Origin of the sequence: Allobosea sp. BK604, assembly GCF_004341515.1 — a bacterium.
Lineage (GTDB): Bacteria > Pseudomonadota > Alphaproteobacteria > Rhizobiales > Beijerinckiaceae > Allobosea.
Map to the genome: position 1 here is coordinate 56,681 of NZ_SLZF01000015.1, position 56,256 is coordinate 112,936.

Consider the following 56,256-nt stretch of genomic DNA (forward strand, 5'->3'; position numbering starts at 1 on the left):
TCGCCAGGAAGCCGGCCGGCAGGCCGAACAGTGCCGAGGAGATGTTGTTGATGTTGAACCAGCCGATTTTCGAGGCGAGCGGGTTGGTGACCAGCGCAGGCCCCGCCGCGACTGCCGGGTCGGCCAGGAACTTCGTCATGGCTTCGGCCGAGATCAGCGGAGCGCCGGTGACCGGGTTCAGCAGCGAGCCCATGCCGAAATACTGCACGCCGAGATGCGGGTAGTATCTGGTGATCACCAGGTAGAACAGTGTCAGTCCGAAGCCCACCGTGATGCCGGCGATGGCACCTGCGGAATTGGCGCGCTTCCACCAGATGCCGAGCACGAGCGCCGGGAACAGGCCGCCCGCCGCCAGCGAGAACGCCCAGGACACCATCGCGAGAATGTCCGAGGGCCTAGTCGAGGCGGTATAGGCGGCGAGGATCGCGACCAGCACCAGCAGGACCCGCGACACGATCAGTCGCCGCGCCGTCGGCGCGTTCGGATCGATAATCTTGTAATAGACGTCGTGCGAGAGCGCGTTGGCGATGGCGAGCAACAAGCCGTCCGCAGTCGAGAGCGCGGCGGCGAGGCCGCCGGCCGCGACGAGGCCGGTGATGACATAGGGCAGGCCGGCGATTTCAGGCGTCGAGATCACCACCACGTCGGTGTTGATGCCGAAATCCTGAAGCCGCAGCACGCCGGTATGGCCGGAGACTGCGCCGCAGGCGGCCGTGATGGCTTGCACGCTTTCCGCCGCCTTGCCGCAGATCGTCACCAGCCCGAGCTTGCCCCAGCTGAAGACCCATTGCGGCATGTCGGCGAGATTCTTGCCGATCAGGGTCGAATAGACCTCGAGCTTCGAGAACGCCGCATAGGCCGGCGCCGTGAAGTAGAGCAGGAAGATGAAGAGCAACGACCAGGCGACCGAGATGCGCGCCTCACGCACCGACGGCGTGGTGAAATAGCGCATCAGCACGTGCGGCAGCGAGGCCGTGCCGACCATGAGACACAGGATCAGGGCGAAATAGTTCGCCGGGCTGTAGTTCAGGAACGGCTGCGTGTGCGGCTTCAGCGAGGCCGTCGTGGCGAGGTTGTTCTGCAGGAAGCTCTGCTCGAGATTGGAGATCTCCTGCAGGGCCTGGCCATAGGTGAGCTGCGGGATCGGCAGGCCGTATTTCTGGGCCGAGAGAATGACGACCGGGACGAGATAGGCCACGATCAGCACGATGTACTGCGCGACCTGCGTCCACGTCACCGCCCGCATGCCGCCCAGCATCGAGCAGACCAGGATGCCGGCGAGGCCGACATAGACCGCAACGGTGAAGTCCATATCGAGGAAGCGCTGGGCGATCAGGCCGGTGCCGAAGATCTGCGCCACCACATAGGTGAAGGAACAGGCCAGCAGCACGATGACGCCGAGCAGCCGGGCAGTGTTGCCGCCATAGCGTGCCGAGAGGAAGTCCGGCACCGTATAGGCGCCGAATTTGCGCAGGAACGGCGCGATCAGCACCGCCACCAGCACATAGCCGCCGGTCCAGCCCAGGACGAAGGCGAGGCCGTCATAGCCGAGCAGGAAGAGCGAGCCCGCCATGCCGATGAAGGAGGCGGCCGACATCCAGTCTGCACCGGTCGCCATGCCGTTATAGAAGGCCGGCACGGAACGGCCCGCGACGTAATATTCCGAGACTTGCACCGTCCGTGAGATGATGCCGATGAAAGCATAGACCAGGATGGTGAAGCCGACGAACATATAGCCGAGGACTTTGTTCGGGACGCCGGCCCGCTCGAGGATGGCGACCAGGATGATAAAGGCGACGAATCCGCCCGTATAGATTCCGTAGATGCGGCCGAGACTGGATGTGAACCCAGCGTTGCCGGCTTGCGCTTCGCTTGACATGATTTCGCTCCCCCCGGGCTCAATCGTCTTCGGCCACGCCGGATTCGCGGTCGATCCTGTCCTGAGCCTTGGCGAACCAGAACAGCATCACGACGAACGCGATCAGTGAGCCCTGCGCGGCCATGTAGAAGCCGAGCGGGAAGCCGAAGAATTTAATCGAGTTGAGTGGGACGACGAAGGCGTGGACGATGTAGCCGAAGAATACCCACAGAGCCATCATGACGATCATCAATCGGCTCGTCTTGGACCAATGTGTATCGTGTTGTTCTGATTGCATCGATGTTCCCTCCCCCTGCGTTGCCGGATTATGTTTTCGGCTTCGCGGATTTTGATCGGCTGGATCGTATTGAGCTCCTTAGTCGAATTCCGGACGCTAGGTTAATCTATGGCTTCAGCAGAAAGAACGTGAACTAAAGACGTAGTTCTTTAGCCGAAACGAATGCGCGCTGCCTTTCAGCAAAGTCGACGCCCGATCACGGGCTTGGCTGATTCGATCGGTCGACCGCATTGCCTCTGCGGCGTCGTCATGCTTGAGGTCGTGGCGGCGCGGGAGCAGGATAAGTCACGTCGTCGGCGAGGAAACAGGATGAATCGGCAACCCTCCATTCGCATCGTGATCGCGGATGATCACCCCCTCTTCAGGGGCGCTCTGCGCCAGGCCGTATCCCACGCGCTCGCCAGTGCCGAGATCAGCGAGGTCGGCTCGCTCGAGGCGCTGACCAAGGCGCTGGCCGAGGACGCCGATGCCGATCTCGTGCTGCTCGATCTCACCATGCCCGGCGTCCAGGGTTTTTCGGGGCTGCTCTTCCTGCGCGCCGATCATCCCGAGATCCCGGTCATCGTCGTCTCTGCCAATGACGACCCGGCCGTGATCCGCCGCTGCATCGAGTTCGGCGCGCTCGGCTTCCTGCCGAAGACGGCCGAAATGGAGCAGATGGGAGAGGCGATCCGCGCCGTGCTCGACGGCGGTGTCTGGACCCCGCCCGGCATCGATTTGAGCGCCCCGGTCGATGCCGAGATCGCCGACATGGTTCGCCGGCTCTCGACGCTGACGCCACAGCAGGTGCGCGTGCTGATGATGCTGTCGGAAGGGCTGCTCAACAAGCAGATCGCCTACGAGCTCGGCGTCTCCGAGGCGACGGTGAAGGCCCATGTCTCGGCCATCCTGACCAAGCTCAATGTCGACAGCCGCACGCAGGCGGTCATCGCCGCCGCCAAGATCGCGGGCGCATCCTGGGCCACGGCCGGCGCTTCGGCCACCGCCTGACGGCTGGCTCTGGCCGTTCAGGCAGGGTTCAAGCGTGGCGTGATGTTACGACCGCTCAGGAGAATGTCCGGCCATGGCCAACGGTAGTTTCGAGCGCTTTCTCGGTGGGTCGCCCCTCGGGGTCCTCGTCCGGCTGATCTTCATCTCGCTGCTGGTCGGCGCCGCGATGGCCTTCCTCGGCCTGTCACCGCGCGGCCTCTTCGATGCGGCGCTGCGCTTCGTCCGTTCGCTTGGCGATCTCGGCTTCGGCGCCGTGCGCGAGGTCGGCCAATGGGTGATCGCCGGCGCGCTGATCGTCGTGCCGCTCTGGCTGCTCTCGCGGCTCTTCGCGTCGCGGCGCTAAGGTCTGTACTCATACTGGAGCGTGCTGTGATCGGGCGAAGGCCGGCACCTGGAAGCGCCGCCGGTAGGCGCCGGGCGTCAGGCCGGTCACGCGCTTGAACAGCCGGCGGAAGAAGGCGGCGTCCTCGTAGCCGACCTTCCAGCTGATCTCGTCGGCCGGCGCATCGGTGCGTTCGAGCCGGCGCTTGGCATCCTCGATCCGCAGGCGCTGGACATAGTCGATCGGCGCGAAGCCCGTCGCCTCGGTGAAGCGCCGCTTGAACGTGCGCTCGGCGAGCCCCGAACGCCGCACCATCTCCTCGACCGGGCTCGCGACCGAGAAATGCGTCGCAAGCCAGGCTTGCGCGTCCCCGATGGCGGCGTCGCCGTGATCCGTCCGGCCCTGGAAGACGATATAGGGGGCAAGCCCGTCATGATGCCATTGCAGCGCGAAGGACCGGGCCACGGCCTGTGCTGCCGTCGCGCCGACATGGCGGGCGATCAGATAGAGCATGAGATCATGCCAGGTCATCGAGGCGCCGGAGGTGATCAGATCCTCGCGCCTGCCCGAGACGACGAGCACCTGATCGGGCCGTAGCGGAACCTGCGGGAACGCGCGCGCGAACTGGTCGGCATAAGCCCAGTGGACGGTCGTCTCCTGGCCGTCGAACAGCCCGGTCTCGGCGAGCAGGAACACGCCCGAGCAGGCCGAGCAGAGCAAGGCTCCGTTCGCATGCATGCGCCGGGCCCAGTCGACGATCTCGGGGTAGCGGCCGGGTGTCCAGCCATCGGGCCCGAGCAGGATCGATGGCACGATGATGATGTCGGTGGCCGCGACCTCCGCGACCCCCAGCCTCGCCTCCACGGGCAGGCCGCTCGCCAGCGCCACGCTGCCGCGTTCGGCCGCAACGATCTCGACCGCGAAGGGCGGCTCCTCAGGCAGCGCCGGGTCGATACGCCCGAGCATCTTGAACGCGCCGAGCACGTCGTAGATGCCGCTCAGCGTCGAGATGACCGCATCGGGAATGGCGACCAGGCTGACATGCAGCGGTCGTGTCGTCGCTGACATTCGAACGCCTCCCTGGCACCAACGAACCGTCCCTGGCCGATCTCGCACTCCCGGGGCGGCCGCCCCCTCGCCATCTTTCGCCCGAGTTCGGCGCAATGGGTGCGGAAACGCAAGGACGGAGTGAACAATGACCATCGATCAACAAAAGCTCGACACGCTCGTCGGGCGCCTGATCGGAGAGATTTCCGCCGGCTATGGCGGTGTCATGGTGGGGCTCGGCGACAGGCTCGGGCTCTACAAGGCGATGGCCGGCGCCGGGCCCGTGAGCTCGCAGGAGGTCGCCAGGCGCAGCGGCTGCGCCGAGCGCTATGTCCGCGAATGGCTCAATTCGCAGGTGGCCGGCGGCTATATCGACTATCACGCCGCCTCCCGGACCTATGAGCTGACGCCGGAACAGGCCACCGTCCTCGCCGATGAGCTAAGTCCGGTCTTCCTGCCGCATGCCTGGCAGATCGTCGCCTCGATGTGGGCCGACGAGGCCAAGACGCTCGCCGCCTTCAGGACCGGCGAAGGCGTCAGCTGGGGCGAGCATGACGAGCGGCTCTTCTGCGGCATCGCGGCATTCTACCGGAACGCCTATAGCGCGAGCCTCGTCAAGGACTGGCTGCCGATGCTCTCGGGCGTGACGGACAAGCTCGAGAAGGGCGCGACCGTCGCCGATATCGGCTGCGGCCACGGACACTCGACCGTGCTGCTGGCCAAGGCCTTTCCGGAGAGCCGGTTCTGGGGCTTCGACACGCATGAGGGATCGATCGAGATCGCCCGCCGCGTGGCCTTGGCGGCAGGGGTCGAGGATCGCGTCAGCTTCGAGATCGAGAAGGCGGATAGCTATGCCAGGCGCGGCTACGATCTCGTCTGCTTCTTCGACTGCCTGCACGACATGGGCCGGCCGGTCGAGGCGGTGCGCTATGCCGCAAACGCGATGGCGGATGACGGCACCCTCATGCTGATCGAGCCCTTCGCCGGAGATCGCGTCGAGGAGAATATCAATCCGATCGGCCGGCTCTACTACGCCGGATCAACCACGATGTGTTGCGCCCACGCGATCTCGGAGAAGGGCACCCATGTTCTCGGCGCCCAGGCGGGTCCCGGCCAGCTCGAGGCGATCCTGACCTCGGCCGGGCTCGGCACGGTGCGCCGGGCGGGCGAGACGCCGTTCAACCTGATCATCGAGGCTCGCCGGTGACCTGATCATCCCGGCGGCTCCGGGGAGGCAGGATCCTCTCCGGAGCGCGCCTGATGATCATCAGATGCGCATACGACTTCAGCCCAGTTCGCCGCTTGCGATCGCCTCGGCATCGCGGCCGACGAGCGCGCTGAGCCGCGTCAGCCCGGCGCGGCGCGCCTGGCCCGCCAGGCCCGCCTTGATCTCGCGGACCAGTCCCGGTCCCTTGAACACCAGCGCCGAATAGAACTGGACCAGGCTCGCCCCGGCGCGGATCTTGGCGAAGGCCGTTGCCGCCGAATCGATGCCGCCGACGCCGACCAGCGGGAACTGGCCTTCGACGCGGCGGAAGGTCTCGGCCAGGATGATGGTCGAGGGCTTGAACAGCGGCCGGCCGGACAGCCCGCCGGTCTCGGCCTTAGCGGCGTTCCGCAGGCTCTCCGGCCGGGCGATCGTGGTATTGGAGACGATCATGCCGTCGATCCGGCGCCGGCGCGCCACCGCGACGATGCCGTCGAGCTCCGGTAAGGTCAGGTCGGGCGCGATCTTGAGCAGGATCGGCGTCGGCTTGCCGCCCGCCGCCGCCTCGTCGCGAGCGGCGAGGGCGCGAGCGATCAGGTCGTCGAGCACGGATTCGGCCTGGAGGTCGCGCAGGCCCGGCGTATTCGGCGAGGAGATGTTCACCGTCAGGAAATCGGCGAGCGGGGCGAGCCGCCGCGTGAGGATGGCGTAATCGGCGGCGCGATCGGCCGAGTCCTTGTTGGCGCCGAGATTGACGCCGACGAGCCCGCCGCGCCGACGCCGTGCCGCGAGCCTGGCGGCGATTTCTTCCATGCCGTCGCTGTTGAGACCGTAACGATTGATCACCGCCTCGTCCTCCGGCAGGCGGAAGACGCGGGGGCGGGCATTGCCGGGCTGCGGCAGCGGCGTCACGCCGCCGACCTCGACGAAGCCGAAGCCGAGCGCGAGCGTGCCGTCGATCGCCTCGGCATGCTTGTCGAATCCGGCCGCGAGCCCGACGGGATTGGGGAATGAAAGGCCGAAGGCCTCCGTCGCCAGCACCGGATCGTCGGTGGCGCGCTTCAGGGCCGGCGCAGCGGCGAGCGCCGCGATGGTCAGGCGATGGGCGGTCTCGGCGTCGAGCTTGTGGATCAGCGGCCGGGCGAGGTTGAACAGGCTGCCGATCACGCGAGGTCCTCCGGGAAGAGATGGGGGCCGGCCGGGCCGAGCGGCAGCGGCGCGATCCAGCGCACGGCCTTCGGGTCGAGCGGTGCATAGAGATGCGGGAACAGCGCACCCCCGCGCGACGGTTCGTAGCGCAGCGCCGCCCCGAGCGTCGCATCGTCCACTGCGATCAGCAGCAGGCCGTCCTGCCCGGCGAAATGCTTTGCCGCCGTCTCGCGCAGCTGGGCGCCCGTCGAGAAATGGATGAAGCCATCGGCGAGATCGACCGGCGCGCCGGCAAAGCGCCCGGCCTCCTCGGCCTCACGCCAGAGTGGTTCGGGGCAGATCTTGTAAATGAGCGGCAAAATGGACCTCGGCGGGCTGGCGTCGAAGCGACATAGAGCACGCGGCGCGAAATCGGAACTCCATCATTCCGACTATCGCGCAGCGGCAAACCCGAGGAGAGGCCAAAACCAAGAATCAGATTGAAATCTTATTGAATAGGGGATATTTCCTATCTTATCCCAGCCGAATCGGCAATGTCAGGACGAGGCCTCTCCGATGTTGTCCCATGAGCAGATCTGGAGCGCGATCGACGCTCTGGCCCAGCGCTATGGCTTCACGCCGTCCGGGCTCGCGCGCAAGGCGGGGCTCGACGCGACCACTTTCAACCGCTCCAAGCGCGTCGGGCCGGATGGGCGCGAGCGCTGGCCCTCGACTGAATCGATCGCCAAGATCCTAGCCGCCACCGGCGCCTCGCTCGACGAGTTCATCGGCGTGATGCGCCGTGGTGCAGCCCCTGCGCAGACGATCCCGCTGATCGGATTCGCGCAGGCCGGCTCCGGCGGCTTCTTTGACGATGGCGGCTTGCCGGTCGGCGAGAGCTGGGACGAGGTCGCCTTTCCCGGTGTACCGGACGAAAAGGCCTATGCGCTCGAGATCGCCGGCGATTCGATGCTGCCGCTCTATCGTGACGGCGACACCATCATCGTCTCGCCGACCGCTGCGGTCAGGCGCGGCGACCGCGTGGTGGTCAAGACGACCGAGGGCGAGGTGCTCGCCAAGCAGCTCAAGCGCGAGACGGCGAAGACGATCGAGCTCGCCTCACTCAATCCCGAGCGTCCCGACCGCGTGCTGGCCCGCAGCGAGATCGCCTTCATGGCCCGGGTAATCTGGGCGAGCCAATAGACAGCAATCCGCGGCTCCTGAGGGATAAGGGCTCGTCTTACGCGGCTCGCCGCAGCGGCAGCGCGACCTTGAACACGGCGCCGACCGGCGAAGGCTCGAGCGCGATCGAGCCGCCATGCAGCCTGACCAGTTCGGCCGCGATGGCGAGCCCGAGCCCGGCGCCGCCGGGGCTGACCGAGCCGCGGAAAGCCTGGAACAGATTGGCGCGAGCCCGGTCCGGCACGCCGGGGCCGTTATCGATGACGCGCAGCACGACCTCGCCGCCTTCATGCTGCGCCTTCACGGTCAGTGTCGGCCGCCGGCCGGCTTCGGCGCCGGCTTCTGTCAGGGCCTGCACCGAATTGCGCATCAGGTTGAGGAGCACACGCGCCATCTGGTCGGGGTCGCAGGGCAGGGAGACATCGGCCGGGACGTCATTGGCGAAGGCGACCACCGGATGCTCGGCGAGCCCGAGCAATTCGCCGGAATCGGCGACGAGCTGGCGCAGCAGGACCTCGCGCAGCGCCGGCATCGCCTCGGCCGCGCGGCCATAGGCCAGCGTTGCCTGGCAGAAGGCGATGGCGCGATCGAGCGTCGCGATCAGGCGCGGTGCGAAGCGCCGGATTTTTGGATCGCGCGTCTCGGTCAGCCGGTCGGACATCAACTGCGCCGCCGCCAGCATGTTGCGCAGGTCGTGGTTGATCTTGCTGACGGCGAGGCCGAGCTCCGCCAGGTGCTTCTTGGTGCGCAATTCGCCGGCGAGCGTGCGCTGCATGCGGGCGAGCGCCCGTTCGGCTTCGCCGATCTCATCGGCGCGCTGCGTCGGCGTGATGGCTCGGTGCGGATTCTCCGGGTCGGCCTCGAACTCCATGACATTGGCGGCGAGCTGGCGGATCGGTCCGACGATCAGCCAGTTCAGCGCGACATAGACCAGCACCGCCGTCAGTGCCGAGATCACCAGCGAGATCAGCAGCAGCGTCGCCGAGAATTTCAGCATGGCCCGGCGCAGCGGGCCTTCATCGATGACGAGCTCGACGAAATCGGCGCCGCCGACGGCCTCGCCGATGACGCGGATCGGCATCTCGCGCGCCGGTGCGACGAGGACCTGCACCGCCTGGGCGATCGAGCTCATCCAGTTCAGCTCACGCAGATCGACCGTGTAGGCGACCTCATGCGGCACGGAATCGAGGCTGAGCAGCCGGCGTGCGCCGCCGACGCGGGCCGCGATGGCGCGGGCGCCGACACCGTTGAGCAGCCGGTTCTCGCTGCCCTCGGGCAGGCCTTCGGCTGGCGCGCCTTCCAGGACGAGCACTGCGATCTGGGCCGCAGCGAGCCGGTCGTTCAGCCAGTTCCGCCGGAAATTGGCGATGGACGGGAAATAGATCAGGACCTGCGCCAGCATGACGAAGAGCACGGTCAGCATCAGCAGCTTGGCCGAGAGGCCGGGCCGCGTCAGGCTGCGCGGGACGCTCACCGAAAGCGCATGCGTGTCGAGGTTGTGATCCTGCATCGAGTGGAGCTTATCCGAAACGGCGCAGGAAGCCGATGAGCCGGCGCAGGCCGGGCTTCGTCGCGAGCGGCGCGAAAGCCGAAAGCGCCGCGCGTCCCGATATCTCGGAGAGGCTCGGCGCGGGCAGGACGAGCCCGGCCATCTCCTTCACGTCGAGCCCCTTCTGCACCGCGATGCTCCAGGGCGTGATCAATTCGCCCGCTTGCGCGCCGACAATGGTCACGCCGAGGATGCGACCTCTCTTGTCGGTCACGAGCTTGATGAAGCCTTCGGTCCTGCGCTCGGCCTGGGCCTTGTCGTTTTCGGCATAAGGCCAGCGCAGCACCGTGACCGCGCCTGCCTTCGCGCGCGCCTCGGCCTCGGACAGGCCCACGGCTGCGAGGGCGGGCTCGCTCTGGACGAGGCGCGGGATCGCAGCCGCGCCGAGCCGCGCCGGCTGCCGGAACAGCGCCCGGCGCAGCACGAGACCGGCATGATGGTCGGCGACGGACGGCTCCCGCAGCCCTCCAGCCGCTCCGCCTGCGCAGGCGCCGATGGCATAGACCCGGCGATTGCCGGTGCGCAGGCCGGCATTGACGATGATGCCCGTCGCATCGCTCGTGATGCCGCCGAGCTCCAGGTCGAGCGCCGCGATATCGGGTTCGCGATCCGTGGCCAGGAGATGCGTGCCCTCGACGACCTGTTCCGGCTCGCCGGCCAGGATGAGGCGCACACGTCCCTTCGGCGTCTCGCCGCGTAGGACCTCGGTGCCTTCATGCAGCACGACGCCTTCGCGCAGCAGGGCGCGGCGCACGAGCCCGACTGCTTCCGCATCCCAGTCCGGCAACAGGCCCCGCTCGGCGATGATCGTCACGGCGCTCCCGAGCCGTTGCAGCGCCTGGGCCAGCGCGATCCCGGCAGGCTTGCCGCCGAGCACGATCAGCCGGTCGGGCCGGCGCGTCAGTGTCGCGATCGTGTCCTCGCTGAGGAACGCAACCTCCTTCAGCCCGGGTACCGGCGGCGCCAGCGGTCGCGAGCCGGTGGCGATGGCGAAGCGCCGCGCCTTGATCACCTGGTTGCCGACCTGCACGGAATTGCGGTCGCGGAAGCGCGCCTCGCCGGCGATCAGCGTCACCCCGAGCGCCTTGAACCGTTCGGCCGTGGCATTGGGCGCGAGCACCGCGGCGGCCCTGGCCATATGATCATGCACCTGCGCGAAATTCACCTGCGGCTCGCCGGCCGTGATGCCGAAGCGCGCCATCTCGCGGGCTGCCTGCACCTGCGCGCCGGCCGCGATCAGCGCGGTAGCGGACAGGTTGGCGGCATGCCCCGTTCCGTTCATCCCGTCGCGTGCGATCAGCACGGTCGGCACGCCGAAGGCCGCCGCCGCCGAGGCGAGCGCAAGGCCGGCCCGGCCGGCGCCGATCACGCAGAGATCGGGCGTCAGCGGCGCTGGCTTGGGCGCTGTCGCGGAGCTGTCGGTCACGCTGCTTCTCCCCGCTCGATGCGCTTTCCATCCGCCGAATCAAACGCTTGAGCGCGTTCTATCGCAAAAGTGGTTCCACCTCTGCAGAACGCGTTCCAGAGCACGATGCCGAAGCGGGAGGCCGGTTTCCGGACGACGCTGACGAGGCTTGCAGATGCGTCGCCATTCCAGCGGAATCAAGACCTTCCGGTCACGATATGAAGCGCCGGCGGATGCTGCGGCTCACCAACGCGTGAGAAAGCGCTTCGCCGGGCCGCGACCTGGTCAGGCGACGTGCCGCCCCTTGTCGGGGGAGAAGTTGGACAGGGGCTCGGGTCGGCCGAAGAGATAGCCCTGCGCCCGGTGCGCCCCGAGCAATTGCACGGCGATGCGCTGCGATTCGGTCTCGATGCCTTCGACGACGACATTCATCGAGAGCCGGCGGGCGAGCTGGCAGACCGCCTCGATGATCGCCTTCGAGGCCTCGTTGGCATGGACGTCGCGGCTGAAGCTCTGGTCGATCTTCACCTGCGCGAACGGATAGGTCGAGAGGTAGCCGAGCGAGGAATAGCCGGTGCCGAAATCGTCCAGCGCGAATTTCACGCCGAGCGCGCGCAGATCGTGGATCACGGCGAGAGTCGCCTTGTTATCCTCGATCAGGAGCGATTCCGTCACTTCGAGCGTCAGCCGGTGCGAGCCGAGACTGGAGGCGATCAGCGCCTCCTTGACGGTCTCGACGATACGGCGCGGCTCGCGGAACTGCAGCGGCGAGATATTGACGGAGACGCCGACATCGCTCGGCCAGGAGGCTGCATCCTTGCAGGCCTGCTTGATCGCCCAGTCGCCCATGGCCGCGATCAGGCCGGACTGCTCGGCGATCGGGATGAAGACGCCGGGCGGGATCATGCCGCGGGTCGGGTGGCGCCAGCGCATCAGCGCCTCGCGCGTCACCACCTCCTGGGTCTTCAGGTCGATGATCGGCTGATAGTAGAGCTCGAGCGCCTTCTCTTCGCAGGCGATGCGCAGGTCGACCTCGATCTCGTGCCGGTCGAGCGCTTCCTCGGCCATGGCCGGGTTGAAGAAGGTCAGCGTGTTCCGCCCGGCCGCCTTGGCCTTGTAGAGCGCGGTGTCGGCATGGCGCAGCAGATCGGCCGGCGTGGCGGCATCATGGGGCGCCATCGCGATGCCGACGCTGGCAGTGACATAGACCGTCTTGGTCTCGAGCTGGAAGGCGCGGGACATTGCGTCGATCATGCGTTGGGCGATGGTGGTCACGACGCTGTGGCTCGCCGAGGGCAGGATCAGCACGAACTCGTCGCCACCGAAACGGGCCAGCAGGTCGCCGCCGCGAATGGCTGCGCGCAGGCGGCTGGCCGTCTCGATCAGGACCTTGTCGCCGATATCGTGGCCCAGGCTGTCATTGACCTGCTTGAAGCCGTCGAGATCGATATAGAGCAGCGCGAATGGCTCGCCGGTGCGATCCAGCCGGTCGAAGGCCTCGGCCAGCCGGGTGTTGAACTCGAAGCGGTTGGCGAGGCCGGTCAATTCGTCGAAGCGCGCCATCTGCTCGATGCGCGCCTCGGTCGCCTTCCGCTCGGTCGCATCCTCGGTCAGCATCAGCACGCCGCCTTCGGCCGCGGGCGCGATGGTGACGACGAGCAGCCGTCCGCCGCGGGTCTGGAGTTCGCGGCTCGCCGGCTGCTGGCTCTGCTGGACTTCGCCGAGCACCTTCCGGGTCTCGCGCACCTGGTCGGCGCTGATCACCTGCCGCTCGATCAGGAAACGCGCGATCGCGGTCAGCGGCGTGCCGGGCAGGGCGAGCGTGTCGGGGATGCCGTAAAGGCTGCGGTGCGGCGCGTTGCAGACCGCGAGCTTCAGGTTGGCGTCATACATCGCCAGTCCCTGGATCATCGTGTTGAGCGCGGCGTCGAGCGTCAGGTTCTGCGAATGCAGCGCGGAAGCCAGCGCTTTCGATTGCTTCGTCGCCTCGCTCAAGGCCAGCAGGTTGCGATGAAGCGAGTTGGTGATCGCGATATTGGCCAGCACATAGAGGAAGGCGAAATAGCCGATATACTGATAGTAGACGTTGTGGGCCTGGATCAGCCCGAACGCCATCGGAATGCAGAAGGTCAGCAGCTGGACCGCGACGAATTTGGGCCGGCCGGCATTGCGCGCGACATAGCCCGAGGCCAGCGCGATGGTCGATGAGACCGAGGTGATATGCGCGGCGGGGTCGTCGGTCTGGGTCAGCGCGATATAGCAGCTATAGCCGAGCACGGCGCTGAAGACGGTCGCGCCGAGGAAATACTCACGGTCCCAGCGCCGCGTCTCGGCGTAGCTGTCCTCGGAATGGTCACGCCGGCGATAGGTGATGACCGTCATCATCCTGAGCGCCACGACCACCGACACGAGGATGGTCAGCGTCATGAACTCGCTCATGCCGGTCGACAACCAGCACAGATAGGGCGTGAGAATGCCGGCGATGCCGCCGGGAATGATGGAGCCTGGTGATGAGAACAGCGAGCTCACCAGCAGACGATAGCCCGGCAGGTCGAACTCCTCGCGGATGTCGCCCGGTCTGCCGTCTGTAAGGCCTTTCTGAGCGCCCGCCATCCATTCCTGCCTTGCGCGGCTATGGGAGGCGCTGGCGTGTCACTCGCCGAACTCCGCGCCACCTAAAGCCTTACGATGGGACAGGTAAATGTTTCGTGAGGAAGCGCAACCGGGCTCCGGTTGCACTGCGGGAGGGCGCCGCGATCCTATGAGGCGGCCAGCACGGGGGTGGTAGGACGCTGATAGACGCGCGCCAGCATCCGGTCCTGGGTCTGGGCGATGCGCTGCAGCTTCGAGATCGCGCTGGGGTTCAGGCGCAGCATGCAATCCGTCCAGATCTGGCCGAGATGCTCCAGCTCCTCGCGCAGATCGCCGGCCCGGCGGTTGAAGGCCGAGAACAGGGCGGTCTTGGCGGCGTGGACCGGCAATGTCTCGCTGGCATATTTGCGGATCCAGCTCTCGCCGCGCCCTTCCGGAACCACGGCTTCGAGCCCACCGGCCTCCATGAACTCGGTCGCGCTCATCTCCTCGCCCGACAGCAGCATGCGCTCGGCGGCCCGTGCACCCATGCGGCGCGACAGGATCGCGACCGCCGTGATCGGGAAATGGTTGAACTTGATCTCCGGGTAGACGAACGAGGCCTGCTCCTCGGCGATCATGATGTTGCAAGAGCGCGGCGCATCGATGCCGCCGCCGATCGCCTTGGCGTGGATGGTCGAGAGCGTGATCACCAGTCCGTTGAGGCCGCCCGCGTTCCAGACCGCGCCTTCGATCGAGAGCTTGGCATATTCGGCGAGGGCGGCGCGGTCGTTCTTGGCCAGGCAGTCGAGATAGAAGTCGAGATCGCCGCCGAGCGTGAAGAACGGCCCCGTGCCGCGGAAGGCGAGGAAGCGCACCGGCGCGCCGTGATACTGGTCCGGCGCGCCCCAGAGCGTTGCGATGGCGCTCTGGATCTTCACCAGGCTGTCCAACAACTGCAACGTGAAGACCGGCTTCAGCTCCGGCTTGATCGTGACCCATAGCGTCTTGATCTCGGCCTCATAGGCGAGCTGCACCTCGGGCAGGAAACCGGCCTTGTAGCGGATCGCATCGATCACTTCGCAGCATTCCAGCGTGGTCGCCGAAGCCGCTCGGGTATTCGAACCATAAGCCTGGAGCATGCCGCAAACCCCGTAATCCGGACTATCCGCAAGGTAGGTGAAGTTAATGAACTGTAAATGCAAACCCGTGGAATTGGTTAATTTCACTAACGTTTGCCGCCGCAATGCGCGCCATGAGCCGTTGCCCGCCTCATATCCCAATGAGGCGGTGCGTCAGGCCTGGCGGGCGCTGCGATGGGCTGCCAAAGGCAAGCGGCATGCCTCGGCCCCGAACCTGGCGTTCCGCGTCCCCTAATTGGTTAAAATTGCGCGTAATTATGCAGCCGCGACACGAATCGTCTCAATTCGACTTCGCGCACAGGTTGTTGTTGCGCGCGACGGATGCGGAGCGCTCGGGGCGGGCGTCCCGCTGCGGCACAGTTTCGTCGCCGACGGCATAAAAGAGGGATGCGGCTGATATACCGTGGATAGGGTCTCTTGCCGGCTTTCAGCCGCCGCCCGTCATGCGGTATCGTCTGCCCGATAGGCACGGCGCGCAGGGCGAGCATTGCCTCGATCCCGCGTATGTGCCTGCCAAAACTTGTCCAAGCGGTCGCGTGGCGCTAACGATGCGCCGCGAATTTGCCGCGATCGGAGCGTTGAACCGCCACAGCCGAGTTGATGCCTTGAGTCGCCAACAAGCCGCAGATGACGAGAAGAGGGCGCGCCTTGCCGCTGCCCTGCGCGAGAACCTGAAACGCCGCAAGGCGCAGGCGCGCGCTCGCCGGGCGGATGAGGCGGACGCGGAGCAAGCGGCGCCCCCAGCCCAGGCCGATCCTCCCCGGTCCTGAACCCGTTTCTTCTCAGCGCCGCGCGGCCCGCGTGCCGGCGCCTTCAGCAAGGCATCGCCATGGACCGCATCCGCATCACCGGTGGCCAGAAGCTCAACGGTACGATCCCGATCTCGGGCGCGAAGAATGCCGCGTTGCCATTGATGATCGCGAGCCTGCTGACGGACGAGACGCTGACGCTGGTCAATGTGCCGCGCCTCTCGGATGTCACGGCGCTCTCGCGCATCCTCTCCAATCACGGCGTCGACCGCACGGTCGCCGGCAAGCGCATCGGCCAATCGGCCGAGACCGGCCAGACCATCTCGCTCACCGCCCGCCAGATCGTCGATACCTGCGCGCCCTACGAGCTCGTTTCGACCATGCGCGCCAGCTTCTGGGTCATCGCACCGATCCTGGCTCGCATGGGCGAGGCCAAGATCTCGCTGCCCGGCGGCTGCGCCATCGGCACGCGCCCGGTCGACCTCCTGCTGATGGCGCTGGAGAAGCTCGGCGCCACCATCGACATCGAGAACGGCTATGCTCTGGCGCGCGCGCCCAAGGGGCTGAAAGGCGCCGAGATCGTCTTCCCGAAGGTCACGGTCGGCGGCACGCATACGGCGCTGATGGGCGCCGTCCTGGCCGAGGGCACAACGGTGATCGAGAACGCCGCGCGCGAGCCGGAAGTGGTCGATCTCGCCACCTGCCTCTCCAAGATGGGCGCCAAGATCGAGGGCGCCGGCACCTCGCGCATCGTCGTGACCGGCGTCTCGCGCCTCGGCGGCGCGCATCACACCGTCCTGCCGGACCGGATCGAGACCGGCACCTATGCGATGGCGGTGGCGATGACCGGCGGCGACGTGCTGCTCGAAGGCGCGCGCCCGGACCTGCTTCAGGCCGCCCTCGACGTCCTGGTCAAGGCCGGCGCCGATATCTCCGAGACCAATGAAGGCATCCGTGTGCGCCGCAACGGCGCCGGCATCGCCGCCGTCGATGTCGATACCGACCCGTTCCCCGGCTTCCCCACCGATCTCCAGGCCCAGTTCATGGCGCTGATGACCAAGGCCAAGGGCACCTCGCGCATCCGCGAGACCATTTTCGAGAACCGCTTCATGCATGTTCAGGAACTGGTGCGCCTCGGCGCCAAGATCCGGCTGGACGGCGATGTCGCCTATGTCGACGGCGTCGGCAAGCTCACCGGCGCGCCGGTGATGGCGACCGATCTGCGCGCCTCGGTCTCGCTCGTCATCGGCGGACTGGCCGCCGAGGGCGACACGACCATCAACCGCGTCTACCATCTCGACCGCGGTTTCGAGGCGCTCGAGGCCAAGCTCAGCCGCTGCGGCGCGCAGGTCGAGCGCATCAGCGGTTGACGTCGGGCGGGCGGCTCGCCAGAACAGCGTCATGTCTGACGATGCCGCAGAACCGCTCAAGCTGATCGCGCTCGACTCCGAGGATCTCGCGATCATCTCGGCCCATTTGCAGGATGCGGTGCTGCAAGTGGGCGATCTTGCCTATTTGCCGGCTGAAAAGCGCTTCGCCCTCGCGGCGCGGCGCTTCGATTGGGAAGGCACGGAGCTCGGCCATAAGCGCCGTCGCCTCGCCGCCCTGCATTTCGAGTGTGTCGTCAAGGCGAGAAGCACCAAGATCGACCCGAAGGCGACGGGCATCGTCCTCAATCTTCTCGCCATCACCTTCGCCGGCAGCGATGAGCCCGCCGGCGAGATCACCTTGCATTTCTCCGATGGGGCTGCGATCCGGCTCGAGGTCGAATGCATCGAGGCCCAGATGAAGGATCTCGGCCCGGTCTGGGAGGCAGTCGCGACGCCCGGCCATCCGGACGGCGACTGAACGCGTTCAAGACGAGAGCATTTTCGAGTGAACTGGGCACCGGTTCGCGTCAAGAAAATGCTCCAGATCCAGGATTTTGCGATGCCGATCAGGCTCGATCAGCGAGACCCAGGCTTCGATGCCGCCTTCGCCGCGCTGCTGACCACCAAGCGCGAGGTCTCGGAGGATGTCGACCGCATCGCCGCCGAGATCATCGATGCCGTCAAGGCGCAGGGCGACCGCGCCGTGATCGACTGCACCTCCCGCTTCGACAGGCTTGACCTGACCCCGGCGACCTTGCGCGTCAGTGCAGACGAGATCGACGCGGCGGTCGCGGCCTGCTCGCCCGAGCTGCTCGGGGCGCTGGAAACGGCGCGCGCGCGCATCGAGGCCTATCATCTGCGGCTGAAGCCGGCCGATTCCTGGTCGATGGATGCGCTGGGCGTCGAGAGCGGCTGGCGCTGGAGCGCGATCGAGGCCGTTGGCCTCTATGTCCCCGGCGGCACGGCGAGCTATCCGTCCTCGGTGCTGATGAACGCCATTCCGGCCAGGGTCGCAGGCGTCAGCCGCATCGTCATGGTCGCGCCGACGCCGCGCGGGGACACCAATCCGCTCGTTCTGGCCGCGGCCCGGCTCGCCGGCATCGACGAGGTCTATCGCATCGGCGGGGCGCAGGCCGTGGCCGCCCTGGCCTATGGCACGCAGACCATCGCGCCGGTGGCGAAGATCGTCGGTCCCGGCAATGCCTATGTCGCGGCCGCCAAGCGCCGCGTCTTCGGCCAGGTCGGCATCGACATGATCGCCGGCCCGTCCGAAGTGCTGGTCATCGCCGATCGCAGCGCCAATCCGGACTGGATCGCCGCCGACCTGCTGGCGCAGGCCGAGCATGATGAATCGGCCCAGTCGATCCTCGTCACCGACGATGCCGCGCTCGCCGCCGCAGTCGAGAAGGCGGTCGCCGCGCAGCTTGCCGTGCTGCCGCGCGCCGCGATCGCCGGCAGGAGCTGGGATGATTACGGCGCGATCCTGCTGGTCGAGAGCCTCGAGGGCGCGATCCCGCTGGTCGATCGGCTGGCGCCGGAGCATCTCGAGATCGTCACCGCAGAGCCCGAGCGCCTCGCCGGCATGATCCGCAATGCCGGAGCGATCTTCCTCGGCGGCCATACGCCGGAGGCCATTGGCGATTATGTTGGCGGCCCCAACCATGTGCTGCCGACGGCGCGTTCGGCCCGCTTCTCCTCGGGCCTCGGCGTGGCCGATTTCATGAAGCGCACCTCGCTGCTGAAATGCGGCCCGGATGCTTTGCGGGCCTTGGCGCCGGCGGCGACGCAGCTTGCCGAAGCGGAGGGCTTGCAGGCGCATGGCCGTTCCGTGACGATCAGGCTCAATCCCTGAATCCGGGGATTGTCGTGCGCGGCCGCAAATCGAGCCGCGCTCAGCGCTCGGAGGCCTGATGTCGGACAGCCATTGCCTGATCGGTGTGACGCTCGACGAAGCCTCGCTCGGGCGCGGCGCGCCGGATCAGGAGCATGAGCGCGCCGTCGCGATCTATGATCTGGTCGAGCGCAACCGCTTCTTCCTGCCGGATTTCGAGGGCGGGCCCTATCTCGTCCATCTCGCCCTGGTCGAGCGCCGGCTCGTCTTCGAGATCAAGCAGTCCGACGGCGCGCCGGTCGTCACCCATCATCTCTCGCTGACGCCGTTCAAGCGCATCATCAAGGACTACGAGATGGTCTGCGAGAGCTATTACTCCGCCATCCGCACCTCGACGCCCGAGCAGATCGAGGCGATCGACATGGGCCGGCGCGGACTGCATGACGAGGCCGCCCATATCCTGGTCGAGCGTCTCTCAGGCAAGGTCGAGATCGACCACGACACCGCGCGGCGGCTCTTCACGCTGATCTACGCCCTGCATTGGAAGGGCTGATCGCGTTGGAGCCTTCGCCGCCGCGCAAGGTCCATAGCGTGCTCTTCATGTGCGCCCATAATGCCGTGCGCTCGCCAATGGCGGAGGCGATGGCGAAGCACTTCTTCGGCCGCTCGATCTATGTCCAGTCGGCCGGCGCGCGGCGCGGCGAGGTCGATCCTTTCGCGCTCGCGGTGCTCGAGGAGATCGGCATCGACGCCCATAAGCACCGTCCGAAATCGGTACAGGAGCTCGAGGAATGGGAGGGGCTGAATTTCGATCTCATCATCTCGCTCTCGCCCGAGGCGCATCACAAGGCGCTGGATCTGACCCGCACGCTTGCCGCGGAGGTCGAATATTGGCCGACGCCCGACCCGACCCTGACGCAGGGCTCGCGCGAGCAAGTGCTCGATGCCTATCGCGGTGTCCGTGATGGATTGATGCGGCGGATCAAGGACAGGTTGAAGACCTGAGCTCTGCAATCGGTGATTTGTACATTGGCGCCGTGAGGCGACGCGCTCCTGCACCCTGCCGGGCAGGTGATTTGGTCAGGTTAAGTAAAATTTTACAGACCTGATGCAGTCGTTAAGTGCCGCGCGACCTTGCTTGGCATTTTTGGGAAACTGCGATCCCCATGCCGGCTCGGGCGTTACGGCTGACCTTTACAAGGTATAACCTTGCGCGGCGCGTCAGGGATGGGGCGATCGTCTCGCTCGTCCTGCTCTCGACGCTCGTCGGCGCGATCGCCAGCCTGCCGGGGGCGGAGATGCCCGATCGGCCGCTTGCCCTGGTCTTTCCGCCCTGGCTGTCGCGGGACGAGGCGATCGCGCGCAGCCTTGCAGCCGGGCATGCGGTGCTTCGCAGCGGCGTCGCGCCATTCATCGTCATCTCGGCGCCGGCGCCACAAGGGGCCGCCAAGCCGGCCAGGCCCGATGGCGCCTGGCTGATGCTGGCGCTGGCCGGGCTCGCAGGTTGCCTCGACGACAATTCAGCAGGGAAGCCGTCACCGTGAACTGGAGCCTGACCGACGTTCGCCGCGGTGTCGCACGCGCCTTGATCGGGCTTGCCTTCCTGCATGTGCCGCTGCTGGCCCTCTGCATCTGGCTGCGCGCGGGCGACAGCCTGCTGCCGGCCGCTTTTGCCTTCCTGATGGCGGCTTCTGCCCTGCTGCTCTATGCCCGCTTCGGCGCGGCGCAGGTGACACGGCTCGCCATCGCCATCGTGCTGATCGGCCAGGTCTCGATGCTGGTCTACAGCTTCGCCGGCCATCCCTGGCAGCCGGACATGCACATGTACTATTTCGCGGTGCTGGCGCTGCTGGCCGGCTTCTGCGACTGGCGGCCGATCCTGATGGGCGCCGGCCTTACCGCGCTGCACCACCTCACCCTGCAATATGTCGTGCCGTCAGCGGTCTTCTTTCAGGGCGGCAACCTGCTGCGCGTGCTCCTGCATGCCGTGATCGTCATCATCGAGACCTCGTTCCTGACCGTGATCGCAATCATCATGGAGCGCATGTTCACGATGAATGCCGAGAGCCTGGCGCGGGCGCAGGCCATCGCCGAGCGTGAGCGCATCGCCGGCGAGCGGGAGAAGCGCCTTGCCGATGAGCTGAGCGTGCGTGCTGCGGCCCTACGCGAGATCGTCGCGGGTTTCCGCACCCATATGGAGAATTCCATGGCGGTGTTCGACCGATCGGCCGACGCGATGCAGGGCGGCTCGCGCGAGCTCACCGGCACCTCGGACCAGGTGCGGCACCAGACCGTGCTCGTCGCGGAGGCCGCCGATACGACGATGCAGGGCATCGATCACCTTGCCGCCGCCAGCAACCAGCTCGCCGCCTCGATCGGCGAGATCGGCCGCAACGTCTCCTACTCGGCCGAAGGGTCCAAGGCGGCGGCGGACCTGGCCCGCAACGCCAGCGCCGAGCTGGAGGACCTTGTCCGCAGCAGCGAGAATGTCGGCGCCGTCGTCGAGATCATTCGCGGGATCGCGGCGCAAACCAGCATGCTTGCGCTCAATGCCACGATTGAGGCGGCGCGCGCCGGAGAGATGGGGCGCGGCTTCGCGGTCGTCGCCAGCGAGGTGAAGACGCTCTCGGCCCAGACGGCGCGGGCGACCGAAGAGGTCTCCAGCCAGATCGGCGCGATGCAGACCGCCTCCCAGCGCTCGCTCAAGGCGATCCGCGACATCGTCACCTCGATCGGCGAGGTCGAGCGTGTCGCCGAGACGATCGCCATCGCCGTCAACGAGCAGGGTCACGCGACTTCTGAGATCGCCCGTCAGGTCCAGCTCTCGTTCGAGGGCGCCCGGCGCAGCGCCGGCGTGGTCGATCATTTCGAGAGCACGACCCAGCGGGCCCATGGTGCCGCCGAGCATCTGCAGAGCGCGTCGAGTGCGCTCGTCACCCAGGCGCAGAGCATCCGTCGCGAGTTCGCCGCCTTCTGCGACCGCGTCGCGGCCGCCTGATCCTACCAGTCGCGGCCCGGCCCGACGCTGCCGATGCCGAGCCGGCGCGCGACCGTCGCCGCGATATCGGCGAAGCTCTCGCGCCGGCCAATGGGACCGGGAGCGACGCCGGGACCGAAGGCGAGGATCGGCACATGCTCGCGGGTATGGTCGGTGCCGTGCCAGGTCGGATCGTTGCCATGGTCGGCGGTGATGATCGCGAGATCGCCGGGCTTCAGGATGGCCTCCAGCTTCGGCAGCATCGCATCGAAGGCTTCGAGCGCGGCGGCATAGCCGGGCACGTCGCGGCGATGGCCGTATTCAGTGTCGAAATCGACGAGATTGACGAAGCAGAAGCCGCCATCAGGCAGCCGACCGATCGCCTCGAGCGCGGCCTCGAACATCGCCTCGTTGCCAAAGGGCTTGATCTCCTCGCCGGTGGCGCGGTGGGCGAAGATGTCGCCGATCTTGCCGACGGTGATCACTGCACGGCCCTGCGCCGCCAGCCGGTCGAGGAGCGTCTCGTCCGGCGGCGGGATGGCGAAATCCTTGCGATTGCCCGTGCGGGTGAAGCCGGTCTCGGCCTCGCCGATGAAGGGCCGGGCGATGACGCGGCCGATCCGGAGCGGATCGACCAGCACGCGCGTCCTGCGGCAGAGTTCATAGAGTCGCTCCAGCCCGAAATGCTCCTCATGCGCGGCGATCTGGAGCACGGAATCGACTGAGGTGTAGCAGATCGGCTTGCCCGTCCGGATGTGCTCCGCGCCGAGTTCCTCGATGATCACGGTGCCCGAGGCATGCTGGTTTCCGAGGATGCCGGGCAGTCCGCCTTCGCGGATGATCGCCGCCACCAGATCGGGCGGGAAGGAATTCTCCAGCGCGGTGAAATAGCCCCATTGGAACGGCACCGGGCAGCCGGCGATCTCCCAATGGCCGGAGGGCGTATCCTTGCCCCTGCTGATCTCGACGCCGTAGCCGAACTGCCCCTCGGGACGCGCGGGCCTGGCGATACCGGCCAGAGGCCGGCCGGTCGAGGCCTCGCACGCTTGGGACAGGCCGAGCCGGACGAGATTGGGGAGGGTGAGCGATCCTTGGCGCAATCCGGCGCGGTCACCCCCGCCCTCGGCGCAGGCCTCGGCGATATGGCCGAGCGTGTCGGCCCCTGCGTCGCCATAGGACGCCGCATCCTCGGCTCCGCCGCAGCCGACGGAATCGAGCACGATCAGGATGGCGCGCGCCATCTCAGTCCTTCACGGCAGCATCGCCTGCCGGTTCGAGATTGAGCGCGGCTGCCAGGAGGGCCTGCGTATAGGCCTCGCGCGGCCGGGCGAAGATCTCCTCGGCCGGCCCTTCCTCGACCACCTTGCCGTTCTGCATCACGACCACCCGATGCGACAGCGCCCTGACCACCTTGAGGTCGTGGCTGATGAAGAGATAGCCGAGCTTGCGCCTCGCCTGGAGCTCGCGCAGCAGTTCGACGATCTGCGCCTGCACGGACATGTCGAGCGCCGAGGTGGGCTCGTCCAGCACCACGAATTTCGGATTGAGCGCCATGGCGCGCGCGATCGCGATGCGCTGGCGCTGGCCGCCCGAGAACTCGTGCGGGTAGCGGTCCATCGCCGCCGGATCGAGCCCGACATCGACCAGCGCCTGCGCCACGACCTCACGGCGCTGGGCATAGCTCTGGCCCTTGTTCTGGACGCTCAGGCCCTCCTCGACGATATCGGCCACCGACATGCGAGGCGACAGCGAGCCGTAAGGGTCCTGGAAGACGACCTGGAGATCCCGGCGTTTCGGCCGCACCGCCTTGCTGCTGAGCCCGTCGATCCGGTCGCCGAGGAAGACGATCGGCCCTTCCGAGGAGATCAACCTGAGAATGGCGAGGCCGAGCGTGGTTTTCCCTGAGCCGGACTCGCCGACGACGCCGAGCGTCTCGCCCTCGCGCACCTTGATCGAGATCCCGTCCACCGCCTTCACATGCCCGGTGGTGCGGCGCAGGAAGCCGGTCTTGATCGGGAACCAGATCTTCATCGGCCCGGCTTCGAGCAGGGTCGCGGCGCTGTCGGCCACGGGTTCCGGCTTGCCCTTGGGCTCGGCCGCGAGCAGGCGCCTGGTATAGGCATGCTGCGGATTGCCGAAGATCTCGGCGACCGGCCCGTGCTCGACGATCTTGCCCTTCAGCATCACGCAGACACGGTCGGCGATACGCCTGACGATGCCGAGATCATGGGTGATGAACAGCATCGCCATGCCGAGCCGTGTCTGAAGTTCCTTCAACAAGGTCAGGATCTGCGCCTGCACGGTGACGTCGAGCGCCGTCGTCGGCTCGTCGGCGATCAGCAGGTCGGGCTCGTTGGCGAGCGCCATCGCGATCATGACGCGCTGGCGCTGGCCACCGGAGAGCTGGTGCGGATAGGCGTCGAGCCGGCTCTCGGCGTCGCGAATGCCGACGAGCCCGAGGAGCTCGAGCGTGCGGGCGCGGGCCGCCTGACCACGCAATCCCTTATGCAGCTCCAGGATTTCGCCGATCTGCTGCACGATCGTATGCAGCGGGTTCAGCGAGGTCATCGGCTCCTGGAACACCATCGTGATGTCGTTGCCGCGGACCTGCCGCATAGCGTCCTCGTCGGCGGCGATCAGATCCTGTCCCTTGAACATGACCGTACCCGAAGGATGGGACGCTGCCGGGTAGTTCAACAGCTTCAGGATCGAGAGCGCCGAGACCGACTTGCCCGATCCGGATTCGCCGACGATCGCCAGCGTCTCGCCCTTGGCGACGTGGAAGGAGACCTTGTCGACCGCGAGCGTCTCCTTGCCGCCCTGGCGGAAGGCGACGGAGAGATCCTGGACGGAGAGGAGGGGGGCGCTCACGCAAACGTCTTTCGCGGATCGAAGGCGTCACGCACCGCCTCGCCGATGAAGATCAGCAGCGAGAGCATCAGCGCGATCACCAGGAAGCCGGAGAGGCCGAGCCAGGGCGCCTGCAGGTTGGCCTTGCCCTGCGCGAGCAGCTCGCCGAGCGAAGGGGAGCCGGGCGGCAGGCCGAAGCCGAGGAAGTCGAGCGAGGTCAGGGTGGTGATCGAGCCGTTCAGGATGAAGGGCAGGAAGGTCAGCGTCGCCACCATCGCGTTGGGCAGGAGGTGCTTGACCATGATCTTGCGGTTGGAGAGGCCGAGCGCGCGCGCCGCCCGGACATATTCGAAATTCCGCGCCCGCAGGAATTCGGCGCGGACCACGCCGACCAGCGCCACCCAGGAGAACAGCAGGAGGATGCCGAGCAGCACGAAGAAGCCGGGCGTGATGATGGCCGCGACGATGATCAGCAGGTAGAGCGCCGGGATCGCGGTCCAGATCTCGATCACGCGCTGGAAGATCAGGTCGGTCCAGCCGCCGAAATAGCCCTGGATCGCGCCGGCCGCGATGCCGATCACCGAGGAGATCGTCGCCAGGATCAGCCCGAACAGCACGGAGATGCGGAAGCCGTAGATCAGCCGCGCCACCACGTCGCGGCCCTGGTCATCGGTCCCGAGCCAGTTCCATTCGATGTCGCGGCAGGTCATGCCGCCGCTGCGCTCGGCGACGGGCCGGCATTGCTCGTCCTTGAGCAGCCAGGTCGGCGGCGCGGGCAGGGGCGTGGGCGTATCGCGGTTGTTCGTATTGTAGGAATAGCGGATCGGCGGCCAGATCGCGAAGCCGTTGGCGTCGATCTCCTTCGCGATCACCGGATCGCGATAGTCGGTATTGGCGTAGAAGCCGCCGAATTTCTCCTCAGGATAATTGACCGCGACCGGAAACAGCCACTCGCCCTTGTAGCGGACGATCAGGGGCCGGTCGTTGGCGATGAACTCGGCGCCGAGCGAGAGGACGAACAGGACGAGGAAGATCCAGAGCGACCACCAGCCGCGCCGGTTCGCCTTGAAATTGTCGAGCCGGCGCCGGTTGATCGGCGAAAGCTTGAGCCAGCCCTGTTTGGCTTCCGGCGGCGCCAGCGCGGTTCTGGTTGCGGCCGGCGGCGGGGCGTCGATCAGCGTATCCATCCCTCAGGCCTCCCGCGTCTCGAAATCGATGCGGGGGTCGACCCAGGTATAGGTCAGGTCGGTGATGAGGTGCACCACAAGGCCGATCAGCGAGAAGATGTAGAGATTGGCGAAGACGACGGGATAGTCGCGGTTGACGATCGATTCGAAGGAGAGGAGGCCGAGCCCGTCGAGCGAGAAGATCGTCTCGATCAGCAGCGAGCCGGTGAAGAGCGCGTGCACGAAGGCGCCGGGGAAGCCGGCGATGACGATCAGCATCGCATTGCGGAAGACATGGCCATAGAGCACGCCGCGCTCGGACAGGCCCTTCATCCGCGCGGTCAGGACATATTGCTTGCGGATCTCGTCGAGGAACGAGTTCTTGGTCAGCAGCGTCGAGGTGGCGAAGGCGCCGAGCGCCATGGCCGTGATCGGCAGCGCGATGTGCCAGAGATAATCGGTGATCTTGCCGAACAGACTGAGCTCGCTCCAGTTCTCGGAATAGAGCCCGCGCAGCGGGAAGACCTGCCAGAACGAGCCGCCGGCGAAAAGCACGACCAGCAGGATCGCGAACAGGAAGCCCGGGATCGCATAGCCGATGATGACGACGCCGCTCGTCCAGACATCGAAGCGCGAGCCGTCCTTGACCGCCTTGCGGATGCCGAGCGGAATCGAGATCGCATAGGAGAGCAGGGTCATCCACAGGCCGAGCGAGATCGAGACCGGCAGCTTCTCCTTGATCAGCTGCAGCACCGGCGCGTCGCGGAAATACGAACGCCCGAAATCGAAGCGGATATAGTCTCCGAGCATCTTGATGAAGCGCTCATGCGCCGGCTTGTCGAAGCCGAACTGCTTCTCGAGCTCCTTGATGAAGGCGGGGTCGAGCCCCTGCGCGCCGCGATAGGCCGAGTTGGAATCGCCGCCGTGCTGTGCGCCGCTATCGCTGCTCGAGCCGCCGACACGGTCGGTGGCGTTGCCGCCCTGGCCCTGGAGCTGCGCGATGACGCGCTCGACCGGCCCGCCCGGCGCGAATTGCACGATGACGAAGGAGATCAACAGGATGCCGAACAGTGTCGGCACCATCAGCGCCAGCCGCCGGGCGATATAGCTCAGCATTCGCGCTCAGGCCTTTCCGATCCGCTTGGCTTTCTCGGCGTCGAACCACCAGGTTCCCGGCGCGCCCGAGCCGTATTTCGGCTTGGTCTGCGGCCGGTCGTACATGTCCCAATAGGCCAGCCACTCGTTCGGATTCCACCACATCGGGATCCAGTAGCGGCCGGCCCGGAGCACTCGGTCGAGGCACTTGGCCGCGACCACGACCTCGGCATAGCTCTTGGCCTGACCGATACGCTCGATCATCGCATCGACCGCGGGGTCGGCGATGCCGGCGACATTGCGCGAGCCGCGCGTCTTCGCGGCTTCCGAGCCATAGACGATCCGCAGCGTGTCGCTGGGGATGGCCGAGCCACCCAGCGCCAGGCTGGCGATGTCGAAGTCGAATTCCTGCATCCGGCGCTGATATTGCGCGGCATCGACGATGCGCGAGGTCGCCTTAATGCCCAGCCGGCCGAGATTGGCCTGGAAGGGCTGGGTATGCGGCTGCAAGGCGGTCTGGAAGTCGAGGAACTCGATCTCGAACGGCTTGCCATCCGGCAGCTTCAGCACATTGCCCTCGCGCTTGCAGCCGGCGGCACGCAGGAGCTCGTCGGCCTTGCGCATCAAGGCGCGGTCGCTGCCCGAGCCGTCGCTGACCGGCGGCAGCCAGGGATCACCGAAGACCTCCTCGGAAACCTTGCCGCGGAAGGGCTCCAGCAACGCGAGTTCCTCGGGCGAAGGCTTGCCGACGGCCTTCGAGTCCGAGTTCTCGAAGAACGAGGTCATCCGCGTATAGGCACCGAAGATGATGTTCTTGTTGGTCCATTCGAAGTCGAAGCAGAGGTTCAGCGCCTCGCGGATACGGATGTCCTTGAAGGCGTCGCGGCGCAGGTTGAAGTACCAGCCCTGCGAGCGCGTCGGCGCGGTGCTCGGCAGCGATTCCTTCCTGACCTTGCCTTCCTTGATGGCGGGGAAGTCATAGCCCGTCGCCCAGATCCGCGAGGTATATTCCTCCTGGAAGGTGATGATCCCGGCCTTGAACGCCTCGAAGGCGACCTGCCGGTCGCGGAAATACTCCCAGCGCACCCGGTCGAAATTACTGGTGCCGATATTCACCGGCAGGTCCTTGCCCCAATAGTCCGGCCGGCGCTCGAACTCGATGAAGCGGCCCTGCTCGAAGCGACCGACCTTGTAGGCGCCGGAGCCGAGCGGCGGCTCCAGCGTCGAGGCCTCGAAATTGCGGTTCGACCAGTATTTCTCGGAGAAGACCGGCAGGCCGGCGACGATGAGATGCAGGTCGCGGCCGCGCTTCGGCGAAAGCTCGACCACGGCGATGTCCTCGCCCTCGGCCTTGGCCGAAACCAGCTCGTTCAGCATCAGGCGGTAGGACGGGTGGCCCTTGCTCTTCAGGATGTTCATGGAGAAGGCGACATCGGCCGCCGTCACCCGGCTGCCGTCAAAGAACTTGGCCTCGGGCCGAAGCCGGAAGCGATAGGTCAGCTTGTCCGGCGAGACCGCCACGCTCTTCGCCAGCAGGCCGTAGAGCGCGCCCGGCTCGTCGGCCGAGCCGGACATCAGGCTGTCGAAACAGGCATCCATGCCGGCGGCGCCGTCGCCCTGCATGACGAAGGTGTTCAGCGTGTTGAACGTATCGAAATTCTGGTTGCCGCTCGCGGTTTTGATCTGAAGCGTGATCGAGCCGCCGGTCGGCGCCTTCGGGTTCACATAGGCGAAATGCGGGAAGTCGGGAGGCAGCGCCAGTTCGCCGAAGGTCGAGAGACCGTGGACCTCGCCCTCCTGTGCCCAGGCGGGAGCGCTCAAGCGCGGCAGGCTCGCACCGACCAGGGCGACGCCGCCGGCCTCCAGCAATCTGCGGCGGGTGATGCGCATCGCATGCTCCTTTGTCCGTTTCGCCGCCTGATTCGCGCTCCGATTATGTCGAACGCGGCCGGCGGCGCCAGTCATTGCGGGATTTGCCGGCATCCTGGCGGCAACAGCATGGCGCAGACAAGCAAAAGCCGGGCTGAACGGCCCGGCCTGGCTTGATCGTGATGCGTCGGATCGACGCTGCGTGAAGCGATCAGGGCTTCGGCAGCGGCTTCGGCGAATCGGAGAGCGTGTTCAGATAGGCGATGACGTCGGCACGCGTGTCGGCCTTGCTGATGCCGGCGAAGGCCATCGCGGTGCCGGGGACATAAGCCTTCGGCCCCTTCAGGAAGTGGTCGAGCCCGTCGGCCTCCCAGACCTTGTCGTTGCGGCCCTTCATCGCGGCCGAGTAGCCGAAGCCGTCGACCGAACCCTCGTTGCGGCCATAGACGCCGAAGAGATGGGGGCCGACCTTGTTGGCGCCGCCCTTGTCGAAGGTGTGGCAGGCCTTGCAGGCGCCGACAGCCTTCTCGCCACGGGCCGGGTCGGCCTTGGCGAGGCGCACCGCGATCGGCTCGTCCTCCACCGGGGCGGCGGCGCCGGCGGCGGCCGCGGGCTCCTCGCTCGGCAGGTCGAAGCCCGGCACGGCCGGCTTATGCGGCGCGAACACGATGCCCGCGACCATGTTCAGGGCCATCACCACGAGCAGCGTGGAGAGGCCCGCGCCGGCGATCTTGTTCAGCTCGATATTCATCGCATCGAAACCCTCGGGCCTCGGCGCCAGGCGGCGCGCGAAGCGGACAGCGCTTTAGGCCGGAGCCTGATAGCGCCGACACACGGCCGTTGCTTAACCGCTTTGCGCGCTTGATTGCAACTCGTATAAGCACGCTCCGCTTTGAGACCTTTTGCCGCTTCCCGTCGCAATCCGGCGACCCTGCCCCCGAGCCTTCCTGATCCATGCCCCAGCCGCTCATCCTGATCCCCGCCCGCATGCAGGCGACACGCCTGCCCGGTAAGCCGCTCGCCGATATCCTGGGCGAGCCGATGATCGTGCATGTCTGGCGCCGGGCGATGGAATCGGGGGTCGGCGAGGCCGTGGTCGCGACCGACGAGCCACGTATCGTCGACGCCATTGAGAAAGCCGGCGGCCGCGCCGTGCTGACCCGTGCCGATCACCACACCGGCTCCGACCGCATCAAGGAAGCCGCCGATATCGTCGATCCCGAGGGGCGCTACGACGTCATCGTCAACGTCCAGGGCGACCTTCCCACGATCGACCCTCGCGTGATCGCCGCGTCGGTCGAGCCGCTGGCGGACGATGCCGTCGATATCGTCACGCTCGCGGCGGTGATCACCCGCGAGGAGGAGAAGTTCGAAGCGAGCGTCGTCAAGGCGATCGGCAGCGAGATCTCGCCTGGTCGCATGCGCGCGCTCTACTTTACCCGGGTGACGGCGCCGGGCGGGGAGGGGCCGCTCTATCACCATATCGGCCTCTACACCTACCGCCGGAAGGCGCTCGACCGGTTCGTCAGCCTGCCGCCTTCGCCGCTGGAGAAGCGCGAGCGGCTGGAGCAATTGCGTGCCGTCGAGGACGGCATGCGCATCGACATCATCGTGGTCGATGACGTGCCGCTCGGCGTCGACACCCCGCACGACCTCGAACGCGCCCGCGACATCCTGAAGTCCCGCGCCGGAGCCTGAAAATGTCTGTCATCGTGTCCTACCAGGGCGAGCCCGGCGCCTTCTCCTCGCAGGCCGCCCTCCAGGTCTTCCCCGATTGCGAGTTGCTGCCCTGCGCCACCTTCGAGGACGCGCTCTCGGCCGTCAGCGATGGCACCGCGCGCTACGGCATGATCCCGATCGACAATTCGATCGCTGGCCGCGTCGCCGATATCCATCACCTGCTGCCGCGCTCCGGCCTGCACATCATCGGCGAGCATTTCCTGCCGATCCGCTTTCACCTGATGGCGGTCGAGGGCGCCACGCTGGCGACGCTGAAGACCGTGCAGAGCCACATCCATGCGCTCGGCCAATGCCGCAAGATCATCCGCAAGCTCGGCCTCAAGGCCGAGGTCGCGGCCGACACGGCGGGCTCGGCCCGGCAGGTCGCCGAGGCCGGCGACATCACCCGGGCCGCGATCGCGCCGCATATCGCCGCCGAGGTCTACGGCCTCAAGATCCTGATGGAGGATATCGAGGACGAGAAGCACAATACGACCCGCTTCGTCGTGCTCTCGAAATATCCGGAATATGCCCGCCAGGGCTCGGCCAAGACCGTGACGACGCTGATGTTCCGCGTCCGCAACATCCCGGCCGCGCTCTACAAGGCGCTCGGCGGCTTCGCCACCAACGGCATCAACATGACCAAGCTCGAGAGCTACATGGTCGACGGCCATTTCTCGGCGACGATGTTCTACTGCGACGTCGAGGGCCACCCCGACGACCCGGCGCTGAAGCGCGCTTTGACCGAGCTGGAATATTTTTCCCGCGAGATGAAGATCCTGGGCGTCTACTCGGCGAACGCGTTTCGCGAGAGCTTTGCCGAGCCGGGGGAGTAATCGTCGCGCGAGCTGTTCCGCCCTTCTCCCCCTGCGGGAGAAGGTGGCGCGAAGCGCCGGATGAGGGGGCGCGCCCACGTTTCCAGTCGAGGCGCGGCAATCGTCGCCTCGCCCTTGCCCCGATCCTCTCCCGCACGGGGAGGGGCCAGGTGCGCCCTACGGCTCCTCGCCCTCGACCGCCCAGGCCCCCAGGATCGTATTCGCGATCGCCAGGTGCTGGGGGCTGGTGAACCCTTCAGGGTGCTTGCCCTCGAGCATCTGGAGCGCCTCCTCGCGGCTGAACCAGCGCCCGGCCTCCAGTTCGGTGCCATCGAGCACGATGTCGTCGTTCAGGGACTCCGCCAGGCAGCCGATCATCAGCGAACCGGGGAAGGGCCAGGGCTGCGAGGCGATGTAGCGCACAGTGCCCGCGCGAAGCCCGGCTTCTTCCCAGGTCTCCCTGCGAACCGCGTCCTCGAAGGTCTCGCCCGGCTCGACGAAGCCGGCGATGCAGGAATACATGCCCGGCGCAAAGCGGGCTTGCCGCGCCAGCAGGCATTTGTCGCCGCGCACGGCGAGCATGATCACGACCGGGTCGGTGCGCGGGAAATGCTGCGCGCCGCAGGCATCGCATTGCCGCTTCCAGCCGGCCGATTCGAGCTTGGTCGGCGCGCCGCACTGGGCGCAGAAGCGATGGCGCGCATGCCAGTCGAGCATCGCCTTGCCCTCGCCGAGCGGGCCGAGCTCCTCGTTCGGGACGAGGCGCTTCAGGGCGACGGAGCGCAGGTCGGTGAGCAGCAGCTCCGGCCGCTCGCGCAGCGGCTCGACCATCGTCTTGTCGAGCAATCTTGCGAAACGCGGCGCCCCCGCAGGGTCGACGCCGAGAAAGACTTCCTCGAAGCCCTGGCCGAGCACCTCGGTTTCCGAATGGCTGAACCAGACCGACTGCGTCTCCTCGTCGAGCCGCTTCAGCACCGGCGTGTCACCGGCGACGACCGCAAGCCGCGTATCGGAACGCAGGCGCAGCGCCTGGACCGCGTCCGGCTTGTCGCGCAGGTCCGCCCTCCGGTCGAGATTGCTGGTGGCGAAGCCCGTCAGGGCGGAGCGTTCGCGGTGGCGAGGCGAGGCGTCGTTCATGCCTCCGTCCTAGAGCATGATGCCGAAAAGTGGAAACCGGTTTTCGGGTGACACAGGCGCGCTCACGTCAGAGTTTGCTCCGCAAGAGTGGCATGCACTTTTGCGATCGGAACAGGCCCAGGCAACTTGCTTGGCGCGTGCTTTAGGTGCGCCCGCGCAGCAAATGGATGATGCCGGAGAAATCCGTGCTGCCTTCGCCCCAGGCATTATGCAGCCCGTAGAGTTGCGCCGCGGCGGCGCCGAGCGGTGTCGAGGCGCCCGCGGCCTGCGCCGCCTCCTGCGACAGCTTGAGGTCCTTCAGCATGAGCGCCGAGGCGAAGCCGGCCTTGTAGCTGTTATTGGCTGGCGAGTTCGGCACGGGGCCCGGCACGGGGCAATAGGTCGTCAGCGACCAGCATTGGCCGGATGAGGTCGAGGCGACATCGTAGAGCGCCTCATGCGACAGGCCGAGCTTCTCGGCCAGCACGAAGGCCTCGCAGACGCCGATCATCGAGATGCCCAGGATCATGTTGTTGCAGATCTTGGCGACCTGGCCGTTGCCGGCCGGGCCGCAATGCACGACGCGCCGGCCCATATGGGCGAGGATTTCCTCGCCCTTGCCGAAGGCCTCTTCCGAGCCGCCGACCATGAAGGTCAGGGTCGCCCCCCTGGCGCCGCCGACACCGCCGGAGACCGGGGCATCGAGCGACAGGCAGCTCAATTCGGCCGCCATCGCATGGGCCTTGCGCGCTGAATCGACATCGATGGTCGAGCAGTCGATCAAGAGGGTACCGGGCTTCACCACCGGCAGGATATCGGCCCAGACGCTGAGCACATGCTTGCCGGCCGGCAGCATGGTCACGATGATCTCGGCGGTCTTCGCGGCTTCCTGCGCGGAGGTGGCGAGACCGACGCCGAGATGGGCGGCGGTTTCCATCGAGGACTGCACGAGATCGAAGGCGACGACCTTGTACTGCGCCTTGACGAGATTGCCGGCCATCGGCGCGCCCATATTGCCGAGTCCGATGAAGGCGATATTGGTCATGGTCGTCTCTCCCCTCTAGCCGTTATGTCGCGGTCGGACTCGAACCGACGATCTCTGAGACCCCAAGGCCCGGACTGACGCCGTTTCTCAATTGCCCTTGGCGCGCCCTACCAAACCACGCGCCACGATCATCCGCATCACCTCGTTGGTGCCTTCGAGGATCTGGTGGACGCGCAGGTCGCGCACGATCTTCTCGATGCCGTAATCGGCGAGATAGCCATAGCCGCCATGGATCTGCAGCGCCTGGTTGGCGACCTCGAAGCCGCTATCGGTGGCGACGCGCTTGGCCATCGCGCACAGCTTCGTTGCGTCCGGCGCCTTTTCGTCCAGCGCCGAGGCCGCCCGCCACAGGAAGGTCCGCGCCATCTCCAGCTCGGTCGCCATGTCGGCGAGCTTGAACTGCAGCGCCTGGAAATCGGCGATGCGGGCGCCGAAGGCCTTTCGCTCCTGCGCATAGGCCAGGGCCTTGTCGAGCGCGGCCTGCGCCCCACCGAGCGAGCAGGCGCCGATATTGAGCCGTCCGCCATCGAGCCCGGCCATCGCGATCTTGAAGCCGATGCCCTCGGGCCCCAGCCGGTTGGCGACAGGGACGCGGCAATTCTCGAAGATCACCGCCCGCGTCGGCTGGGCGTTCCAGCCCATTTTCTTTTCGTTGGCGCCGAAGGACAGGCCGGCCGTGCCCTTTTCGACGACCAGCGTCGAGATGCCGGACGGGCCGGCTTCGCCGGTGCGGACCATCACGACATAGAGATCGGAGACACCCGCGCCGGAGATGAACTGCTTCTGGCCGTCGAGCACATAGTGGTCGCCATCCCGCACTGCCCTGGTCTTCAGCGCGGCGGCATCGGAGCCGGCACCAGGCTCGGTCAGGCAATAGCTCGCCAGATGCTCCATCGAGCACAGCTTCGGCAGGAAGGCCTGGCGCTGCTCGTCCGAGCCGTAGCGGTCGATCATCCAGGCGCACATGTTGTGGATCGAGATATAGGCCGCGACGGTTGGGCAGCCCGTCGCCAGCGCCTCGAAGATCAGCGCCGCGTCGAGCCGGGAAAGGCCGGAGCCGCCGACATCCTCGGCAATGTAGATGCCGCCCATGCCGAGCGCCGCCGCCTGGCGCATCTCCTCGACCGGAAAATGCTTCTCCTCGTCCCAGCGCACGGCGTGGGGCGCGAGCGTCTCCTTGGAGAAGCTCGCCGCCATGTCACGGATCGCGATCTGGTCTTCGGTGAGGGAGAACATGGCCTGATCTCCGTCGACCGAAGCCTCAACCCATCGTCGGGATGACGAAGCTCGCGCCGTCCTTGATGCCGCTCGGCCAGCGCGCCGTCACCGTCTTGGTCTTGGTGTAGAAGCGGATCGAGTCCGGACCATGCTGGTTGAGATCGCCGAAGGCCGAGCGCTTCCAGCCGCCGAAGGTGTAGTAGGCCAGCGGCACCGGGATCGGGACGTTGATGCCGACCATGCCGACCTGGACCTTCGAGGCGAAGTCGCGGGCGGCGTCGCCGTCGCGGGTGAAGATCGCGGTGCCGTTGCCGTATTCGTGGTCGTTGGTGAGCTTCAGCGCCTCGTCATAGCTGCCGGCGCGCAGCACCGAGAGAACGGGGCCGAAGATCTCCTCCTTGTAGACGCGCATGTCCTTGGTGACATGGTCGAACAGGCAGCCGCCGACATAGAAGCCGTTCTCATAGCCCTGCATCTTGAAGTCGCGACCGTCGACGACGAGCTTGGCGCCCTCCTCGATGCCGATATCGACATAGGACTTGATCTTTTCCATCGCCGCCCTGGTGACGACCGGGCCGTAATCGGCGGAGGAATCGGTGGATGGGCCGATCTTCAGGCTCTCGACGCGCGGGATCAGCCGCTTGACCAGCTCGTCGGCGGTGGCCTTGCCGACCGGGACCGCGACCGAGATCGCCATGCAGCGTTCGCCGGCCGAGCCGTAGCCGGCGCCGATCAGTGCATCGACCGCCTGGTCCATGTCGGCATCGGGCATGATGATCATGTGGTTCTTGGCGCCGCCGAAGCACTGCACGCGCTTACCCGCCGCGCAGCCGCGGCTATAGATGTACTCCGCGATCGGGGTCGAGCCGACAAAGCCGACCGCCTTGATATCGGGATCGTCGAGGATGGCGTCGACCGCCTCCTTGTCGCCGTTGACGACGTTGAAGATGCCGGCGGGGCCGCCGGCCTCGATGAAGAGCTCGGCGAGGCGCATCGGCACGCCGGGATCGCGCTCGGACGGCTTCAGGATGAAGGCATTGCCGCAGGCGATGGCGGGGCCGAGCTTCCAGAGCGGGATCATCGCCGGGAAATTGAACGGGGTGATGCCGGCGCAGACGCCGAGCGGCTGGCGCAGCGAATAGATGTCGATGCCCGGGCCGGCGCCGTCCGTGAACTCACCCTTCATCAGGTTAGGCACGCCGAGCGAGAACTCGACCACCTCGACGCCGCGCTGGATGTCGCCCTTGGCGTCGGCGATGGTCTTGCCGTGCTCGCGGGCGAGCAACTCGGCGAGCTCGTCATTGTTCTGCGCGATCAGGTCGAGGAATTTCATCAGCACGCGGGCGCGGCGCTGCGGGTTGACCGCGGCCCATTTCGGCTGCGCCGCGGCGGCATTCTCGACGGCGGCGCGAACCTCGGCCGGGGAGGCGAGGGCGACCTTGCCAATCACCGAGCCATCCATCGGCTGGTAGATGTCGGAGGTCCGTCCGGAGGTACCGGCGACCTGCTTGCCGCCGATGAAATGTCCGACCTGACGCATGGCGCCCTCCCTACGAATTGCTGTGATGCCCTGAAGTCGGCTTCCTCTACCATTCTCGTTTGCGCACGGCTATAGCGATATCGGATTGCCTGCCGTGCGAAAAAACAAATACCGGAGAGGGCTCCCATGGAACGCTTCGACTGGGACGATCTACGCTTCTTCCTTGCCGTCGCGCGCTCGGGCCGCCTGACGGCGGCGGCGCGGCGGCTCGGCGCCGACCATGCCACGGTCTCGCGCCGTGTCACGTCGCTGGAGGAGTCGCTCAAGGCAAAGCTCTTCGAACGCCGTCCACAGGGCTACACGCTGACGCCGCATGGCGAGCGCCTGCTCGCCAAGGCCGAGAGCATGGAGACCGAGGCGCTGGCGATCCAGAGCGATATTGGCGGCGCCGACATGGCGCTGGCCGGCACGGTCCGCATCGGTGCGCCTGACGGCTTCGGCTCGACCTTCCTGGCGCCGCGCCTCGCCAAGCTCGCCGCCGCCTATCCCGGCCTCGAGCTCCAGCTCATCGCGATGCCGCGCCTGCTCTCGCTCTCGAAGCGCGAGGCCGATGTCGCGATCACGCTCGCCCCGCCGAAAGAGGGCAAGGTCGTCGCCCGCAAGCTCTGCGACTACCGGCTCGGCCTCTACGCCTCGCAGGACTATCTCGACGCGATGCCGAAGATCACGGCGCCGGACGATCTCTTCGCCCATCGCATCGTCGGTTATATCGACGATCTGATCTTCACGCCGGAGCTCGACTATCTCGACGAGATCGCCAAGGGCCTGCGGGCCCAGGTGCAGAGCTCCAGTGTGATCGCCCAGATGAATGCTGTGATCGCCGGCACGGGCATCGGCGTCATCCATCACTTCATGGCCGAAGGCGAGATACGGCTCGTGCCGGTGTTGCCGCAGCGCGTCGCGATCACGCGGTCCTTCTGGCTGCTGGTCCATGCCGACCTGAAGGACGTCGCCCGCGTCCGCGCCATCGTCGATTTCATCGCGCGCGAGACCAAGGCCGCGCGTGCGCTTCTGATGGGGGAGCAACCTGCGGAAGCGGTCGTGCGGCAGGTCCGGGCGGTCGGTTGAACGCTCCTGCGCCGCCTGCCTCTCAGGCGGCTGCCAGGCAGACCCGGTTGCGGCCCTGTTCCTTCGCTGCATAGAGCGCGCGGTCGGCGGCGCGCAGGCAATGGTCGAAGCTGTCTTCCGGGTCCGCTTCGGCAACGCCGATCGAGGCGGTGACCGAGAGCGTCTCGGCGCCGACTTTCAATGCGGCATGCGAGATATCCAGCCGGATATGGTCGCTGAAGCGCATCGCCGCGGCCGGATCCATTCCTGGAAACAGAATGGCGAACTCCTCGCCACCGAGCCGCGCGAGCAGGTTGCCGGTTCCCTGGACCGAATCCGCCAGGCAGCGCGCGACCAGCTCGAGCACCTGATCGCCGACGCCATGGCCATGCGTGTCGTTGATCGCCTTGAAATGGTCGATGTCGAGAATGGCGACCGCGCTCACCGGGCGCGCCTTCACCGAGTTCATGAGTTTCGGGCCGTTCTCGAAGAAATGCCGGCGGTTGAACAGGCCGGTGAGATGGTCCCGCGACGCCAGTTCCTGCAACTGCCTCAGTTGCAGCAGCGTGTCGGCATTATTGGCGATCCGGCATTGCAGCTCTTCGGGCATGAACGGCCGGGAGATGAAATCGTTGGCTCCGGCCTTCAGAAATCCGGCCGAGACGGCAAGGTCGTTCGTTGACGAGACCCCGATCACGCGCACCTTGTCGGGCGCGATCATGCGGCGGATCTTGCGGGTCAGCTCGTAGCCGTTGATGTCCGGCATGTTGTAGTCGGAAATCACGATCTGGATGTCGGGATTGGCCGCCAGCAGCGACAGCGCCTCCGCGCCCGAGCCCGCCTCGACCACCGAATATTGCTGGACCGCCAGCATCCGGGCGAGATGCTTGCGCGCGACGCTGATGTCGTCGACCACGAGGATGCGCGTCTCGCGGTTGGTCAGGGCGCGTCTTACCGCGGTGACCAGCGTCTCCAGCGCGAATTCGTTGTTCTTCAGGACATAGTCGATGACGTCGCGCTCCATGATCCGGCTGCGCGTCTGGACGTCGAAACTCCCCGTGAAGACGATCGTTGGGATGCCACGCTGGACGGTGAAGTCGATCGCCTCGCCATCGGGAGCGTCCGGCAGGTTGAGGTCGACCACCGCGATCCCATAGGCGTCTGGTTCCTCGGTGACCACCTCGTGCAACTCGTTCAGTGAGGCGCAGGTCACGACGGGCAGGCCGATCTCGTCGGAGAGAAGTTTGTGCAGTGCCTTCGAGAAAGTCTTCGAGTCTTCGACGATGAGAAGCTTGCGCGAATCGGCGACCGGCTCGGATTTGTGGCGAACGGCGGCGCGATACTTCATCGCGGAATCCTTACGAAACGTACTGGCAACTCACTCGGCCGAAACGGCAGGCAAATCAGTCGTCGGGACAGCCACGCACCTCCCGGCTACGGTCGAAACTGATCAAATGCGGTAAAAGCTGGATTAACTTTGGGTCACGGCAGGCGGCCTTGCCTGCGGCCGGCAGCTTTAGATCCGCCAGGGCAGGACATTGTCCGGCAGGCGCCTGGCGCTGAGATCGAGCAGCAGCATCACCGCGAGGATGACGACCGAGGCGCTGATCGCGATCGCCGCCGCCTCGCCGGCGAGCCCGGCTTCCTTCAGGCTGAACAGCACCACGCCGAGCGTCTCGGTGCCGGACGACCAGAGCAGCGCCGAGACGGTGAGCTCGTTGAAGGCGACGAGGAAGACCATCAGCGCGCTCACCGTCGCGGCCGGGGCCAGGATCGGCGCCACGATGAAGCGCAGCATCTGCCAGAGCGTGACGCCGTCGAGCTTCGCCGCCTCTTCGTGATGCGCCTCGATCTGCGCCATCGCCGCGACCGGCGCTTTCAGCGCCAGTGGCATGAAGCGGGCGAGATAGGCGAAGAGGATGATGAAAGGCGTCGCGTAGATGCTGACGCCGATCAGCGGCAGCGGCTTCAGGAACATCAGGATGCAGGCGATGGCGAGCACGACGCCGGGCAGCGCGTAGGGCAACTCTATGACCAGCTCGACGACGCGCCTGAGCTTGCCCATGCGCCGCTCCAGCGCATAGGCGAAGGCGATCGAGAGGAAGGCCAGGATCACCGCCGCCGAGGCGGCGAAGAGGAAGGAGTTGCGGAAGGCGCGAACCGTCACGTTCTGGCGCAGCAGCACCTCGGCGAATTTGTCGAAGGTCAACGTCTGCCAGGAGAGCGCGACGCCGAGGGCGGGCGTCAAGGCCTCGCTCAGCAGCGCCAGGAAGGGCAGTCCGAGCTTGAGCAGAAGCAGGAACCAGAGCCCGCCGGCAACGAAGGGCCGGGCGCGGCCGAGCCGCCAGAACGGCTCCAGCGGCCGCTCGATTTCGATCTTGCCGCCGGCGCGCCGCGTCGCCAGCATGCCGGCGACGATGCCCAGGCCCGCGACGAGCGCGACCAGCAGCGAGAGCGCGGCGGCATCCGGCAGCCCGGCCGGGCCGAAGCTGGAGAGCCGACGATAGATCAGCGTCGGCAGGGTCAGGTAGTTCACCGGCAGGCCGAGCAGGGCCGGGATGCCGAAATTGCCGATACCGGCGACGAAGGCGATCAGCGCCGCTGCGATGATCTGCGGCCTGAGCACCGGCAAAAGGATGCGGGTGACGACCGTGAGCGGCGCCGCGCCTTCCATTTGCGCCGCCTCGACCAGCGAATGCGGCACGCTGCGCAGCCCGGTCCAGAGCGTGATCGCGACCAGCGGCGCATGGTGCAGCGCCATCACCAGGATGATGCCGCCGGAGCCGAGCAGCGGGTTCTGGGTGCCCGGGGCCGGCGAGAGGCCGAGCAACGCCAGCACCTGCGAATTCGGCGCGAACAGGCTGAGGAAGGCCAGCGCCGCCACCTGCGGCGCGATCATCATCGAGAAGACGAAGGCGAAGGCGAGCGGGCGCTTTCCGCGCACATCGGTGGTGGTGAGCAGCAGCGCCACCGTGCCGCCGATCAGCAGGGCGCCGAGCGCCGAGAAGCCGGCCGTCTCGAACGTATGCAGCGTCGCGGTGACCGCGGCCCGGCTGGTCATTTCCGTCAGCGCCGCGTCGGGCGCGAAATGCCAGCCCGGGGCGAAGGCGGCGATGGCGAGCCGCAGGAAAGGCAGGGCGCCCAGCAGGAGGGCGCTGAGCAGGACGGCGACCGGCAGGAGCAGGCCTGCCGGAAGCGTCAGCCCCGGCGGAAAGGCCGGGCGGAAGCGGGCTTGCCGCGCATCTGCTGGAGCTGCCAGCGTCATCGCGATGCGCTCAAGCCCGCTTCATCGCAAGCGTCACTCGAAGATCGCGCTGAAGCGCTTGCGCGAGGCAGCCTCGTCCGCGAGCGCCTTGCCGGCGTCGAAGGACATCAGCTTGATCGCGTCGCGGCCGGGATAGCCGGCCGGCAGGGCGACGTCCGGATGAGCGGCGACATAGCCCTGCTTCAGCGTCAGCGCCTGGCCGTCCTTGGACAGGATGAAGTCGATGAAGGCCTTGGCCGCTTCCGGGTTCTTGGTGCTCTTCAGGATCGCGACCGGCTCGCTGACCGAGGAGACGCCCTCCTTCGGGAAGACGAACTCGACCGGCGCGCCCTTGGCCTTCTCGCGGATCGGCATGAAGTCGACGATCATGCCGTAGAGCTTCTCGCCGGTGGCGACCTGGCGCAGGATGTCGCCATTGGCGCCGGCGGCGAGTGCGCCGTTCTTCTTCAGGTCCTCGTAGAAGCCCCAGCCGGCCGGCAGGTTGCTGGTCAGCGTGATCGTGTGGATCATCGCGGCGCCCGAGTTGAGCGGGCTCGGCATGGCGAGCTGGCCCTTGGCCTCGGCCTTGGTCAGGTCGAGCCAGCTCGTCGGCTTCATCGTCGCCTTGGTGTTGTAGACGATGCCGGTGGTGATCAGCTTGGTGGCGAACCACATCTTCTGGGGATCGTGGATGCCGGCCGGATAGGCCGAGACATCGGCCTTGTCATAGGCGAGGAGGCGGTCCTCCTTCTTCAGGCCTTCCATCGTCACCGCATCGGCGATCAGCAGCACGTCGGCCTGCGGCGCGCCGGCCTCGAACTCGGCGCGGAGCTTCGCCATGACGCGCGGCGTTCCGTCGCGGACGAAGCTGATGTCGACGTTGGGATATTTCGCCTTGAAGGCGTCGATCGTCTGCTGGGCGTCGGTATTGGGCTGGCTGGTATAAAGCACCAGCTTGCCTTCGACGGCGTTAGCCGGCTGCGACGCGAGGGCGCCCAGAGCAAGGCCGGCCGTAGCCAGCGCGATCACCGCTTTCGAACGCATGTTTCTCTCCTGTCCGGATGCCCGATCGGGCCAAGCGGTCGCGGTAGACCAGCCATATGACACATCCGTGAATGTGCGGCTCGGCTGCACGCGAGCGTTTCCAGCCCAAGCCGAGGCGCAACGCAACCGGATTTTGGCCCGTGCCATGCCAAAGATGCATTTTTTGATGCCGGCTAAGGTCATACGATGGCCACCGGCGCGGAATAATCTTCGAGCATTCGTGCAGGCCGCCCCGGCGCATGACCCGCTTGACCGCACCGGAACTGCGCCGCAGGGTCGCACGTCCCTACGAAGCAGAGTTCACCGCAGCAATTCCGCAGGATCGCCATGACCGCCTCCAAGCTCGACCAGCTCCGCCAGATGACCACGGTCGTCGCCGATACCGGCGATATCGAAGCGGTGCGCCGGCTCAAGCCGGTCGATTGCACCACGAACCCGACCTTGCTGCTCAAGGCCGTCGAGACATCGGCCTATGCCTCGCTTGTCGAGGAGGCAATCGCCTGGGGCAGGAAAGCGGCAAGCAGCGGCGAGACGCGCGTCAACGCGGTCTGTGACCGGCTCGCCGTCACCTTCGGTGCGGAGCTCGCCAAGATCGTGCCGGGCCGGGTCTCGACCGAGGTCGATGCCGATCTCTCCTTCGATACGCAGGCCAGCATCGACAAGGCTCGCGCCATCATCGCCGCCTATAAGGAGCGCGGCATCGAGCGCGACCGCATCCTGATCAAGGTCGCCTCGACCTGGGAGGGCATCCAGGCCGCCAAGGTGCTGCAGGGCGAGGGCATCGACTGCAACCTGACCCTGCTCTTCTCGCTGGTCCAGGCTGTCGCCTGCGCCGATGCGAAAGCCTTCCTGATCTCGCCCTTCGTCGGCCGCATCCTCGACTGGCACGTCAAGGCCGGCGGCGGCCCCTACACGGCGGAGACCGATCCCGGCGTCGTCTCGGTGCGCAACATCTACGCCTATTACAAGAGTCACGGCATCAATACGGTCGTGATGGGCGCCTCCTTCCGCAATACCGGCGAGATCGAGGCGCTGGCCGGCTGCGACCGGCTGACCATCGGCCCCGGCCTGCTCGACGAGCTCGCCGGAGCGACGGGCGAGCTGCCGCGCAAGCTCGCGCCCGAGACGGTCGGCAAGGCCCCGGAGAAGCTGAATCTCGACGAGAAGGCCTTCCGCTTCGCCCTCAACGAGGACGCGATGGCGACGGAAAAGCTCTCCGAGGGCATTCGCGGCTTCGTCAAGGACCTGCGCAGCCTGCGCAAGCTGGTTGCTGCCCGCCTGGAAGGCGCCAAGGCCGCCTGACGCACCCCGATCTCGCGGAGTTCGACCAGGATGAAGACCGCGCCGATCGCCGTCGTCACCGGCGGCGCCAAGGGCATTGGCCGCGCCATTGCCGACCGGCTCGAGCAGGACGGGCTGACGCCTGTGGTCTGGGATCTCGACAAGCCGCTCGAGCGTGGCTGGGCTCATATCGCCTGCGATGTCTCGAACGAGCAGCAGGTCGCGGCCGCCACGTCGCTCACCGAGAGCGAGCATGGACCGATCGCAGTGCTCGTCAACAATGCCGGGCTGACGGGCCCCTCCACCAAGGTGGCCGAGACGCCGCTTGCGCAGTGGCTGAAGGTGCAGGCGGTCAACCTGACCGGCACGTTCCTGTGTTCCAAGGCCGTGGCCGAGGTGATGGTGACGCGTGGTTACGGTCGCATCGTCAATATCGCCTCGCTCGCCGGCAAGGAGGGCACGCCGACGCTCTCCGCCTATAGCGCAGCCAAGGCCGGCGTCATCGCCTTCACCAAGTCGCAGGGCAAGGAGCTGGCGCAGACCGGCGTGCTGGTCAACGCCGTCGCGCCGGCCGCGATCGACACCGATATCCTCCAGCAGATGTCGCCGGAGACGGTCGCGGCCATGATCGCGAAGAGCCCGCTCGGGCGTCTTGGCGAAGTCGAGGAGCTGGCGGAGCTGGTGGCCTGGTTGGCCAGCGAGCGCTGTTCCTTCTCGACCGGAGCGGTGTTCGATCTTTCGGGCGGCCGCGCGACGTACTGAGCCCTCACCATTGACGCCATTGGCTGGCGGTGGGAATTTAAGGCGTTTCCACCGGAGATTGGCGATCATGACCGAAGCTCCGCTGCATCGTCGGCCTTCCCTCGGCACGCATCTGATTCCGCTCCGGCGCAACTGGGGCTGGCTGCTCGCAGCCGGAATCGCCCTGATCATCCTGGGCATTCTGGGCCTGGGGGCAGTGGCGCTGCTCAGCGTCGTCAGCGCGATCTGGTTCGGCGCGATGATCTTCGTCGGCGGCATCATCATGCTGGTCGATGCCGCCCGGCATGGCGGCTGGAAGAGCCGGCTGATGCATGTCCTGATCGGCGTGCTCTATCTCGCGCTCGGCGTCTACACCTTCCTCAACCCGCTCGCCGCGACGCTGTCGCTGACATTTGTGGCCGGCATCATGCTGGTTGCGGTCGGTATCCTGCGCATCTTCGTCGCCTTCCAGACCCGGCCGATGAAGGCCTGGATCTGGATCCTGATCTCCGGCCTGCTCTCGCTGGCGCTCGGCGGGCTGATCCTGGCGCAATGGCCGGCCTCCGGCCTTTGGGTGCTCGGCACCTTCCTCGCCTTCGAGCTGATCGTTCAGGGCTGGGCCAGCATCGCGCTGGCGCGCGCCATCCGCTCGACCTTCGACGGGGTGATCAGCAGGCACGCAAGCTGAGGCGGTCCAGCGCCTATCACCTTTGCGTGTAAGCGGAATCCGGTCACGGCGCAGCCATCAAGCGGGCGGCAGATACCATCGTGTCCACGATGGCAGGTATCGCCATGAGCCGCTCGACCGCGCCCCTCCTCGCCCTCTCTCTCGCTCTGCTGGCCGGCCCGGCCTCGGCCCAGTCGGCCTGGCGCTTCGATCGAAGTTCGACCGAGGTCAGCTTCGTCACCCATCGCTTCGGGGCGGTGGTGGCGACCGGTAAGTTCGGCCGCTTCGAGGGACAGCTCTCGCTCGATTTCGACCAGCCGGAACGGAGCCGGATCAGGGTCACGATCGATACCGGCTCGGTCTCCGCCGGTACCGCGCTGATGGACGGCTTCATCAAGGGCGAGAGCATGCTCGATACCGGCCGTTTCCCGAATGCGATCTTCACCTCGACCAGCGTACGGCGCATGGGCGATCGCAGCCTCGAGATCAGGGGCAACCTCACGATCCGCTCTGTCACGCAGCCGATCACGGTGACGGCGACGGTTGATGGCGACATCGAGCGAGCCAAGCGCGGCGACAGGCTGCCATTCCATGCCGACGGTTCCTTCCTGCGGCCGGCTTACGGCATCGGCAAGGATGTCAACGTCGTCGACGACAAGGTCGATCTCGTCATCAAGGGGCAGGTGATGCGATGAGCGCCCGGGCCGTGCCAGGCGAGGGCGCGGTGCCGCAGGCCAAGGGCCGGCCGCGCCGCTGGCATCCGGCGCTCGTTGCGCTGCATTGGCTGACGCTGATCCTGATCGCGGCGCAATTCCTGATCGCCAGCCCGATGCAGGACGAGACGCGCAATCTGGTCGAGCGTTTCGAACTTTACCAGCTGCACAAGTCGATCGGCCTGACCGTCGCCGGCTTCGTCGTCGCGCGGCTGCTCCTGCGCCTGGTCATCAAGCCGCCAGCGCCTGCGAATGAGGGCCGCCTGCTGCGCCTCGCCAGCGACGCCGTCCACAGCGGGCTTTATCTCTGCGTCATCGCGCTGCCGGTGACGGGCCTGTTGATGGCCGCAGCTTCGCCGATCCAGATCCCCACCCTCTATTTCGGGCTGTTCCAGGTGCCGCATCCGATCGGGCCGGACAAGGCGACCTATGAGCTGATGCTGCGCCTGCACGATTGGGCGGGGAACACGCTGCTGGCCCTCGGCGCCGTGCATTTTGGCGCGGTGCTGGTGCATATCGCGCTCTGGCACGACAACCTGCTGCGCCGGATGTGGTTCGGGCGCGGGAAGGCACAGCCGTCATTGCGCGCATAGAGCATTTTCGAGCGAAGTGGATACCGGTTCGCGTGAAGAAAATGCGTTAGAACAAAGAGATAGAGAATTTTCGCGATTCAGAGAAGCGCGGAAATGCTCTAGAGCATTTTCGAGCGAAGTGGATACCGGTTCGCGTGAAGAAAATGCGTCAAAACAAGTAGATAGAGAATTTTCGCGATTCGAAGAAACGCGGAAATGCTCTAGCGAAGCAATCCAGGGGGCAGCTGGACACCCAGTCTTCCTGGATTGCTTCGTCGCTACGCTCCTCGCAATGACGACTAGCCCTTCTCAGCCAGCGCCTCGGCGCGGATCGTGCTCAGCGTCTTCGCCGGCGTGATCGCCTCGGGATCGAGGATGCAGTGCAGGATCGCCGGCTTGCCGCTTGCGACCGCACGCTCGAAGGCCGGTGCGAATTCGGCCGTGGTCTCGACCCGCTCGCCATAGCCGCCGAAGGCTTTCGCATAGGCCGCGAAATCCGGGTTCTTCAGCATCGTCGCCGAGACGCGGCCAGGGTATTCGCGCTCCTGATGCATGCGGATCGTGCCGTACATGCCGTTATCGACGACGACGACGATCACCGGCAGCTCGTATTGCACGGCGGTCGCGAAATCCTGCCCGTTCATCAGGAAGCAGCCATCCCCGGCGAAGGCGACCACCGTCCGCTCGGGAAACAGCCGCTTGGCTCCGATCGCGGCCGGCACGCCATAGCCCATCGAGCCCGAGGTCGGTGCGAGCTGGGTCGCGAACTTGGTGAAGCGGTGGAAGCGGTGCACCCAGGTGGCGTAGTTGCCGGCGCCGTTGCACAGGATCGCATCATCCGGAAGGTTGCGCCGCAGCCAGGTCACGGCCTCGCCGGGATGGAACGTGCCCGGCACCGGCGCGGGCTGCTCGCTCCAGCCGAGATAGGCCTCGTGCGCCTCGGCCGCGGCACCCGCCCAGGGAATGGTCTGCGGCGGATGCACGGTCTCCAGCGCCGCGCAGAAAGCGGTCGGCGAGGCGTTGATCGCGAGCGAGGGGCGGTAGACGCGGCCGAGCTCTTCCGGATCGGGATGGACGTGGACGAGAGGCCGGCCCGGATTGGGAATGCCGAACAGCTTGTAGGACTGGCTCGGCATCTCTGAAAGCCGCCCGCCGACGACCAGGACGAGATCGCTCTCCTTGATCCGCTTCAGTAATTTCGGATTGGGACCGATGCCGAGATCGCCGCCGAAATTCGGATGATCGGCCGGAAAGAGCATCTGGCGGCGGAAGGAGACGAAGACCGGCAGGTCGAAGCGCTCGGCGAAGCGCTGGAAGCGCTCGATCGCCTGCGGGTTCCAGCGTGAGCCGCCGAGGATCGCAACCGGGGATTTCGCCGCCCAGAGGCGCTTCTGCAGGTCGATCGTCTGCAGCAGTGAAGGGTGCGTCTCGGTGACCTGGTAGGGCTCGGCATCCGCGACATCGGCGAGGTCGGTCAGCACGTCCTCGGGCAGCGCGATCACCACCGGGCCGGGCCGGCCGGAGGTCGCGACATGGAAGGCGCGGCTGATGAGCTCCGGGATGCGCGCGGCATCGTCGATCTCGGTCGCCCATTTCGTCATCGTGCCGAAGACGGCGCGATAGTCGAGCTCCTGGAAGGCCTCGCGCTCGCGCATGCCGCGCTCGATCTGCCCGACGAACAGGATCATCGGCGTCGAATCCTGGTCGGCGATATGGATGCCCGGCGAGGCATTGGTCGCGCCCGGCCCGCGCGTGACGAAGCAGATGCCGGGCTTGCCGGTCAGCTTGCCGGCGGCCTCGGCCATCATCGCCGCGCCGCCCTCGGCCCGGCAGATCGTCACCTTGAGACTGGCGTCGTGCAGCGCGTCGAGCACGGCGAGATAGCTCTCGCCCGGCACGCAGAAGGCGTCGGTGGCGCCGTGGATCAGAAGTTGGTCGACGAGGATCTGTCCGCCGGTACGCTCAGCCATTGCCTTGATTCCCTGTCCTTGGCGTCATTGCGTGGAGGCGCAGCCGATGAAGCGATCGAGGAGGACTGCGCGAGACCCCCTGGATTGTTTCGCTGCACTCGCAATGACCGCATATCTCATCGAGCCGGCCCGCCCCAGGCGGGATCGTTCAGAATCTCGTCGGCGTGTTCGCCGAGCCGGGGGCTCGGGCGCGGCGCGACCTGCCTGACGCCGTCCATCACGATCGGCGAGGCGACGGTCGGGATCGTGCCGGCGGCAGCCGCCTCGGATGGCAGCTCGACCTTGACGCCGCGCGCGATCACCTGCGGATCGGCGAAGACCTCGTCGATCCCGTTGATCGGCCCGGCGGGAACGCCGACCTTCTCCAGCGCCGCCAGCAGATCGGCCTTGCCGTAGCGCTGCGTCAGCAGGTGCAGCTTCTCGGTCAGCACGGCGCGATTGGCGACGCGCGAGCGATTGTCAGCATAATCGGGCTGACCGGCCAGCTCGGGCTCGCCCAGCACCTCGCAGAGCTTGCGCCACTGCCCGTCATTGCCGGTGGCGATGATGATATGCCCGTCTGCGACCGGGAAGACGTCGTAGGGCACGATGTTCGGATGAGCGTTGCCGAGACGCGGCGCCGGCTTGCCCGAGACGAGATAGTTCATCGCCTGGTTGCCGAGCACGGCGATCTGCGTGTCGAGCAGCGCCATGTCGAGCGTCGCACCCTCGCCGGTCGCATCGCGCCGGCGCAGCGCCGAGAGGATGCCGGTCGAGGCATAGAGCCCGGTGAAGATATCGGCGACGGCATAGCCCGCCTTCATCGGCGCGCCCGCCGGCTCGCCGGTGACCGACATCGGTCCACCCATGCCCTGGACCAGGAAGTCGTAGCCGGCACGCGGGGCATAGGGGCCGTCCTGGCCGAAGCCGGTGACCGAGCAATAGATCAGCCTCGGATAGGCTGCGCGCAGCGACGCGGCGTCGAGCCCGTATTTCGTGAGGCCGCCGACCTTGAAGTTCTCGATGACGATATCGGCATGGCCGGCGAGCCGGCGCACCAGCGCCTGGCCTTCCTCGGTGCGGAAATCGGCCGTGATCGAGCGCTTGCCGCGGTTGGCCGAGTGGAAATAGGCGGCGGAGAGGTGCTCGCCATCCCCGCCTTCGACGAAAGGCGGCCCCCATTTGCGCGTGTCGTCGCCCTCGGGCGCCTCGACCTTGACGACATCGGCGCCGAGATCGGCGAGCAATTGCCCGATCCAGGGGCCTGCGAGGATGCGCGCCAGTTCGAGGACGCGCAGGCCGGCGAGGGGAGGGGTCATCCTGCTACTTTGCTCCGCTCGCTGAGGATTGCCGGGCCATGATCGGCTAGCAGCTGCGCCACGATCCGCGCAATATTGCGCGCGTCGTCGCCGCCCCGATGGTGCCGGCCTTCCAGCTGCATTCCATAGGCCTCCAAGGCGCGAGCCATGCCCATCTGCTTGCTGCGCGGCTGCGTCAGCCGGGCGTGCAGCGCCTTGCCGTTGATGTGGTCGGGGCCGAACGGATAGGTGACCCGCTTGTTCTCGCAATCGCGCATGAACTGCTTGCGGTCGTAATCGCCCCAGGACAGCCAGAGCCGGTTTGCCGCATCGAATTCATCGGTCAATCTGGCGCAGGCTTCGGCGAAGCCACCTCCACTTGCCGCCTCACCCGCCCCTATGCCGGTGAGCTCCACGCAGAACGGGCTGACTTCTGACAGTACGGGCCGGACCATCAGCGAGTGCGCAGGACCAATCGCCCCAGATTCCGCGTCCAGCACGCAAATGCCGATCTCGATGATTTCGTTGACCTGGCCATCCGGGGGAGCCCCATCCCAGCAGGTCGCCTCGACATCGACGATATTGATCAGCATGGCCTCGGGATGTGTCGTGCCGGCCGGCGGCCGTTTCTCGGGTAGTGCGCGATAGGGAGATGGCCGGGTCAAGCCCGGCCATGATGGCAGTTCTCAGAAAAACGCCTGCAGCCCGGTGATCGCCCGACCCAGGATGAGCGCGTGCACGTCATGCGCGCCCTCATAGGTGTTGACCGTCTCCAGGTTCGCCGCGTGGCGCATGACGTGGTACTCGATCGAGATGCCGTTGCCGCCATGCATGTCGCGGGAGAGGCGGGCGATGTCCAGCGCCTTGCCGCAATTGTTGCGCTTGACGATCGAGATCATCTCCGGGGCCATCTTGCCCTCGTCCATCAGCCGGCCGACGCGGAGCGAACCCTGCAGGCCGAGATTGATCTCGGTCAGCATGTCCGCGAGCTTCTTCTGGTAGAGCTGGGTCTGGGCGAGCGGCTTGTTGAACTGCTTGCGGTCGAGCCCGTATTGGCGGGCGCGGTGGAAGCAATCCTCGGCGGCGCCCATCACGCCCCAGGAAATGCCGTAGCGGGCGCGGTTGAGGCAGCCGAACGGGCCCTTCAGGCCGGAGACGTTCGGCAGCAGGTTCTCCTCGGGAACGATGACGTCGTCCATGACGACCTCGCCGGTGATCGAGGCGCGCAGCGAGAGCTTGCCGCCGATCTTCGGCGCCGAGAGGCCCTTCATGCCCTTCTCGAGGATGAAGCCGCGGATCTGGTTGTCATGCGCGACCGACTTGGCCCAGATCACGAAGACATCGGCGATCGGCGAGTTCGAGATCCACATCTTCGATCCCGTCAGCTTGTAGCCGTCGGCGACCTTCTCGGCGCGGGTCTTCATGCCCGCGGGGTCTGAGCCGGCATCCGGCTCGGTCAGGCCGAAGCAGCCGACCCATTCCCCCGAGGCGAGCTTGGGCAGGTACTTCTTGCGCTGGCTTTCGTCGCCATAGGCGTAGATCGGGTACATCACCAGCGAGGACTGCACCGACATCATCGAGCGATAGCCGGAATCGACCCGCTCGACCTCGCGCGCCACCAGCCCGTAGGAGACGTAGTTGGCGCCGGCGCAGCCATAATCTTCCGGCAGCGTCACGCCGAGCAGGCCGAGCTCGCCCATCTCGTTGAAGATGGCGCGGTCGGTCTTCTCCTCGAGATAGGCCTCGGCGACCCGCGGCAGCAGCTTGTCCTGCGCATAGTCGCGCGCCGTGTCGCGGATCAGCCGCTCGTCTTCCGTGAGCTGCTCGTCGAACAGGAACGGATCGGCCCAGTTGAACTCGGCCGGCTTGTGGTCATGGGCGGTCTTGCGAGCGGCCTCTGTCATGGTCGTTCTCCCGTTATTCCTCTTTCACCGTCATTGCGAGGAGCGTAGCGACGAAGCAATCCAGGGGGACGTGGAGCGCTGACGCTCCTGGATTGCATCGCGGAGCCGGTGCTCGGGCTTGCCGAAGGCAAGACCCCGGTGCTCGCACTGACGGCGTGGCTGCCTGGTCCTCAGGCATCCACATCGAAGCTGACGCCCTGCGCCAGCGGCAAGGTCGTGCCGTAGTTCAGCGTATTGGTAGCGCGGCGCATATAGGCTTTCCAGGCATCGGAGCCGGCCTCGCGGCCGCCGCCCGTCTCCTTCTCGCCGCCGAAGGCCCCGCCGATCTCGGCGCCGGACGGGCCGATATTGACGTTGGCGATGCCGCAATCCGAGCCTTCCGCCGAGACGAAGGTCTCCGCCTCGCGCATGTCGAGCGTGAAGATCGAGGAGGAGAGGCCGGCGCCGACCGCGTTCTGCAGCGAGATCGCCTGGTCCAGCGTCTTGTATTTCATCACGTAGAGGATCGGCGCGAAGGTCTCGCGCTCGACCGGGCCGGTCTGCTCGGGCATCTCGACGAGCGCGGGACGGACATAGAAGCCGCCCGCGCCGATATCGACCTTCTCGCCGCCCTGGACCTTGCCGCCGGCGGCGCGCGCCTCGGAGAGTGCGGCCTGCATGCCCTTATAGGCGGCCTCGTCGACCAGCGGGCCGACCAGCACGCCGGCCTCGCGCGGATCGCCGATCTTGACGCTGCCATAGACCTTGGCGAGGCGCGGGATCAGCGCGTCATAGACGCTCTCATGGACGATCAGGCGGCGCAGCGTGGTGCAGCGCTGGCCGGCCGTGCCCATGGCGGCGAAGGCGATGCCGCGCAGGGCGAGGTCGAGATCGGCCGAGGGCGCGACGATCGCGGCATTGTTGCCGCCGAGCTCCAGGATGGCGCGGGCGAAGCGGGCGGCGAGCTTCTGGCCGACCTCCTTGCCCATCCGGGTCGAGCCGGTGGCCGAGACGACCGGGACGCGGGGGTCGGAGACCAGCGCATCGCCGATCTCGCGGCCGCCGATCAGCACTTCCGAGAGGCCGACCGGCGCCTCGGGCCCGAAGCGCTTCATCGCGCGCTCGGTGATCGCCTGGACGGCGAGCGCCGTCAGCGGGGTCTTCTCGGAGGGCTTCCAGACGACGCTGTCGCCGCAGACGAAGGCGAGCGCCGCATTCCACGACCAGACCGCGACCGGGAAGTTGAAGGCCGAGATCACGCCGCAGACGCCGAGCGGATGCCAGGTCTCCATCATCCGGTGGTTGGCGCGCTCGGTCGCGATGGTGAGGCCGTAGAGCTGGCGCGACAGGCCGACGGCGAAGTCGCAGATATCGATCATCTCCTGGACTTCGCCCAGGCCCTCGGAGGTGACCTTGCCGGCTTCCAGCGTCACCAGCAGGCCGAGATCGGCCTTGTGCGTGCGCAGCTCCTCGCCGAGCAGGCGGACGAATTCGCCGCGCCGCGGCGCGGGCACCTTGCGCCAGGCGAGGTAGGCGGCCTGGGCCCGGCCGATCGCGGCCTGGGCCTCGGCGGCGCTGGTCTCGCGCAGCGTGGCGACCGTCTCGCCGGTGATCGGCGAATGCGCGACCAGGCCCTTGGAGGCGAAGGCGCTGTCGGACACTCCGAGGCGCTTCAGCAGCGCGAGCGTATCCTGCGGCAGAGCGGTGGCAGCCATGTCGATCCCATACCTTCCGTCAAACACGATAAGCCTCAGCCCGGTTTCAGGCGTGCCCGAGCCCGGCGAGGATCGGGGTGAAAATAGGCATTCACCCGCATGATTGCAGAATGCCCGCTTCCGCAGGTCTCCGGCAACCGATATGTTCTCACCACTTGGTGAGAATAGGTCATGAACTCGGAGCTCATTCCAGGACGCCTCTCGGTGCCTTCGCTGTCGGCGCTCGCCGCCTTCGAGGCGGCGGCCCGGCATGGCAGCTTCACCCGCGCTGCCGAGGAGCTGAACCTCACCCAGGGCGCGGTCAGCCGGCAGGTGGCGCATCTTGAGAAAGTCCTGGGCGTCAGCCTGTTCCAGCGGGTGCGCAAGCGTGTCAGCCTCACTGCCGCGGGTAGCGCCTATGCCGCCGAGATCCGTGATGGATTGTCACGACTGGCCGCTGCCACCGTCTCCGCAATGGCCTTCCGCGGCGCGGCCGGCGTACTCAACCTCGCCATCCTGCCGACTTTCGGCACACGTTGGCTGATCCCGCGCCTGCCGCGCTTCATCGAGGCCCATCCCGGCATCACCATCAATTTCGCGACGCGGTTGGTACCGTTCGATTTCAGCCGCGAGGAGGTCGACGCCGCCATCCATTTTGGTGATCCGGTCTGGCCCGGCGCGGTATTGCACCGCCTGATGGGCGAGGAGGTGGTTCCCGTTGCCGCGCCTTCGCTGATCGCGCGCGCCGGCATTGTCGCAGCCGCCGATATGCTGCGTGTGCCGCTGCTGCAGCAATCGACCCGGCCACGCGCCTGGGCCAACTGGCTGGAGCAGCAGGGCCTGCCGCCCGAGCGCGCCATGATGGGCCCGCGCTTCGAGCAATTCGCCATGGTCTCGCAGGCAGCCGTCGCGGGGCTCGGCCTCGCCATCGTGCCGCGCTTCCTGATCGAGGAGGAGTTGCGCTCCGGCGCGCTCGTCGTCCCGGTCGACCGGCCGGTCGCCGGCTCGGAGGGCTATTACCTCGTTTATCCCGAGGCCAAGGCCGGGCTGCCGACCGTGATCGCCTTCCGTGATTGGCTGCTTGGCGAATTCGCCGTGACGGCCTGACACTCGACAAGCGCCTTCAGCCTTGCCATTCATGCGCTGAATTCACCAACCTCGCTGGCGCTGCGGCGCAGGCAGAGCGCGAAGGCCCGCCATGTCCTCCTCGTCCGAGACAGCCGATGTCGTGATTTGCGGCGGCGCCGCGATCGGTTCCTCCGTCGCCTATCACCTCGCTGCCGATCCCGGCTTCAACGGCAGGGTGATCGTGATCGAGAAGGATCCGACCTATCGCTACTCCGCCTCCGCGCTCTCGGCGGCCTCGATCAGGCAGCAATTCTCCAGCCCCGTGAACATCCGGATCTCGCTCTTCGGCATCGATTTTTTGCGCAATATCGGCAACCACCTGGCCGTCGACGGCGAGGCGCCGGCGATCGATCTGCACGAAGGCGGGTACCTCTACGTGGCCAGTCCGGACGGCAGCCATATTCTTGAGCAAAATCAAAAGCTTCAACAGGAAGAAGGCGCCGATATCGCGATTTATGCTGCGGACATGCTGCGCAGCAAATTCGCCTGGCTGAACACTGCCGACCTCGCCTGCGGCACCTATGGCGTCAGCGGCGAGGGCTGGTTCGATGGCTGGGCCGTGCTGCAGGCCTTTCGCAGGAAGGCGAGGGCGCTCGGCGTCGAATACCGGCAGGGCGAGGTCGCCCGCTACGTCACCGACGGCGGCAGGCTGGTCGGCGTCGAGCTTGCAGATGGCAGCCGGATCGCCTGCGGCGCGGCGGTCAACGCCTCCGGCACGCATGGCGCGCGCCTAGCGGCGACGGCCGGCATCGCCATCCCCGTCAAGTCGATGAAGCGCTATGTCTTCAGCTTCACTTGCAAGGGCGAGGTCGAGAATTGCCCGCTGCTGATCGACACGTCCGGCGCCTATTGCCGGCCGGAAGGCAAACGCGGCAACGAGGGCCAGATGTTCATCTGCGGCGCTTCGCCGCCGGCCGAGCTCGACCGCGAATGGATCGAGACCGACGCCGATGTCGAGGATGTCGACTGGTCCTTCTTCGAGGAGCATGTCTGGGCGCCGCTCGCCCATCGCGTGCCCGCTTTCGAGGCGATCAAGCCCGGCCGCGCCTGGGCAGGGCCCTATGACATGAACGAGCTCGACGGCAACGCCATCCTCGGCCCGGCCGTCGGCCTGCCCAATCTCTACCTCGCCAACGGCTTCTCCGGCCATGGCCTGCAGCAATCGCCGGCGGTCGGGCGCGGGCTTGCCGAGCACATCCTGCATGGCCGCTATCGCACGCTCGACCTTGCCGATCTCGGCCACGAGCGCATCGTCGCGCGCCGGCCTCTGACGGAGGCCAATATCATCTGAGGACCCGTCAGCGATGCTCGATCCGGCCTATGTCCAGCTCATGGCCCGCTACAATGCCTGGCAGAACAAAAGTCTCTGCGAGGCCGCAGACCAGCTCGACGACGAGGGCCGCTGGCGTGATCGCGGCGCTTTCTTCAAGTCGATCGCCGGCACGTTCAATCACGTCCTCTGGGCCGACGAGGTCTGGCTCTCGCGCCTGATCGGCACGCCGAAGCCTCCGATCGGCGGGCGCGATTCATCGACCTATCTGAAAGATTGGAACGCGTTCCGCCGCCTCCGCACCGAGCGCGACGCGCAGATTCTCGACTGGGCGCAGGCGGTGGACGCCAAATGGCTGCGCGGCACGCTGATCTGGTATTCGGGCGCTGCCGGCCGCGAGATGGGCAAGCCGCGCGCCTTCGTCATCACGCATCTCTTCAATCACCAGACCCATCATCGCGGCCAGATTCACGCCATGCTCACGGCGGCCGGCACCAAGCCCGAGGATACCGACCTCTTCCTGGTCGACGAGCCGCACTGACACACCGTCGTCATTGCGAGCGCAGCGAAGCAATCCAGGGCAGTTGGGCGCCCAGTCCTCCTGGATTGCTTCGCTTCGCTCGCAATGACGGCCTAGGCTTCCTCCGCTGCCGGAGCCTTGCGCGACGGGGATTTCTCCTTCTCTCCGTCCTTCATGTCCGGCACCACCGCCGTGGTGTTCTGGCTGAGCTTCTGGAACAGGCCGAGCCCGACCATGGCGACGACCGCGAGCAGCACGAGCAGGCCGGGATAGACGATGTCGCTCATCGAGGTCCGCGATGCCTTGGTGATCAGAACCAGCGATTCCAGGCTGAGGGCGATGATGATGATCGTCATGAACTTGGTCAGCGAGCCCCGCGCCTCGGCCGGGCGGCGCAGCTCACGATCGCTGATCACCTCCTCCTCGAACAGGAACTTGCCGACATCGGCGACGGCGACCGCGATGATGATCAGCCCGATCCCGTCGAGCATCGTCTCGAGGGCCCAATCCCCGGTCCAGAACCCGGTCACGGTACGCCAGATCGCGACCAGCATCAGCATGACCGAGGCCGCGAGCAGCGCGCTCGATATCCCCGTGTAGAGAATGCGGCTGAAGATCATCATGCGGCTTGCCCCCAGGAGTATGCGCCGATCGGATCCGGCTCCAGCGCTGCTGCTGGCGTGAGAAACTGGCATGGCAGCACCCTGTTCCCTGCTCTTGCCGGAAACCGCCTCCGCGTGCAGTTTGCCGGCACCGCGCCGGGGAGCTGTTTCATGCCTGAGATGTCGAGCCTGCTTGCCTTCGCCCTGGTCGCGCTCGGCATGGTGCTGACGCCCGGCCCGAACATGATCTACCTGATCTCGCGCTCGATCTCGCAGGGGCGGCTGGCCGGCCTGATCTCGCTCGGCGGCGTCGCGCTCGGCTTCGTCTTCTACATGCTCTGTGCCGCCTTCGGCATCACCGCGCTGCTCTTTGCCGTGCCCTATGCCTATGACGCCCTGCGCTTCGGTGGCGCGGCCTATCTGCTCTGGCTCGCCTGGCAGGCGGTGCGGCCGGGCGGGCGCTCGCCCTTCCAGGTCCGTGACCTGCCGCATGACAGCCCGCGCAAGCTGTTCATGATGGGCTTCGTCACCAACCTGCTCAACC

At 66.6% G+C, this 56,256-nt stretch carries 51 protein-coding genes (2 of these 51 only partly in view); 23 read left to right on the top strand and 28 right to left on the bottom strand.

Translation table 11 applies throughout. The features are described from left to right. Together EV560_RS33290 and EV560_RS33295 are read right to left on the bottom strand one after the other, a co-directional pair. Positions 1-1,879: the 5' portion of a sodium:solute symporter family protein gene (locus EV560_RS33290; protein ID WP_131860166.1), read on the bottom strand. 110 nt of this gene lie to the left of the window's left edge; only the first 1,879 of its 1,989 coding nucleotides appear in the window; its start codon is at positions 1,877-1,879; its stop codon lies off the left edge, out of view. A 19-nt stretch (positions 1,880-1,898) separates the two neighbouring features. Further along, positions 1,899-2,156: a DUF4212 domain-containing protein gene (locus EV560_RS33295; protein WP_131860167.1), complete on the bottom strand. Its 258-nt coding sequence runs from the start codon at positions 2,154-2,156 to the stop codon at positions 1,899-1,901. 309 nt (positions 2,157-2,465) lie between these two features. Between EV560_RS33295 and EV560_RS33300 the strand changes: the two genes are divergently transcribed. Next, positions 2,466-3,146 carry a response regulator gene (locus EV560_RS33300; protein WP_131860168.1) on the top strand — a complete coding sequence of 227 codons (681 nt, stop codon included), beginning with the start codon at positions 2,466-2,468 and terminating at the stop codon, positions 3,144-3,146. 73 nt (positions 3,147-3,219) lie between these two features. Beyond that, a complete protein-coding gene (locus EV560_RS33305; RefSeq protein ID WP_131860169.1) occupies positions 3,220-3,489 on the top strand; it encodes a DUF6460 domain-containing protein in 270 nt (89 codons plus the stop codon). Positions 3,490-3,498: 9 nt separating this feature from the next. Here EV560_RS33305 and EV560_RS33310 read toward each other — a convergent pair whose 3' ends face one another. Continuing rightward, on the bottom strand, positions 3,499-4,536 hold the full coding sequence (locus EV560_RS33310; protein WP_131860170.1) for a GlxA family transcriptional regulator: 1,038 nt from the start codon (positions 4,534-4,536) through the stop codon (positions 3,499-3,501). Positions 4,537-4,663: 127 nt separating this feature from the next. Here EV560_RS33310 and EV560_RS33315 point away from each other — a divergent pair, with 127 nt between their 5' ends. Next, positions 4,664-5,722 (top strand): class I SAM-dependent methyltransferase, encoded by a 1,059-nt coding sequence (locus tag EV560_RS33315; protein ID WP_131860171.1) that lies wholly within the window; start codon positions 4,664-4,666, stop codon positions 5,720-5,722. Between the two features lie 78 nt (positions 5,723-5,800). On the opposite strand, the gene EV560_RS33320 is transcribed toward EV560_RS33315, so the two are convergent. Then, the gene (locus EV560_RS33320) at positions 5,801-6,889 is read right to left on the bottom strand and encodes a quinone-dependent dihydroorotate dehydrogenase (protein ID WP_131860172.1); all 1,089 of its coding nucleotides are present in this window, start codon (positions 6,887-6,889) and stop codon (positions 5,801-5,803) included. After that, a complete protein-coding gene (locus EV560_RS33325) occupies positions 6,886-7,233 on the bottom strand; it encodes a DUF952 domain-containing protein (RefSeq protein ID WP_207908181.1) in 348 nt (115 codons plus the stop codon). The genes EV560_RS33320 and EV560_RS33325 overlap by 4 nt, the downstream gene beginning before the upstream one ends. Before the next feature lie 193 nt (positions 7,234-7,426). Between EV560_RS33325 and EV560_RS33330 the strand changes: the two genes are divergently transcribed. Continuing rightward, positions 7,427-8,053 carry a S24 family peptidase gene (locus EV560_RS33330; RefSeq protein ID WP_131860174.1) on the top strand — a complete coding sequence of 209 codons (627 nt, stop codon included), beginning with the start codon at positions 7,427-7,429 and terminating at the stop codon, positions 8,051-8,053. Between the two features lie 37 nt (positions 8,054-8,090). Here the strand turns inward: EV560_RS33330 and EV560_RS33335 are convergent, their stop codons facing one another. From EV560_RS33335 to EV560_RS33350, 4 genes are all read right to left on the bottom strand, one after another. Next, positions 8,091-9,542, bottom strand: a complete 1,452-nt coding sequence (locus EV560_RS33335) for a sensor histidine kinase (RefSeq protein WP_131860175.1) — start codon at positions 9,540-9,542, stop codon at positions 8,091-8,093. 10 nt (positions 9,543-9,552) lie between these two features. Then, a complete protein-coding gene (locus EV560_RS33340) occupies positions 9,553-11,007 on the bottom strand; it encodes a dihydrolipoyl dehydrogenase family protein (protein WP_248312336.1) in 1,455 nt (484 codons plus the stop codon). A gap of 264 nt (positions 11,008-11,271) precedes the next feature. After that, a complete protein-coding gene (locus EV560_RS33345) occupies positions 11,272-13,599 on the bottom strand; it encodes a putative bifunctional diguanylate cyclase/phosphodiesterase (protein WP_131860176.1) in 2,328 nt (775 codons plus the stop codon). Between the two features lie 146 nt (positions 13,600-13,745). Continuing rightward, a complete protein-coding gene (locus EV560_RS33350) occupies positions 13,746-14,699 on the bottom strand; it encodes an enoyl-CoA hydratase-related protein (RefSeq protein WP_131860177.1) in 954 nt (317 codons plus the stop codon). A gap of 829 nt (positions 14,700-15,528) precedes the next feature. Here EV560_RS33350 and murA point away from each other — a divergent pair. The 7 genes from murA (at position 15,529) to EV560_RS33390 (ending at position 21,647) form a co-directional block, all read left to right on the top strand. Beyond that, positions 15,529-16,818 carry a UDP-N-acetylglucosamine 1-carboxyvinyltransferase gene (gene murA, locus EV560_RS33360; protein ID WP_131860179.1) on the top strand — a complete coding sequence of 430 codons (1,290 nt, stop codon included), beginning with the start codon at positions 15,529-15,531 and terminating at the stop codon, positions 16,816-16,818. Between the two features lie 31 nt (positions 16,819-16,849). Further along, positions 16,850-17,296: a DUF2948 family protein gene (locus tag EV560_RS33365; protein WP_131860180.1), complete on the top strand. Its 447-nt coding sequence runs from the start codon at positions 16,850-16,852 to the stop codon at positions 17,294-17,296. 81 nt (positions 17,297-17,377) lie between these two features. Beyond that, positions 17,378-18,670, top strand: coding sequence for a histidinol dehydrogenase (gene hisD / locus EV560_RS33370; RefSeq protein WP_131860181.1), 1,293 nt, complete (start codon positions 17,378-17,380; stop codon positions 18,668-18,670). A gap of 58 nt (positions 18,671-18,728) precedes the next feature. Further along, entirely contained in the window at positions 18,729-19,202 is a 474-nt protein-coding gene (locus tag EV560_RS33375; RefSeq protein WP_131860182.1) for a UPF0262 family protein, read from the top strand. Between the two features lie 47 nt (positions 19,203-19,249). Continuing rightward, positions 19,250-19,654 carry an arsenate reductase ArsC gene (locus tag EV560_RS33380; protein WP_131860304.1) on the top strand — a complete coding sequence of 135 codons (405 nt, stop codon included), beginning with the start codon at positions 19,250-19,252 and terminating at the stop codon, positions 19,652-19,654. A gap of 161 nt (positions 19,655-19,815) precedes the next feature. Continuing rightward, positions 19,816-20,193 carry a hypothetical protein gene (locus tag EV560_RS33385; protein ID WP_131860183.1) on the top strand — a complete coding sequence of 126 codons (378 nt, stop codon included), beginning with the start codon at positions 19,816-19,818 and terminating at the stop codon, positions 20,191-20,193. After that, entirely contained in the window at positions 20,190-21,647 is a 1,458-nt protein-coding gene (locus EV560_RS33390; protein WP_131860184.1) for a methyl-accepting chemotaxis protein, read from the top strand. The genes EV560_RS33385 and EV560_RS33390 overlap by 4 nt, the downstream gene beginning before the upstream one ends. Before the next feature lie 2 nt (positions 21,648-21,649). On the opposite strand, the gene EV560_RS33395 is transcribed toward EV560_RS33390, so the two are convergent. From EV560_RS33395 to EV560_RS33420, 6 genes are all read right to left on the bottom strand, one after another. Continuing rightward, positions 21,650-22,867: a phosphopentomutase gene (locus tag EV560_RS33395; protein ID WP_131860185.1), complete on the bottom strand. Its 1,218-nt coding sequence runs from the start codon at positions 22,865-22,867 to the stop codon at positions 21,650-21,652. Between the two features lies 1 nt (position 22,868). Further along, positions 22,869-24,497, bottom strand: a complete 1,629-nt coding sequence (locus EV560_RS33400; protein WP_131860186.1) for an ABC transporter ATP-binding protein — start codon at positions 24,495-24,497, stop codon at positions 22,869-22,871. Continuing rightward, a complete protein-coding gene (locus EV560_RS33405; RefSeq protein WP_131860187.1) occupies positions 24,494-25,663 on the bottom strand; it encodes an ABC transporter permease in 1,170 nt (389 codons plus the stop codon). Before EV560_RS33405 ends, EV560_RS33400 begins: the two co-directional genes overlap by 4 nt. Before the next feature lie 3 nt (positions 25,664-25,666). Further along, positions 25,667-26,758: a microcin C ABC transporter permease YejB gene (locus EV560_RS33410; RefSeq protein WP_131860188.1), complete on the bottom strand. Its 1,092-nt coding sequence runs from the start codon at positions 26,756-26,758 to the stop codon at positions 25,667-25,669. A 6-nt stretch (positions 26,759-26,764) separates the two neighbouring features. Beyond that, positions 26,765-28,627, bottom strand: coding sequence for an extracellular solute-binding protein (locus EV560_RS33415; RefSeq protein ID WP_131860189.1), 1,863 nt, complete (start codon positions 28,625-28,627; stop codon positions 26,765-26,767). A gap of 190 nt (positions 28,628-28,817) precedes the next feature. After that, positions 28,818-29,357, bottom strand: coding sequence for a c-type cytochrome (locus EV560_RS33420; RefSeq protein ID WP_131860190.1), 540 nt, complete (start codon positions 29,355-29,357; stop codon positions 28,818-28,820). A 203-nt stretch (positions 29,358-29,560) separates the two neighbouring features. Here EV560_RS33420 and EV560_RS33425 point away from each other — a divergent pair, with 203 nt between their 5' ends. Beyond that, positions 29,561-30,304 (top strand): 3-deoxy-manno-octulosonate cytidylyltransferase, encoded by a 744-nt coding sequence (locus EV560_RS33425; protein WP_131860191.1) that lies wholly within the window; start codon positions 29,561-29,563, stop codon positions 30,302-30,304. A 2-nt stretch (positions 30,305-30,306) separates the two neighbouring features. After that, on the top strand, positions 30,307-31,161 hold the full coding sequence (locus EV560_RS33430; protein WP_131860192.1) for a prephenate dehydratase: 855 nt from the start codon (positions 30,307-30,309) through the stop codon (positions 31,159-31,161). Between the two features lie 156 nt (positions 31,162-31,317). Here the strand turns inward: EV560_RS33430 and nudC are convergent, their stop codons facing one another. The 4 genes from nudC to EV560_RS33450 form a co-directional block, all read right to left on the bottom strand. Next, positions 31,318-32,277, bottom strand: a complete 960-nt coding sequence (gene nudC / locus EV560_RS33435; RefSeq protein WP_131860193.1) for an NAD(+) diphosphatase — start codon at positions 32,275-32,277, stop codon at positions 31,318-31,320. Between the two features lie 142 nt (positions 32,278-32,419). Further along, complete coding sequence (gene mmsB, locus EV560_RS33440; RefSeq protein ID WP_131860194.1) at positions 32,420-33,301, bottom strand: 3-hydroxyisobutyrate dehydrogenase; 882 nt, start codon at positions 33,299-33,301, stop codon at positions 32,420-32,422. An 87-nt stretch (positions 33,302-33,388) separates the two neighbouring features. Then, positions 33,389-34,537, bottom strand: a complete 1,149-nt coding sequence (locus tag EV560_RS33445; protein ID WP_131860195.1) for an isobutyryl-CoA dehydrogenase — start codon at positions 34,535-34,537, stop codon at positions 33,389-33,391. Between the two features lie 25 nt (positions 34,538-34,562). Next, the gene (locus EV560_RS33450) at positions 34,563-36,059 is read right to left on the bottom strand and encodes a CoA-acylating methylmalonate-semialdehyde dehydrogenase (protein ID WP_131860196.1); all 1,497 of its coding nucleotides are present in this window, start codon (positions 36,057-36,059) and stop codon (positions 34,563-34,565) included. 126 nt (positions 36,060-36,185) lie between these two features. On the opposite strand from EV560_RS33450, the gene EV560_RS33455 reads away from it, so the two are divergent. Next, complete coding sequence (locus EV560_RS33455) at positions 36,186-37,127, top strand: LysR family transcriptional regulator (RefSeq protein WP_131860197.1); 942 nt, start codon at positions 36,186-36,188, stop codon at positions 37,125-37,127. Positions 37,128-37,149: 22 nt separating this feature from the next. Here the strand turns inward: EV560_RS33455 and EV560_RS33460 are convergent, their stop codons facing one another. The 3 genes from EV560_RS33460 to EV560_RS33470 all read right to left on the bottom strand — a co-directional run bounded on the left by EV560_RS33460 (position 37,150) and on the right by EV560_RS33470 (position 41,394). Next, on the bottom strand, positions 37,150-38,454 hold the full coding sequence (locus EV560_RS33460) for a diguanylate cyclase (protein WP_131860198.1): 1,305 nt from the start codon (positions 38,452-38,454) through the stop codon (positions 37,150-37,152). 168 nt (positions 38,455-38,622) lie between these two features. Next, positions 38,623-40,371, bottom strand: a complete 1,749-nt coding sequence (locus EV560_RS33465; protein ID WP_131860199.1) for an ABC transporter permease — start codon at positions 40,369-40,371, stop codon at positions 38,623-38,625. A 33-nt stretch (positions 40,372-40,404) separates the two neighbouring features. Further along, positions 40,405-41,394 (bottom strand): ABC transporter substrate-binding protein, encoded by a 990-nt coding sequence (locus tag EV560_RS33470; protein WP_131860200.1) that lies wholly within the window; start codon positions 41,392-41,394, stop codon positions 40,405-40,407. Between the two features lie 327 nt (positions 41,395-41,721). Here EV560_RS33470 and tal point away from each other — a divergent pair, with 327 nt between their 5' ends. The 5 genes from tal to EV560_RS33495 all read left to right on the top strand — a co-directional run bounded on the left by tal (position 41,722) and on the right by EV560_RS33495 (position 45,389). Further along, positions 41,722-42,696, top strand: coding sequence for a transaldolase (gene tal / locus EV560_RS33475; protein WP_131860201.1), 975 nt, complete (start codon positions 41,722-41,724; stop codon positions 42,694-42,696). 30 nt (positions 42,697-42,726) lie between these two features. Continuing rightward, positions 42,727-43,437, top strand: a complete 711-nt coding sequence (locus EV560_RS33480) for an SDR family NAD(P)-dependent oxidoreductase (protein WP_131860202.1) — start codon at positions 42,727-42,729, stop codon at positions 43,435-43,437. A gap of 67 nt (positions 43,438-43,504) precedes the next feature. Further along, entirely contained in the window at positions 43,505-44,104 is a 600-nt protein-coding gene (locus EV560_RS33485; protein WP_131860203.1) for an HdeD family acid-resistance protein, read from the top strand. An 89-nt stretch (positions 44,105-44,193) separates the two neighbouring features. Next, positions 44,194-44,778: a YceI family protein gene (locus EV560_RS33490; protein ID WP_248312339.1), complete on the top strand. Its 585-nt coding sequence runs from the start codon at positions 44,194-44,196 to the stop codon at positions 44,776-44,778. Then, the gene (locus EV560_RS33495; RefSeq protein WP_131860205.1) at positions 44,775-45,389 is read left to right on the top strand and encodes a cytochrome b; all 615 of its coding nucleotides are present in this window, start codon (positions 44,775-44,777) and stop codon (positions 45,387-45,389) included. Before EV560_RS33490 ends, EV560_RS33495 begins: the two co-directional genes overlap by 4 nt. Positions 45,390-45,667: 278 nt before the next feature. Here EV560_RS33495 and EV560_RS33500 read toward each other — a convergent pair whose 3' ends face one another. The 5 genes from EV560_RS33500 to amaB form a co-directional block, all read right to left on the bottom strand. Next, a complete protein-coding gene (locus EV560_RS33500; RefSeq protein ID WP_131860206.1) occupies positions 45,668-47,338 on the bottom strand; it encodes a thiamine pyrophosphate-binding protein in 1,671 nt (556 codons plus the stop codon). Between the two features lie 116 nt (positions 47,339-47,454). Then, the gene (locus EV560_RS33505) at positions 47,455-48,636 is read right to left on the bottom strand and encodes a CaiB/BaiF CoA transferase family protein (RefSeq protein ID WP_131860207.1); all 1,182 of its coding nucleotides are present in this window, start codon (positions 48,634-48,636) and stop codon (positions 47,455-47,457) included. Next, positions 48,633-49,208, bottom strand: a complete 576-nt coding sequence (locus tag EV560_RS33510; RefSeq protein ID WP_131860208.1) for a 3'-5' exonuclease — start codon at positions 49,206-49,208, stop codon at positions 48,633-48,635. Before EV560_RS33510 ends, EV560_RS33505 begins: the two co-directional genes overlap by 4 nt. 93 nt (positions 49,209-49,301) lie before the next feature. Continuing rightward, positions 49,302-50,519, bottom strand: a complete 1,218-nt coding sequence (locus EV560_RS33515; protein ID WP_131860209.1) for an acyl-CoA dehydrogenase — start codon at positions 50,517-50,519, stop codon at positions 49,302-49,304. A 170-nt stretch (positions 50,520-50,689) separates the two neighbouring features. Further along, complete coding sequence (amaB, locus tag EV560_RS33520) at positions 50,690-52,213, bottom strand: L-piperidine-6-carboxylate dehydrogenase (protein WP_131860210.1); 1,524 nt, start codon at positions 52,211-52,213, stop codon at positions 50,690-50,692. 171 nt (positions 52,214-52,384) lie between these two features. Between amaB and EV560_RS33525 the strand changes: the two genes are divergently transcribed. The 3 genes from EV560_RS33525 to EV560_RS33535 all read left to right on the top strand — a co-directional run bounded on the left by EV560_RS33525 (position 52,385) and on the right by EV560_RS33535 (position 55,131). Next, a complete protein-coding gene (locus tag EV560_RS33525; RefSeq protein ID WP_131860211.1) occupies positions 52,385-53,299 on the top strand; it encodes a LysR family transcriptional regulator in 915 nt (304 codons plus the stop codon). Positions 53,300-53,390: 91 nt separating this feature from the next. Beyond that, positions 53,391-54,611, top strand: a complete 1,221-nt coding sequence (locus EV560_RS33530; protein ID WP_131860212.1) for an NAD(P)/FAD-dependent oxidoreductase — start codon at positions 53,391-53,393, stop codon at positions 54,609-54,611. Positions 54,612-54,624: 13 nt separating this feature from the next. Next, positions 54,625-55,131 (top strand): DinB family protein, encoded by a 507-nt coding sequence (locus tag EV560_RS33535; RefSeq protein WP_131860213.1) that lies wholly within the window; start codon positions 54,625-54,627, stop codon positions 55,129-55,131. A 92-nt stretch (positions 55,132-55,223) separates the two neighbouring features. Here the strand turns inward: EV560_RS33535 and EV560_RS33540 are convergent, their stop codons facing one another. Further along, on the bottom strand, positions 55,224-55,733 hold the full coding sequence (locus EV560_RS33540; RefSeq protein ID WP_131860214.1) for a hypothetical protein: 510 nt from the start codon (positions 55,731-55,733) through the stop codon (positions 55,224-55,226). Between the two features lie 150 nt (positions 55,734-55,883). Here EV560_RS33540 and EV560_RS33545 point away from each other — a divergent pair, with 150 nt between their 5' ends. Then, positions 55,884-56,256: the 5' portion of a LysE family translocator gene (locus tag EV560_RS33545; protein WP_131860215.1), read on the top strand. It continues 260 nt past the right edge of the window; the window shows 373 of its 633 coding nt (coding positions 1-373); its start codon is at positions 55,884-55,886; its stop codon lies beyond the right edge, outside the window.

Bases quoted from the DNA above. Each gene is read 5' to 3' on its own strand.
- EV560_RS33295 (WP_131860167.1), bottom strand. From the start codon at position 2,156: ATGCAATCAGAACAACACGATACACATTGGTCCAAGACGAGCCGATTG.
- EV560_RS33300 (WP_131860168.1), top strand. From the start codon at position 2,466: ATGAATCGGCAACCCTCCATTCGCATCGTGATCGCGGATGATCACCCC.
- EV560_RS33305 (WP_131860169.1), top strand. From the start codon at position 3,220: ATGGCCAACGGTAGTTTCGAGCGCTTTCTCGGTGGGTCGCCCCTCGGG.
- EV560_RS33310 (WP_131860170.1), bottom strand. From the start codon at position 4,536: ATGTCAGCGACGACACGACCGCTGCATGTCAGCCTGGTCGCCATTCCC.
- EV560_RS33315 (WP_131860171.1), top strand. From the start codon at position 4,664: ATGACCATCGATCAACAAAAGCTCGACACGCTCGTCGGGCGCCTGATC.
- EV560_RS33330 (WP_131860174.1), top strand. From the start codon at position 7,427: ATGTTGTCCCATGAGCAGATCTGGAGCGCGATCGACGCTCTGGCCCAG.
- EV560_RS33335 (WP_131860175.1), bottom strand. From the start codon at position 9,542: ATGCAGGATCACAACCTCGACACGCATGCGCTTTCGGTGAGCGTCCCG.
- EV560_RS33345 (WP_131860176.1), bottom strand. From the start codon at position 13,599: ATGGCGGGCGCTCAGAAAGGCCTTACAGACGGCAGACCGGGCGACATC.
- EV560_RS33350 (WP_131860177.1), bottom strand. From the start codon at position 14,699: ATGCTCCAGGCTTATGGTTCGAATACCCGAGCGGCTTCGGCGACCACG.
- murA (WP_131860179.1), top strand. From the start codon at position 15,529: ATGGACCGCATCCGCATCACCGGTGGCCAGAAGCTCAACGGTACGATC.
- EV560_RS33365 (WP_131860180.1), top strand. From the start codon at position 16,850: ATGTCTGACGATGCCGCAGAACCGCTCAAGCTGATCGCGCTCGACTCC.
- hisD (WP_131860181.1), top strand. From the start codon at position 17,378: ATGCCGATCAGGCTCGATCAGCGAGACCCAGGCTTCGATGCCGCCTTC.
- EV560_RS33375 (WP_131860182.1), top strand. From the start codon at position 18,729: ATGTCGGACAGCCATTGCCTGATCGGTGTGACGCTCGACGAAGCCTCG.
- EV560_RS33380 (WP_131860304.1), top strand. From the start codon at position 19,250: ATGTGCGCCCATAATGCCGTGCGCTCGCCAATGGCGGAGGCGATGGCG.
- EV560_RS33385 (WP_131860183.1), top strand. From the start codon at position 19,816: ATGCCGGCTCGGGCGTTACGGCTGACCTTTACAAGGTATAACCTTGCG.
- EV560_RS33395 (WP_131860185.1), bottom strand. From the start codon at position 22,867: ATGGCGCGCGCCATCCTGATCGTGCTCGATTCCGTCGGCTGCGGCGGA.
- EV560_RS33405 (WP_131860187.1), bottom strand. From the start codon at position 25,663: ATGGATACGCTGATCGACGCCCCGCCGCCGGCCGCAACCAGAACCGCG.
- EV560_RS33410 (WP_131860188.1), bottom strand. From the start codon at position 26,758: ATGCTGAGCTATATCGCCCGGCGGCTGGCGCTGATGGTGCCGACACTG.
- EV560_RS33415 (WP_131860189.1), bottom strand. From the start codon at position 28,627: ATGCGCATCACCCGCCGCAGATTGCTGGAGGCCGGCGGCGTCGCCCTG.
- EV560_RS33420 (WP_131860190.1), bottom strand. From the start codon at position 29,357: ATGAATATCGAGCTGAACAAGATCGCCGGCGCGGGCCTCTCCACGCTG.
- EV560_RS33425 (WP_131860191.1), top strand. From the start codon at position 29,561: ATGCCCCAGCCGCTCATCCTGATCCCCGCCCGCATGCAGGCGACACGC.
- EV560_RS33430 (WP_131860192.1), top strand. From the start codon at position 30,307: ATGTCTGTCATCGTGTCCTACCAGGGCGAGCCCGGCGCCTTCTCCTCG.
- nudC (WP_131860193.1), bottom strand. From the start codon at position 32,277: ATGAACGACGCCTCGCCTCGCCACCGCGAACGCTCCGCCCTGACGGGC.
- mmsB (WP_131860194.1), bottom strand. From the start codon at position 33,301: ATGACCAATATCGCCTTCATCGGACTCGGCAATATGGGCGCGCCGATG.
- EV560_RS33445 (WP_131860195.1), bottom strand. From the start codon at position 34,537: ATGTTCTCCCTCACCGAAGACCAGATCGCGATCCGTGACATGGCGGCG.
- EV560_RS33450 (WP_131860196.1), bottom strand. From the start codon at position 36,059: ATGCGTCAGGTCGGACATTTCATCGGCGGCAAGCAGGTCGCCGGTACC.
- EV560_RS33455 (WP_131860197.1), top strand. From the start codon at position 36,186: ATGGAACGCTTCGACTGGGACGATCTACGCTTCTTCCTTGCCGTCGCG.
- EV560_RS33460 (WP_131860198.1), bottom strand. From the start codon at position 38,454: ATGAAGTATCGCGCCGCCGTTCGCCACAAATCCGAGCCGGTCGCCGAT.
- EV560_RS33465 (WP_131860199.1), bottom strand. From the start codon at position 40,371: ATGACGCTGGCAGCTCCAGCAGATGCGCGGCAAGCCCGCTTCCGCCCG.
- EV560_RS33470 (WP_131860200.1), bottom strand. From the start codon at position 41,394: ATGCGTTCGAAAGCGGTGATCGCGCTGGCTACGGCCGGCCTTGCTCTG.
- tal (WP_131860201.1), top strand. From the start codon at position 41,722: ATGACCGCCTCCAAGCTCGACCAGCTCCGCCAGATGACCACGGTCGTC.
- EV560_RS33480 (WP_131860202.1), top strand. From the start codon at position 42,727: ATGAAGACCGCGCCGATCGCCGTCGTCACCGGCGGCGCCAAGGGCATT.
- EV560_RS33485 (WP_131860203.1), top strand. From the start codon at position 43,505: ATGACCGAAGCTCCGCTGCATCGTCGGCCTTCCCTCGGCACGCATCTG.
- EV560_RS33490 (WP_248312339.1), top strand. From the start codon at position 44,194: ATGGCAGGTATCGCCATGAGCCGCTCGACCGCGCCCCTCCTCGCCCTC.
- EV560_RS33495 (WP_131860205.1), top strand. From the start codon at position 44,775: ATGAGCGCCCGGGCCGTGCCAGGCGAGGGCGCGGTGCCGCAGGCCAAG.
- EV560_RS33500 (WP_131860206.1), bottom strand. From the start codon at position 47,338: ATGGCTGAGCGTACCGGCGGACAGATCCTCGTCGACCAACTTCTGATC.
- EV560_RS33505 (WP_131860207.1), bottom strand. From the start codon at position 48,636: ATGACCCCTCCCCTCGCCGGCCTGCGCGTCCTCGAACTGGCGCGCATC.
- EV560_RS33510 (WP_131860208.1), bottom strand. From the start codon at position 49,208: ATGCTGATCAATATCGTCGATGTCGAGGCGACCTGCTGGGATGGGGCT.
- EV560_RS33515 (WP_131860209.1), bottom strand. From the start codon at position 50,519: ATGACAGAGGCCGCTCGCAAGACCGCCCATGACCACAAGCCGGCCGAG.
- amaB (WP_131860210.1), bottom strand. From the start codon at position 52,213: ATGGCTGCCACCGCTCTGCCGCAGGATACGCTCGCGCTGCTGAAGCGC.
- EV560_RS33525 (WP_131860211.1), top strand. From the start codon at position 52,385: ATGAACTCGGAGCTCATTCCAGGACGCCTCTCGGTGCCTTCGCTGTCG.
- EV560_RS33530 (WP_131860212.1), top strand. From the start codon at position 53,391: ATGTCCTCCTCGTCCGAGACAGCCGATGTCGTGATTTGCGGCGGCGCC.
- EV560_RS33535 (WP_131860213.1), top strand. From the start codon at position 54,625: ATGCTCGATCCGGCCTATGTCCAGCTCATGGCCCGCTACAATGCCTGG.
- EV560_RS33540 (WP_131860214.1), bottom strand. From the start codon at position 55,733: ATGATGATCTTCAGCCGCATTCTCTACACGGGGATATCGAGCGCGCTG.